Annotated in this window: 62 protein-coding genes and 1 tRNA gene (2 of these 63 only partly in view); 37 read left to right on the plus strand and 26 right to left on the minus strand. The window is 69.6% G+C overall.

Going from position 1 to position 54,798, the window contains the following annotated elements:
• The 11 genes from IE173_RS11710 to IE173_RS11755 form a co-directional block, all read left to right on the plus strand.
• A protein-coding gene (locus IE173_RS11710) for a metal ABC transporter solute-binding protein, Zn/Mn family (RefSeq protein ID WP_229842067.1) crosses the window boundary here: on the plus strand, positions 1-510 show its 3' portion. Its footprint begins 423 nt before the window's first position; only the last 510 of its 933 coding nucleotides appear in the window; its start codon lies off the left edge, out of view; the stop codon is at positions 508-510.
• A complete protein-coding gene (locus IE173_RS11715; protein ID WP_229842068.1) occupies positions 507-1,292 on the plus strand; it encodes a metal ABC transporter ATP-binding protein in 786 nt (261 codons plus the stop codon). Before IE173_RS11710 ends, IE173_RS11715 begins: the two co-directional genes overlap by 4 nt.
• A gap of 44 nt (positions 1,293-1,336) precedes the next feature.
• Positions 1,337-2,182, plus strand: coding sequence for a metal ABC transporter permease (locus tag IE173_RS15515; protein ID WP_229842083.1), 846 nt, complete (start codon positions 1,337-1,339; stop codon positions 2,180-2,182).
• Positions 2,179-2,568, plus strand: a complete 390-nt coding sequence (locus IE173_RS15520) for a Fur family transcriptional regulator (protein ID WP_229842069.1) — start codon at positions 2,179-2,181, stop codon at positions 2,566-2,568. Before IE173_RS15515 ends, IE173_RS15520 begins: the two co-directional genes overlap by 4 nt.
• Before the next feature lie 48 nt (positions 2,569-2,616).
• Positions 2,617-3,318 carry a hypothetical protein gene (locus tag IE173_RS11725; protein ID WP_191283685.1) on the plus strand — a complete coding sequence of 234 codons (702 nt, stop codon included), beginning with the start codon at positions 2,617-2,619 and terminating at the stop codon, positions 3,316-3,318.
• Positions 3,319-3,329: 11 nt separating this feature from the next.
• On the plus strand, positions 3,330-4,019 hold the full coding sequence (locus tag IE173_RS11730; RefSeq protein ID WP_191283686.1) for a hypothetical protein: 690 nt from the start codon (positions 3,330-3,332) through the stop codon (positions 4,017-4,019).
• Positions 4,020-4,220: 201 nt separating this feature from the next.
• On the plus strand, positions 4,221-4,457 hold the full coding sequence (rpmB, locus tag IE173_RS11735; RefSeq protein WP_191283687.1) for a 50S ribosomal protein L28: 237 nt from the start codon (positions 4,221-4,223) through the stop codon (positions 4,455-4,457).
• Entirely contained in the window at positions 4,457-4,624 is a 168-nt protein-coding gene (rpmG, locus tag IE173_RS11740) for a 50S ribosomal protein L33 (RefSeq protein WP_191283688.1), read from the plus strand. Before rpmB ends, rpmG begins: the two co-directional genes overlap by 1 nt.
• A gap of 3 nt (positions 4,625-4,627) precedes the next feature.
• On the plus strand, positions 4,628-4,933 hold the full coding sequence (gene rpsN / locus IE173_RS11745) for a 30S ribosomal protein S14 (protein ID WP_191283689.1): 306 nt from the start codon (positions 4,628-4,630) through the stop codon (positions 4,931-4,933).
• Positions 4,934-5,151: 218 nt separating this feature from the next.
• Positions 5,152-5,436: an HU family DNA-binding protein gene (locus IE173_RS11750; protein ID WP_191283690.1), complete on the plus strand. Its 285-nt coding sequence runs from the start codon at positions 5,152-5,154 to the stop codon at positions 5,434-5,436.
• Positions 5,437-5,583: 147 nt separating this feature from the next.
• Complete coding sequence (locus IE173_RS11755; protein WP_191283691.1) at positions 5,584-7,548, plus strand: cytochrome c oxidase assembly protein; 1,965 nt, start codon at positions 5,584-5,586, stop codon at positions 7,546-7,548.
• A gap of 9 nt (positions 7,549-7,557) precedes the next feature.
• Here the strand turns inward: IE173_RS11755 and IE173_RS11760 are convergent, their stop codons facing one another.
• A complete protein-coding gene (locus IE173_RS11760; protein ID WP_191283692.1) occupies positions 7,558-8,526 on the minus strand; it encodes a hypothetical protein in 969 nt (322 codons plus the stop codon).
• 65 nt (positions 8,527-8,591) lie between these two features.
• On the opposite strand from IE173_RS11760, the gene IE173_RS11765 reads away from it, so the two are divergent.
• Positions 8,592-9,884, plus strand: coding sequence for an ATP-dependent DNA helicase (locus IE173_RS11765; RefSeq protein ID WP_191283693.1), 1,293 nt, complete (start codon positions 8,592-8,594; stop codon positions 9,882-9,884).
• Position 9,885: 1 nt separating this feature from the next.
• On the opposite strand, the gene IE173_RS11770 is transcribed toward IE173_RS11765, so the two are convergent.
• A complete protein-coding gene (locus IE173_RS11770) occupies positions 9,886-10,536 on the minus strand; it encodes a biliverdin-producing heme oxygenase (RefSeq protein ID WP_191283798.1) in 651 nt (216 codons plus the stop codon).
• Positions 10,537-10,712: 176 nt separating this feature from the next.
• Between IE173_RS11770 and IE173_RS11775 the strand changes: the two genes are divergently transcribed.
• The gene (locus tag IE173_RS11775) at positions 10,713-12,560 is read left to right on the plus strand and encodes a PA domain-containing protein (RefSeq protein ID WP_191283694.1); all 1,848 of its coding nucleotides are present in this window, start codon (positions 10,713-10,715) and stop codon (positions 12,558-12,560) included.
• Positions 12,561-12,610: 50 nt separating this feature from the next.
• Here the strand turns inward: IE173_RS11775 and IE173_RS11780 are convergent, their stop codons facing one another.
• The 8 genes from IE173_RS11780 to IE173_RS11815 all read right to left on the minus strand — a co-directional run bounded on the left by IE173_RS11780 (position 12,611) and on the right by IE173_RS11815 (position 16,142).
• Complete coding sequence (locus IE173_RS11780; RefSeq protein WP_191283695.1) at positions 12,611-12,952, minus strand: DUF4383 domain-containing protein; 342 nt, start codon at positions 12,950-12,952, stop codon at positions 12,611-12,613.
• A gap of 11 nt (positions 12,953-12,963) precedes the next feature.
• A complete protein-coding gene (locus IE173_RS11785) occupies positions 12,964-13,263 on the minus strand; it encodes a DUF2470 domain-containing protein (RefSeq protein ID WP_191283696.1) in 300 nt (99 codons plus the stop codon).
• 44 nt (positions 13,264-13,307) lie between these two features.
• Positions 13,308-13,700 carry a roadblock/LC7 domain-containing protein gene (locus IE173_RS11790; protein WP_191283697.1) on the minus strand — a complete coding sequence of 131 codons (393 nt, stop codon included), beginning with the start codon at positions 13,698-13,700 and terminating at the stop codon, positions 13,308-13,310.
• Positions 13,697-14,266, minus strand: a complete 570-nt coding sequence (locus IE173_RS11795) for a GTP-binding protein (protein ID WP_191283698.1) — start codon at positions 14,264-14,266, stop codon at positions 13,697-13,699. Before IE173_RS11795 ends, IE173_RS11790 begins: the two co-directional genes overlap by 4 nt.
• Positions 14,267-14,270: 4 nt before the next feature.
• A complete protein-coding gene (locus IE173_RS11800; RefSeq protein ID WP_191283699.1) occupies positions 14,271-14,867 on the minus strand; it encodes a hypothetical protein in 597 nt (198 codons plus the stop codon).
• A 93-nt stretch (positions 14,868-14,960) separates the two neighbouring features.
• Entirely contained in the window at positions 14,961-15,557 is a 597-nt protein-coding gene (locus IE173_RS15525; RefSeq protein ID WP_229842070.1) for a hypothetical protein, read from the minus strand.
• A gap of 94 nt (positions 15,558-15,651) precedes the next feature.
• Positions 15,652-16,011, minus strand: coding sequence for a hypothetical protein (locus tag IE173_RS11810; RefSeq protein WP_191283700.1), 360 nt, complete (start codon positions 16,009-16,011; stop codon positions 15,652-15,654).
• 60 nt (positions 16,012-16,071) lie between these two features.
• Positions 16,072-16,142, minus strand: a tRNA-Gly gene (locus tag IE173_RS11815).
• 54 nt (positions 16,143-16,196) lie between these two features.
• Here IE173_RS11815 and dcd point away from each other — a divergent pair.
• Positions 16,197-16,802 carry a dCTP deaminase gene (gene dcd / locus IE173_RS11820; RefSeq protein ID WP_191283701.1) on the plus strand — a complete coding sequence of 202 codons (606 nt, stop codon included), beginning with the start codon at positions 16,197-16,199 and terminating at the stop codon, positions 16,800-16,802.
• 7 nt (positions 16,803-16,809) lie between these two features.
• On the opposite strand, the gene idi is transcribed toward dcd, so the two are convergent.
• Entirely contained in the window at positions 16,810-17,355 is a 546-nt protein-coding gene (idi, locus tag IE173_RS11825) for an isopentenyl-diphosphate Delta-isomerase (protein ID WP_191283702.1), read from the minus strand.
• Positions 17,356-17,376: 21 nt separating this feature from the next.
• Here idi and IE173_RS11830 point away from each other — a divergent pair, with 21 nt between their 5' ends.
• Genes IE173_RS11830 through IE173_RS11855 form a run of 6 tightly spaced genes read left to right on the plus strand, consistent with a single transcriptional unit; the run spans position 17,377 to position 22,444 of the window.
• Complete coding sequence (locus IE173_RS11830) at positions 17,377-18,441, plus strand: polyprenyl synthetase family protein (RefSeq protein WP_191283703.1); 1,065 nt, start codon at positions 17,377-17,379, stop codon at positions 18,439-18,441.
• Positions 18,438-19,322 carry a phytoene/squalene synthase family protein gene (locus IE173_RS11835; RefSeq protein ID WP_229842071.1) on the plus strand — a complete coding sequence of 295 codons (885 nt, stop codon included), beginning with the start codon at positions 18,438-18,440 and terminating at the stop codon, positions 19,320-19,322. Before IE173_RS11830 ends, IE173_RS11835 begins: the two co-directional genes overlap by 4 nt.
• The gene (crtI, locus tag IE173_RS11840; protein WP_191283704.1) at positions 19,319-20,896 is read left to right on the plus strand and encodes a phytoene desaturase family protein; all 1,578 of its coding nucleotides are present in this window, start codon (positions 19,319-19,321) and stop codon (positions 20,894-20,896) included. The genes IE173_RS11835 and crtI overlap by 4 nt, the downstream gene beginning before the upstream one ends.
• Complete coding sequence (locus IE173_RS11845) at positions 20,893-21,243, plus strand: lycopene cyclase domain-containing protein (protein WP_191283705.1); 351 nt, start codon at positions 20,893-20,895, stop codon at positions 21,241-21,243. Before crtI ends, IE173_RS11845 begins: the two co-directional genes overlap by 4 nt.
• On the plus strand, positions 21,240-21,590 hold the full coding sequence (locus IE173_RS11850) for a lycopene cyclase domain-containing protein (protein WP_191283706.1): 351 nt from the start codon (positions 21,240-21,242) through the stop codon (positions 21,588-21,590). The genes IE173_RS11845 and IE173_RS11850 overlap by 4 nt, the downstream gene beginning before the upstream one ends.
• Entirely contained in the window at positions 21,587-22,444 is an 858-nt protein-coding gene (locus IE173_RS11855) for a prenyltransferase (protein WP_191283707.1), read from the plus strand. Before IE173_RS11850 ends, IE173_RS11855 begins: the two co-directional genes overlap by 4 nt.
• Here IE173_RS11855 and IE173_RS11860 read toward each other — a convergent pair.
• A complete protein-coding gene (locus IE173_RS11860) occupies positions 22,433-23,824 on the minus strand; it encodes an MFS transporter (protein ID WP_191283708.1) in 1,392 nt (463 codons plus the stop codon). The genes IE173_RS11855 and IE173_RS11860 overlap by 12 nt on opposite strands.
• A gap of 339 nt (positions 23,825-24,163) precedes the next feature.
• Between IE173_RS11860 and dnaK the strand changes: the two genes are divergently transcribed.
• The 8 genes from dnaK to IE173_RS11900 are packed head-to-tail and all read left to right on the plus strand — an operon-like array spanning position 24,164 to position 32,412.
• A complete protein-coding gene (gene dnaK / locus IE173_RS11865; protein ID WP_191283709.1) occupies positions 24,164-26,044 on the plus strand; it encodes a molecular chaperone DnaK in 1,881 nt (626 codons plus the stop codon).
• 2 nt (positions 26,045-26,046) lie between these two features.
• Positions 26,047-26,754, plus strand: a complete 708-nt coding sequence (locus IE173_RS11870; protein ID WP_191283710.1) for a nucleotide exchange factor GrpE — start codon at positions 26,047-26,049, stop codon at positions 26,752-26,754.
• Positions 26,755-26,782: 28 nt separating this feature from the next.
• On the plus strand, positions 26,783-27,754 hold the full coding sequence (locus tag IE173_RS11875) for a DnaJ C-terminal domain-containing protein (protein ID WP_191283711.1): 972 nt from the start codon (positions 26,783-26,785) through the stop codon (positions 27,752-27,754).
• A gap of 5 nt (positions 27,755-27,759) precedes the next feature.
• Positions 27,760-28,188, plus strand: a complete 429-nt coding sequence (locus tag IE173_RS11880) for a heat shock protein transcriptional repressor HspR (protein WP_191283712.1) — start codon at positions 27,760-27,762, stop codon at positions 28,186-28,188.
• Between the two features lie 41 nt (positions 28,189-28,229).
• Complete coding sequence (locus tag IE173_RS11885; RefSeq protein ID WP_191283713.1) at positions 28,230-30,392, plus strand: ATP-dependent Clp protease ATP-binding subunit; 2,163 nt, start codon at positions 28,230-28,232, stop codon at positions 30,390-30,392.
• Between the two features lie 49 nt (positions 30,393-30,441).
• Entirely contained in the window at positions 30,442-31,230 is a 789-nt protein-coding gene (locus IE173_RS11890) for an alpha/beta fold hydrolase (protein WP_191283714.1), read from the plus strand.
• Positions 31,223-31,792 carry a TetR/AcrR family transcriptional regulator gene (locus IE173_RS11895; protein WP_191283715.1) on the plus strand — a complete coding sequence of 190 codons (570 nt, stop codon included), beginning with the start codon at positions 31,223-31,225 and terminating at the stop codon, positions 31,790-31,792. Before IE173_RS11890 ends, IE173_RS11895 begins: the two co-directional genes overlap by 8 nt.
• Positions 31,792-32,412 carry a hypothetical protein gene (locus tag IE173_RS11900; RefSeq protein ID WP_191283716.1) on the plus strand — a complete coding sequence of 207 codons (621 nt, stop codon included), beginning with the start codon at positions 31,792-31,794 and terminating at the stop codon, positions 32,410-32,412. Before IE173_RS11895 ends, IE173_RS11900 begins: the two co-directional genes overlap by 1 nt.
• Here the strand turns inward: IE173_RS11900 and IE173_RS11905 are convergent.
• Positions 32,365-33,363, minus strand: a complete 999-nt coding sequence (locus tag IE173_RS11905; protein ID WP_191283717.1) for an LLM class F420-dependent oxidoreductase — start codon at positions 33,361-33,363, stop codon at positions 32,365-32,367. The two genes, IE173_RS11900 and IE173_RS11905, sit on opposite strands and share 48 nt — an antisense overlap.
• A gap of 87 nt (positions 33,364-33,450) precedes the next feature.
• Between IE173_RS11905 and IE173_RS11910 the strand changes: the two genes are divergently transcribed.
• A complete protein-coding gene (locus IE173_RS11910; RefSeq protein ID WP_191283718.1) occupies positions 33,451-34,494 on the plus strand; it encodes a zinc-dependent alcohol dehydrogenase family protein in 1,044 nt (347 codons plus the stop codon).
• Here IE173_RS11910 and IE173_RS11915 read toward each other — a convergent pair.
• Genes IE173_RS11915 through IE173_RS11940 form a run of 6 tightly spaced genes read right to left on the minus strand, consistent with a single transcriptional unit; the run spans position 34,472 to position 40,949 of the window.
• Positions 34,472-35,476 carry an MBL fold metallo-hydrolase gene (locus IE173_RS11915; protein ID WP_191283719.1) on the minus strand — a complete coding sequence of 335 codons (1,005 nt, stop codon included), beginning with the start codon at positions 35,474-35,476 and terminating at the stop codon, positions 34,472-34,474. The two genes, IE173_RS11910 and IE173_RS11915, sit on opposite strands and share 23 nt — an antisense overlap.
• Before the next feature lie 2 nt (positions 35,477-35,478).
• The gene (locus IE173_RS11920) at positions 35,479-36,531 is read right to left on the minus strand and encodes a threonine aldolase family protein (RefSeq protein ID WP_191283720.1); all 1,053 of its coding nucleotides are present in this window, start codon (positions 36,529-36,531) and stop codon (positions 35,479-35,481) included.
• Positions 36,528-36,749, minus strand: a complete 222-nt coding sequence (locus IE173_RS11925) for a DUF1232 domain-containing protein (RefSeq protein WP_191283721.1) — start codon at positions 36,747-36,749, stop codon at positions 36,528-36,530. Before IE173_RS11925 ends, IE173_RS11920 begins: the two co-directional genes overlap by 4 nt.
• Positions 36,750-36,773: 24 nt before the next feature.
• The gene (locus tag IE173_RS11930; RefSeq protein WP_191283722.1) at positions 36,774-37,709 is read right to left on the minus strand and encodes a glycosyltransferase family 2 protein; all 936 of its coding nucleotides are present in this window, start codon (positions 37,707-37,709) and stop codon (positions 36,774-36,776) included.
• Positions 37,702-39,561, minus strand: coding sequence for a DUF2264 domain-containing protein (locus tag IE173_RS11935; RefSeq protein WP_191283723.1), 1,860 nt, complete (start codon positions 39,559-39,561; stop codon positions 37,702-37,704). Before IE173_RS11935 ends, IE173_RS11930 begins: the two co-directional genes overlap by 8 nt.
• 32 nt (positions 39,562-39,593) lie before the next feature.
• A complete protein-coding gene (locus IE173_RS11940; RefSeq protein WP_191283724.1) occupies positions 39,594-40,949 on the minus strand; it encodes a DUF6421 family protein in 1,356 nt (451 codons plus the stop codon).
• Between the two features lie 221 nt (positions 40,950-41,170).
• On the opposite strand from IE173_RS11940, the gene IE173_RS11945 reads away from it, so the two are divergent.
• Positions 41,171-41,719: a DNA alkylation repair protein gene (locus IE173_RS11945; protein WP_229842072.1), complete on the plus strand. Its 549-nt coding sequence runs from the start codon at positions 41,171-41,173 to the stop codon at positions 41,717-41,719.
• 9 nt (positions 41,720-41,728) lie between these two features.
• On the opposite strand, the gene IE173_RS11950 is transcribed toward IE173_RS11945, so the two are convergent.
• On the minus strand, positions 41,729-42,562 hold the full coding sequence (locus tag IE173_RS11950; protein WP_191283725.1) for an exodeoxyribonuclease III: 834 nt from the start codon (positions 42,560-42,562) through the stop codon (positions 41,729-41,731).
• A gap of 18 nt (positions 42,563-42,580) precedes the next feature.
• Here IE173_RS11950 and pyrE point away from each other — a divergent pair, with 18 nt between their 5' ends.
• Both pyrE and IE173_RS11960 read left to right on the plus strand, forming a co-directional pair.
• Positions 42,581-43,135 (plus strand): orotate phosphoribosyltransferase, encoded by a 555-nt coding sequence (gene pyrE, locus IE173_RS11955; RefSeq protein WP_191283726.1) that lies wholly within the window; start codon positions 42,581-42,583, stop codon positions 43,133-43,135.
• Positions 43,132-44,364, plus strand: a complete 1,233-nt coding sequence (locus tag IE173_RS11960) for a hypothetical protein (RefSeq protein ID WP_191283806.1) — start codon at positions 43,132-43,134, stop codon at positions 44,362-44,364. The genes pyrE and IE173_RS11960 overlap by 4 nt, the downstream gene beginning before the upstream one ends.
• 22 nt (positions 44,365-44,386) lie before the next feature.
• Here IE173_RS11960 and IE173_RS11965 read toward each other — a convergent pair whose 3' ends face one another.
• Complete coding sequence (locus tag IE173_RS11965; protein WP_191283727.1) at positions 44,387-45,241, minus strand: DNA-methyltransferase; 855 nt, start codon at positions 45,239-45,241, stop codon at positions 44,387-44,389.
• Positions 45,238-46,014 (minus strand): HAD-IIA family hydrolase, encoded by a 777-nt coding sequence (locus IE173_RS11970; protein WP_191283728.1) that lies wholly within the window; start codon positions 46,012-46,014, stop codon positions 45,238-45,240. Before IE173_RS11970 ends, IE173_RS11965 begins: the two co-directional genes overlap by 4 nt.
• Positions 46,015-46,036: 22 nt before the next feature.
• Here IE173_RS11970 and IE173_RS11975 point away from each other — a divergent pair, with 22 nt between their 5' ends.
• The 5 genes from IE173_RS11975 (at position 46,037) to IE173_RS11995 (ending at position 50,671) form a co-directional block, all read left to right on the plus strand.
• A complete protein-coding gene (locus tag IE173_RS11975; RefSeq protein ID WP_191283729.1) occupies positions 46,037-46,651 on the plus strand; it encodes a TrmH family RNA methyltransferase in 615 nt (204 codons plus the stop codon).
• Positions 46,652-46,716: 65 nt separating this feature from the next.
• Positions 46,717-46,890 carry a hypothetical protein gene (locus IE173_RS11980; protein WP_191283730.1) on the plus strand — a complete coding sequence of 58 codons (174 nt, stop codon included), beginning with the start codon at positions 46,717-46,719 and terminating at the stop codon, positions 46,888-46,890.
• A gap of 189 nt (positions 46,891-47,079) precedes the next feature.
• Complete coding sequence (locus tag IE173_RS11985) at positions 47,080-48,588, plus strand: sugar transferase (RefSeq protein WP_191283731.1); 1,509 nt, start codon at positions 47,080-47,082, stop codon at positions 48,586-48,588.
• A gap of 61 nt (positions 48,589-48,649) precedes the next feature.
• Complete coding sequence (locus IE173_RS11990; RefSeq protein WP_191283732.1) at positions 48,650-49,987, plus strand: UDP-glucose dehydrogenase family protein; 1,338 nt, start codon at positions 48,650-48,652, stop codon at positions 49,985-49,987.
• Between the two features lie 177 nt (positions 49,988-50,164).
• The gene (locus IE173_RS11995; RefSeq protein ID WP_191283733.1) at positions 50,165-50,671 is read left to right on the plus strand and encodes a hypothetical protein; all 507 of its coding nucleotides are present in this window, start codon (positions 50,165-50,167) and stop codon (positions 50,669-50,671) included.
• Positions 50,672-50,760: 89 nt separating this feature from the next.
• On the opposite strand, the gene IE173_RS12000 is transcribed toward IE173_RS11995, so the two are convergent.
• From IE173_RS12000 to IE173_RS12015, 4 genes are all read right to left on the minus strand, one after another.
• Positions 50,761-51,780 carry a glycosyltransferase family 4 protein gene (locus tag IE173_RS12000; RefSeq protein WP_191283734.1) on the minus strand — a complete coding sequence of 340 codons (1,020 nt, stop codon included), beginning with the start codon at positions 51,778-51,780 and terminating at the stop codon, positions 50,761-50,763.
• A 5-nt stretch (positions 51,781-51,785) separates the two neighbouring features.
• Positions 51,786-52,715, minus strand: coding sequence for a glycosyltransferase (locus tag IE173_RS12005; protein ID WP_229842086.1), 930 nt, complete (start codon positions 52,713-52,715; stop codon positions 51,786-51,788).
• Between the two features lie 128 nt (positions 52,716-52,843).
• Positions 52,844-53,890 carry a glycosyltransferase gene (locus tag IE173_RS12010; protein ID WP_191283736.1) on the minus strand — a complete coding sequence of 349 codons (1,047 nt, stop codon included), beginning with the start codon at positions 53,888-53,890 and terminating at the stop codon, positions 52,844-52,846.
• On the minus strand, positions 53,887-54,798 hold the 3' portion of the coding sequence (locus IE173_RS12015) for a glycosyltransferase family protein (protein WP_191283737.1). The gene runs 252 nt beyond the window's last position; 912 of the gene's 1,164 nt are visible here — the last part of the coding sequence; its start codon lies off the right edge, out of view — the gene reads right to left on this strand; its stop codon occupies positions 53,887-53,889. Before IE173_RS12015 ends, IE173_RS12010 begins: the two co-directional genes overlap by 4 nt.

Genomic DNA, 54,798 nt, shown 5'->3' on the forward strand with positions numbered 1-54,798 from the left:
CACGTCTGGTACTCGTTCGAGGCGATGGACGCGCTCGCCGGGGAACTCGCCGCGCAGCTCGGCGACCTCGATGCCGCGAACGCGGAGACCTATCGGGCCAACTACGAGGCCTTCGCGGCCGAGCTCGGCACGCTCGAGGAGCGGGCTCACGACCTGCACGAGACCGTCGAAGGCACCGGCGTCGCGATCACCGAACCCGTGCCGCTCTACCTGCTCGCGGAGCTCGGTCTCGACAACGCGACCCCCGATGCGTTCTCGGAAGCCATCGAGGAAGGCACCGACGTGCCGCCGCTCGTGCTCGACGAGACGCTGCAGCTCTTCACCGCCGGGTCGGTCGGGCTGCTGGCCTACAACCAGCAGACCGCCGGGGCCGAGACCGAGGAGGTGCGTGCCGCAGCCGAGGCGGCCGGCGTTCCGGTGGTCTCGTTCACCGAGACCCTTCCGGATGGCGCAGACTACCTGTCGTGGATGACGGACAACCTCGAGGCCGTCGCCACGGCTCTGAGTTGATTCTCGAGATCGAACACGGCGCCCTCGGCTTCGGGGACCGCACGCTCTGGCACGACCTGAACCTGCGGGTCGAGCCGGGCGAGTTCCTCGCCGTGCTCGGCCCCAACGGGTCGGGCAAGACGAGCCTGCTGCGCACGATCCTCGGGATGCAGCGCCTGGATGCCGGCTCCGCGCGACTGCTCGGAGAGCCGATCCGCGGCGGCGACCGGCGCATCGGGTATGTGCCGCAGCAGAAGATCCTGCCGCCCGGCACCCCGCTGCGGGGCCGGGATCTCGTCGCCCTCGGGGTCGACGGTCACCGCTTCGGACTTCCGGTGAGCCGCGCCGCCGACCGGGCGCGTGCCGCGGAGCTCATCGCCGAGGTCGGCGCGACGGGCTACGCCGACCGGCCGATCGGCCGGCTCTCCGGCGGCGAGCAGCAGCGACTGCGGGTCGCTCAGGCCCTCGCCGGTGACCCGGTGCTGTTGTTGTGCGATGAGCCGCTGCTGAGTCTCGACCTGCAGAACCAGCGGGGGGTCGCCGAATTGCTGGACCGGAGGCGCCGCGAACACGACACGGCGGTCGTCTTCGTCACCCACGACGTCAACCCGGTGCTCGGACTCGTCGACCGCGTGCTCTATCTCGCGAACGGCCGGTTCCGCGAGGGGACACCCGACGAGGTGCTGCGCAGCGACGTTCTCAGCGACCTCTACGGAACGCCCGTCGACGTCATCCGCACGGGCGGGCGGGTCGTCGTCGTCGGCGGTCTCGAACATGCTCACCACGCCGAGGTCGCCCCGTGATCCCCGTCATCGTCGCTGGGCCCCTCGACGACCTGTGGGACCAGATGTTCTCGTTCGAGAACTACGGTCGCCTGCTCGCGCTCGTGCAGAACTCCATCCTCGCCGCCGCGATCCTCGGCATCGTCGGGGGCCTCATCGGGGTGTTCGTCATGCAGCGCGACATGGCATTCGCGGTACACGGCATCAGCGAGCTGTCGTTCGCCGGAGCCGCCGGGGCGCTGCTGTTCGGGGCGAACGTCGTCGCGGGATCCCTCGTCGGGTCGCTCATCGCGGCGGCCCTCATCGGGCTGCTCGGTGCGCGGGCCCGGGATCGCAACTCGATCATCGGCGTGCTCATGCCGTTCGGCCTCGGCCTCGGCATCCTCTTCCTTGCGCTCTACCCCGGGCGCAGCGGCAACAAGTTCGGTCTGCTGACCGGCCAGATCATCGCCGTCGATTTCGACCAGCTGGGTCTGCTGATCGGCATCGCGGTGTTCGTGCTCGCCGTGTTGCTGGTCATCTGGCGGCCGCTCGCCTTCGACAGCGTCGATCCCGAAGTCGCTCAGGCACGCGGGGTGCCGACGCGCACGGTCTCGCTGCTGTTCATGCTGCTGCTCGGGCTCACCGTCGCGGTGTCGGTGCAGATCATCGGGGCACTGCTCGTGCTCGCCCTGCTCGTCACCCCGGCCGCCGCCGCCCTCCGGGTGTCGTCGTCGCCGCTCGTCGTGCCGCTGCTGAGCATGGGCTTCGGGCTCGTCTCGGCCGTCGGCGGCATCCTGCTCGCCCTCGGCGGCTCCCTGCCGATCAGCCCGTACATCACGACGATCTCGTTCGCGATCTACTTGGTCTGCCGCGTCATCGAGCGGGCTCAGCGCGGTCGAGCGACCCGCAGGAAGGTGGCGACCGCGTGAAGCGCAACACCTGGCAGCGCGAAGCCGTGCGTGAGGCGCTCGGCGAGTCCGTGGGCTTCGTCAGCGCCCAGTCGCTGCACGCGTCGCTCAAGGGTGCCGGGTCGACGGTCGGACTCGCGACCGTGTATCGCGCGCTCGCCGACCTCGCCACCGAGGGCGAGGCCGACTCACTGCAACAGGACGGCGAGAGCCTCTACCGGGCGTGCACCCCCGGCATCCATCACCACCACCTGATCTGCCGCAACTGCGGCACGACGGTGGAGATCGCCGCGGACGAGGTCGAGCACTGGGCCCAGACCGTCGCCGCTCAGCACGGCTTCACCCGGCCCCAGCACGTCGTCGACGTCTTCGGCTATTGCCCGAACTGCTCGCGAACGACAGGATGACCGCAACCCGCTGTCAACCCGTCTGAGCCGTTGGGACGTCGTGACCACATGAGGATCCTTCGGCCCATTGCTCCTCCCCTCGCCGTCATCGCGTTGCTCGCGCTGACCGGGTGCGGCGCCGGTGGCTTTCCGGCGCCCGCGGAGTCGTCGACCGAATCGCCGAGTCCTGTCGTGTCGGCAACGCCCGAGGCGACGCCGACGCACCCGCAGGATGTCGACGACGAAGGTGACACCCCCGCCGCCGGCGTCGTGGTGACCAGCGAGAGCCTCACGGTCTACGCCGCCGACGGCCTGCAACTGTTCGGCACGCTCTACACCGGTGAGGTCGGCCTGGTCGTCGAGGTGCTCACCGAGCTCTTGGGCGACCCGGTCGTGACGTCGACGACGGCCGAGGGCACCGGGTGCGACTCTGACCAGACGATGTACGACTACGGCGGCCTGATCGTGCGGTCGCCCGGCTTCATCGGCACCGTCGGGCCGTGGGAGGTCGAGGTCACCTCGGCCGCGACCGCGAGCGGGGTGCCGATCTCGACGGTCGGCGGGCAGCGGATCGGGGCGACCCGGGCCGCCTTCGAGGCCGCGGTCGGCGACGAGGTGAACCTCTTCGACTTCGCACCCAGCACCTGGTTCGGCTTCGACATTCTGAACCCGGAAGCGCCCGAATACGACTGGGTCGGGTCGCTCGCACGATTCGACTCGGGAACCCTCGTCGGGTTCAACACCCCGTACCTGATCTTCGCCGACTGCTGAAACGGACGACCATGAAGCTCTCGATGCACGCCACGGTCATCGCCGGGCTCCTCCTTCTCGGGGTGACCGGCTGCGGGTCGACGACTCCCGCGCCGTCGCCGACGACCTCCTCGAGCGCGACGCCGACACCGACCGCCACCGCGTCGTCGGCGCCGTCGGAACCGGCAGAGGTCGACGTGACCGCCGCGGTCGTCGTGATGACGGCATCCACGCTCTCGGTGTTCGGCACCGACGGCTCCACCCTCGCGTCGGTGAGCTACGAGATGGATGGCGCAACCGCGGTCGCCCAGATCGCCGAGGCGCTCGACGAGGATCCCGTCGTGACCCCCATCGCCGAGATCGGCGGGGGACCGTGCCCGGCCGCGACGAGCTACGCGTTCGGCGGTCTGCAGCTGCGGTCGCCGGGCTCGCTCTGGTCGAGCGGTTCCTACGAAGCCATCGTCACCGGAGCGACCACGTCGGGCGGCATCGGGATCGAGACGATCGCCGGCCAACGGATCGGCGCCACCCAGTCGGGCTTCCAGGCGGCGATCGGCGAGTTCATGGTGCTCTACGAAGACCCCGACCGCCTGGGGTTCGACGTGCTCAACCCGGAAGCGCACGAGTGGGACCGCATCGGCGCCTACGCGGAGTTCTCCGGCGGCACGCTCACCTACCTGGCGGCCCCCAACCGGCTCGGCTTCGTCGGAAGCTGCGCGTGAGGTCCGCTCCCCACGTTGCCGAGCGCGGCATCCTCACGTAGTATCGACAAGTTGTCCCGGAAACGGGGCTTCTTGTATGTGCCCTCAGGCCTTGGCCCGAGGGTTCACATGCCGACAAGTGACCTTGGGTGAAGCGATCGCTTCACGGTAGCTCGGTGGCTCGCGTCCGCGGATGCGAGGTGCCACGAATTTGGAGGAACCATGGCAGCCGTCTGCCAGGTGACCGGAGCCGTTCCCGGTTTCGGACACAACATCTCGCACTCGCACCGCCGCACGAAGCGCCGCTTCGACCCGAACGTGCAGAAGAAGAAGTACTACGTGCCGTCGCTCAAGCGCACCGTCACGCTCACGCTGTCCGCCAAGGGCATCAAGGTGATCGACGCGCGCGGCATCGAGTCGGTGGTCCAGGACCTCCTGGCCCGTGGGGAGAAGATCTGATGGCCAAGCAGCAGGACGTGCGTCCCATCATCAAGCTCCGGTCGACCGCCGGCACCGGTTACACCTACGTGACGCGCAAGAACCGTCGCAACGACCCCGACCGCATCGTGCTCAAGAAGTACGACCCGGTCATCCGCAAGCACGTCGAATTCCGCGAGGAGCGGTAACCCATGGCCAAGAAGAGCAAGATCGCCAAGAACGACCAGCGTCGCGTCATCGTCGAGCGTTGGGCCGCCAAGCGGCTCGAGCTGAAGAAGGCGCTCGTCGACCCGAACGGAACCGACGAGAGCCGCGAGGCCGCCCGCCTCGGCCTGCAGAAGCTGCCGCGCGACGCGTCGCCGGTGCGCCTGCGCAACCGCGACTCGATCGACGGCCGCCCGCGTGGTGTCCTCAGCCGCTACGGCATCTCCCGGGTGCGCTTCCGCGACATGGCGCACCGCGGAGAACTGCCCGGCATCACCAAGTCGAGCTGGTAACTCCCGCTGGTTGAGCAGCCCCGCGTAGCGGGGCGTGTCGAAACCACGACGAAGAACCCCGGTCCTCCCCAGGACCGGGGTTCTTCGCGTTTCCTGCGGATGTGCGCCACGGCCCCCGATATCCCCGGAATTGCTGAACTTTGCTGTTAGTTTCAAGGCGGTTCCGGGGGAGTGCTCTCCGGCCCGACCAGAAACACACAAGGTCCGAGGAGGACACAATGGCTGATTCGATCAACAAGGCGGACCTCGTTGCCGCTATCGCCGCGGACTCCGGCCAGGGCCAGGCCGCGGTCGCAACCGTCGTCGACTCTCTGTTCGCCGTGCTGGCGTCGTCTCTCAAGGACGGCAAGAAGGTCAGCATCCCCGGATGGCTGAGCGTCGAGCCGACCCAGCGCGCAGCGCGCATGGGCCGCAACCCCGCGACCGGCGAGTCGATTCACATCGCCGCGAGCACCGGAGTCAAGATCTCGGCCGGCAGCAAGCTCAAGGCCGCCGTCAAGTAACCAGGGCTTCAACGAAGGGCGTCGACTGAGTAGTCGGCGCCCTTCGTCGTTCCCGGGGATGAATCCGCGTTCTGCGTCGCGGTCCGCGTACTTCTTGGCGGGACCCGACGCAAAACGCGGATGTCGGGCGCGCCGTAGGCTCGTCGGGTGTCACGCCTCACCCGGATCGCCGGGCCCGCCGCCCTGCTGATCGCCGCGTTCGCGGCCGTGATCGTCGGACTGACGGTCGGCGGAGGGGCCGGAGGGGGCGTCACCGGGGGCGACCCGCTCGTGCTCTGGGGCTTGCCGATCGCGAAGCTGATCGCCAACCTCGGGGTGGCGACGACGCTCGGGGCGCTGCTGATGGCGCTGTTCGCGTTGAGTGCGACCGAGCCGGAGTTCGGCCGGGCACTCGACGTCGCCGCGGCCGGTGCCGGGGTGTGGGCGGTCGGCGGCGCGATCACGTCGTTCCTGACCTTCTCGAGCATCTACCAGTCCCGGCTCAGCTTCGATGAGGCGTACGGGCAAGACCTCGCGACGTTCCTCACCGAGGTGCCGATCGGCCGCGCCTGGCTCATCTTCGTGCTCGTCGGGGCGCTGCTCACGGTCGTCTGCTTCGCGGTGCGCAACCGCACGGTGCTCGCGATCCTCGCGATCCCGGCGGTGCTCGGGCTCATCCCGCTCGCCGAAGACGGCGGTCACGCCGCCGGCACCGACAGTCACGATGCCGCCGTGTCGGCGATCTGGCTGCACACCGTCTGCGCGGCGGCGTGGGTCGGCGGACTCGTGACGCTCGTGCTGCTGCGGGCGAAGCTCTCCCCCGCGCGACTCGCGGCGGTGCTGCCGCGCTACTCGACGGTCGCGCTCATCTGCTTCGTCGTCGTCGCGGCGTCGGGCTACGTGAGCGCGAGCATCCGGGTCGGCGATCTGCCGAGTCTGCTCTCCCCGTACGGCGCTCTGGTGATCGCGAAGGTCGCGGCCCTCGTCGCTCTCGGGGTGCTCGGTGCCCTGCAGCGCCGCATCCTGGTGAAGAAGGTCGCGGCGAACGCCGCCCCGCGCTGGTTCTGGCTGCTCGTCGCGTCGGAGCTCGCGGTGATGGGCATCGCGTCGGGCGTCGCCGCCGCCCTGGCTCGCACGGCGAAGCCGGTGCCCGACGTCACTCCCGAACAGACCGTGCTGACCCCCGCCGAGATCCTCACCGGCAAGCCGCTCCCCCCTGAGTTCACCCTCGACCGCTGGCTCACCGCGTGGGACCTCGATCTGCTCTGGCTGCTCGTCGTGGGCTTCGGCATCCTCTTCTACCTCGCCGGCGTGTGGCGCCTGCACCGTCGCGGCGACCGCTGGCCGATCCACCGCTCGGTGCTCTGGGTCACCGGAATGCTCGCGCTGTTCTGGGTGACGAACGGCCCGCTCAACGTCTACGAGCAGTACCTGTTCAGCGCGCACATGCTCGGGCACATGCTGCTCGGCATGGCGATCCCGGTGCTGCTCGTGCTGAGCGCGCCCCTCACCCTGGCGCTGCGGACGATCCAGAAGAGGGATGACGACAGCCGCGGGCCGCGCGAATGGATCATGCTGCTCGTGCACTCCCGCTACGCGACGGTGCTCACGCATCCGCTCGTCGCCGGCGGGCTGTTCGCGGCATCCCTCTGGGTGTTCTACTACACGCCGATCTTCCGTTGGGCGACCGAGGAACACGTCGGTCACACCTGGATGATCATCCACTTCCTGTTGACCGGGTATCTGTTCGCGCAGGCGATCGTCGGCATCGACCCGGTCGCCGGGCGGGCGCCGTACCCGCTGCGGCTGATCCTGCTGCTCGCGACGATGGCGCTGCACGCGTTCTTCGGGCTCTCGCTGGTGGAGAGCCACGGGCTGCTGCTCGCCGACTGGTACGGCGCGATGGGGCGCACTTGGGGTCTGCCGCCGCTCGCGGACCAGCAGGCGGCCGGCGGCATCGCGTGGAGCGTCGGCGAGATCCCGACCGTCGTGCTGGCGGTGCTCGTCGCGATCCTGTGGAACCGCAGTGACGCGCGTGACGCGAAGCGCGGCGACCGCAGGGCCGACCGCGACGGGGATGCCGAGCTTGCGGCGTACAACGAGATGCTCGCGGCGCGCTCGAAGCGCGACTAGAGCGATCGGCTAGAGCAAGGGCTGGATGCGCAGCGTCGCGTCGTCGGCTTCGATCGTCACGAGGTAGGTCGCCGCGAACGGCACGTCCTCGTCGAGGGTCGACACGCTGCCGTCGAACAGCGACTGCACGTCGACGGTGAGGTGTGCGACGCCGTCCACCGCGGCCACGAGCCAGGTGCCGAACTCGACGCCGGGCTCGACGGTGAGCTCGGGGTACTCGACGATCGACCACTCGGGCGTCGAGACGACCCGATTCGGGATGGCGCGGCCGAGCGGACACGCCGTGGGGAACAGCACATCCTGGGTCGCGCACTCGGCGAGTCGGGCCTCTACCTCGATCGTGATCTGCTCGAGCAGCGCGTCGGCGGGCTGAACGTCGAGCGTCGCGTCGAAGACGGATGCCGAGTCGGCGACGACGTCGACGGCTCGCGCCTCGAGATAGGTCGAGGTGTGGTCGACGCGGTAGACCCCGGGCACGAGCACCGCATAGCCCACCGGGTCGGCGGCGGCCACGCCCGATTCGGCCGCGACGCCGTTGACGTCGAACCGCGCGTCGTGCTCGACGGAGAGTTCGAGGATCGCGACCGGTGACACGGCGAAGGCCCACTCCGGGAACAGCCCGAATCGCGATCCGACGCGTTCGACCGTGAAGCTCGACTCCGCCTCGGTGTCGCCCGCGGCCCACGCGACGGTGACGACCTCGGTGCCCCCGCCACCGGCGACGACCGAGATGTCGCGCAGGTCGGTGATCCCGGCAAGCGCGTCGTCGACCAGAAGGTCGTCGCGCAGCTGCGGGTCGACGGCGACCCCCGGCATCCCGAGCGCCCCCTCCGCGTCGGCCCGAGCCACGGCTTCGAGGTACACGCGCACGAATCCGGCGGCTCCGAACACCGTGGCGTTGAGCACGAGCACCGCCCCGGCGGCGACCCCGAAGGCGAGGGCGAAGACGACACCCCAGGCCACCACCGCGCGTCGCACCTTTGCATCCTACGAACGCAGCACGACCGCCGGGTCGCCGTCGCCTCGCGGTCTAGAGTGAGCCGGTGGATCTTCCCGAGCTGTCGCCCGAGCAGCAGGCGGTGGTCGCGGCGATCGAGAACACGCGGGACCACATCTTCGTCACCGGCCGCGCGGGAACCGGCAAGTCGACGCTGCTCGAGTACCTCTCCTGGCACTCGTCGCACACCCTCGCGATCTGCGCCCCGACCGGGGTCGCGGCGCTCAACGTCGGCGGGCAGACCATCCACTCGCTGTTCCGGCTGCCGATCGGGGTCATCGCCGACCACGACATCGACCAGCCCCCCGAGCTGCGCAAGCTGTTGAGCGCGATCGACACCCTGGTGATCGACGAGGTGTCGATGGTGAACGCCGACCTGATGGATGCCATCGACCGCTCGCTGCGTCAAGCCCGGCAACGCCCGCACGAGGCATTCGGCGGGGTGCAGATCATCCTCTTCGGTGACCCGTACCAACTCGCCCCCGTGCCGGGTGAGAACGACGAGCGCGCCTACTTCGCCGACCACTACCGCTCGATGTGGTTCTTCGACGCGAAGGTGTGGGATGAGGCCGACCTGCGCATCTTCGAGCTCACGACCATCCACCGCCAGCACGAGCTCGAGTTCAAGCAGCTGCTGACCGCGGTGCGGCACGGGCAGGTGACCGCCGAGATGGCGGGCCGGCTCAACGAGGTGGGCGCCCGTCCCGCCCCGACCGACGGGGTGATCACCCTCGCCACGACGAACGCCACCGTCAACCGCATCAATGCGCAGGGGCTCGGGCGGCTGCCCGGTCGCGCGCTGTCGGCGGTTGCCGACGTCACCGGCGACTTCGGCAACCGCGCCTACCCCGCCGACGAGAAGCTGGAACTCAAGGTCGGGGCGCAGGTGATGTTCCTGCGCAACGACACCGGCGGTGACCGCCGTTGGGTGAACGGCACGATCGGCGAGGTCGTGAAGATCGCCGACACCGTCACCGTCGAGGTCGACGGCGAACGCCACGAGGTGCAGCCCGCCGTCTGGGAGCGCTACAAGTACTCCTACTCACCCGTCACGAAGACGCTGCGCAAGGATGTCGTGGCCGAGTTCACCCAGTTCCCGTTGCGCCTGGCGTGGGCGGTCACCATCCACAAGTCGCAAGGCAAGACCTACGATCGCGCGATCATCGACCTCGGCCCGCGCTCGTTCGCGCCGGGGCAGACCTACGTGGCCCTGTCGCGCATCACCGAACTCGAGGGTCTCTACCTCACCCGCCCGCTGCGGCCGAGCGACATCATCGTCGACCCCGCCGTGCAGCGTTTCATGTCCACCGTGCAAGCGATCCCGGGGATTCAGGCCTGAGCTACGCGGCGGCCTTGGCTCGGCTGAGGTCGTCGAACAGCTCGGTGTTGAGCCGGTAGGCGTAGAGCACCTCGTCGATGACCCGCTCGCGTTCGTTCGGCTCCCAGGAGGCGGCGTCGAGCTGCTCGCGGTAGGTCTCCTTGAACGCCTTCGGGTCGGCGATCTGGTCGAACAGATAGAAGAGGATGCCGTTGGTCTCGAACCCGAAGTAACGCGACATGAGGCGACCGATCGCCTGCCCGCCGCTCAGGTCGCCGAGGTAGCGGGTGTAGTGGTGGGCGACGAAGCCACCGGCCCAGCCGTCGGCCTCGATCTCGCGGATGCGCGCGACATAGCGCTCGGTCGTCGGCAACGGCGCGATCTGCGCGCGCCAGTCGTCGCCCAGCAGAAACTGGAGGTCGGTCTCAAGCGCCGGCATCCGGGTGAGCTGGTCGCTGAGGAACGGTTGCGCCTCGGGGTCGCCGGCGAACCGCTCGGCGGCCGACTCGAGTGCCTCGTACACGAAGTAGTGCTGTGCGACGAGCGCGACGTAGTCGTCGCGCGTGCCCTTTCCGGCCATGAGGTCGTGCATGAAGCCGGCGCTCTCGCTCTCGCCGTGACCCGACCAGGTGCGCTCGCGCAGAGCCTGCGAGAAGGGGATGACGGTCACGATTCCTCCGGAGCTTAGGGCGCCCTTAGTGTCTCATAGCGCCGACCGGCGCGGCGGCGGAATCCCGCGTGAGACGCACGATGCGTGCGTTCTCGCCACGCACCACTGGCGGTCGCTGCGCGCCTCTGTTTGAATCGGCAGGTCGACCCGAGACACCTCCTGAAAGGAAGCATCTCGTGATGGTCGCGAAAAAAATCGGAACAATCGCCCTCGCCATGGGGATGGCGCTCGCGCTGAGTGCCGGCCCCGCATTCGCGCACGACGACACCGAGTACGTCGACGACGGGGTCATGGACTCCGGCAAAGAGACGCACACGCACGACGCGCAGCACGGCGGAGACGAGGGTCATCTCCCCGCCTCCAGCGCCAACGTCATCGAGATCGGCAACCTCGACCTCTTCGAAGGGATGGAGGAGCCCGGCCGCATCGCCGACGTCTCGGCGTACGGGAACTACGCCTACCTCACCGCGTTCTGGGAACCGGAGTGTGCTCGCGGCGGCGTCTACGTCGTCGACATCACCGATCCGTCGGCACCGGAGCTCGTCACCCTCATCCCCAGCCACCGGGGAACGTTCAGCGGCGAAGGCTCGCAGGTCATCCACCTCGAGACCGAGTCGTTCTCGGGCGAGGTGCTCGCCTACCAGAACGAGATCTGCCCCGGTGAGACGAAGGGCGTCGGGGGCATCACCCTCGTGGACGTCACCGATCCCACCCATCCGAAGAAGCTCGTCGAGGGGTTCGGCGACTTCAGCGTCGCGGGCAAGGCGCAGACGAAGTCGAACGAGACCCACTCCGTGCGGATGTGGACCGACGGTGACCAGGCGTACGCGGTTCTCGTCGACGACCTCGAAGAGACCGACATCGACATCCTCGACATCACCAACCCGTCGAAGCCCGTTCTCATCTCCGAGACCTCCCTCGACGAGCAGACGGCGCAGCCGCTCGGCGAGGTGCACGGTGACGCCGTCTTCCTCCACGACATGGTGGTGAAGGAGATCGACGGCGTGCAGACGATGCTCGTCTCGTATTGGGATGGCGGCTACGCCAAGCTCAACGTCGACGACCCGGCCCACCCGGTGTTCATCGCGGACACCGACTTCGCCGCGGTCGATCCCGTTCGCGCCCAGTTCGGCGAGTCGGTCACCCCGGAGGGCAACGCGCACCAGGCCGAGTTCACCTTCGGCGACGAGTTCTTCATCGCGACCGATGAGGACTTCGACCCCTACCGGGTGACGGCGACGATGGAAGACGGCACCGCGTTCACCGCGGTGCAGGGATCCGACGTTCCGGCGATCGACGCCGACTCGAGCCTCACCGGGGGCACCCGCTTCCTGGGCCTGGGCTGCGACGCGGCGACGATCCCGGCGGCCGACGCGACCGCGTCGATCGCGATGATCGAGCGCGGCGTGTGCGACTTCACCGTCAAGGTGCAGAACGCACAGGCGGCCGGCTACGGGGGCGCGATCGTCTTCAACCGCACCGGTGTCGACGGCTGCGAGGCCCTCGTGTCGATGCTCGTGACGGCCGACATCCCTGCCGTGTTCGTGTCGCGCACCGACGGCTTCCGGATCGTGACCGGCGCGGTTCCGGCGGACTACACCTGCGATGACGCCGGAGGAACGGCGATCTCGGCGGCCGTCGGGACGACGGGTCAGGATGTCGACATCAAGGCGGTCTTCGACGGCTGGGGCTACGTGCACCTGTACGACACGGCCACGATGACCGAGGTCGACCAGTACTTCGTGCCCGAGAGCCAGGACGCCGCATACGCGGAAGGCTTCGGCGATCTCTCGGTGCACGAGGTGGCGACGGACCCGAGCGAGAACCTCGCGTACATCTCGTACTACGCCGCCGGCTTCCGGGTGCTGAGCTACGGACCGGGCGGTCTCGAGGAGGTCGGGCACTACATCGACGACGATGGCAACAACTTCTGGGGCGTCGAGGTGCACGAGCACCCCGACGGTCAGAAGTACGTGCTGGCCTCCGACCGCGACAGCGGGTTGTACATCTTCCAGTACCAGCCGTGACCGGATGACCGCAGCGACGACGGGCGGGCGCTACGTGCGCTCGCCCGTCGTCACGCGGCCACGTCGCGGCGTGCGCCGAGCCCGACCGCGAGGTGCACGGTGGCTGCCGCGAAGAGGGCGACCTCGCTGAGGGCGCCGAGCCGCATGACGTTGAACTCGGTGCCGACGAGGAACAGCCCCGCGTATCCGAGAACCAGCCACGCCGTCCCCGCGATGATGTTCGCCAGGCGGGCAGACGCGATCCCGAGCACGGCGGCGACGACGAGCCCTGCCGCGGCGATCAGGAACAAGGCGGCGAGCAGCGGCCGGCCGGTGAACACCGCGAAGACGCCGTAGCCGCCGAACCCGACGCCGAGCGCGAGCGCGACAATGCGGTTCGGCGAACTCGACAACGCCCGCATCGTCAGTGGGGGCGGGCTTCGACGCCGAGCTTCTCGCACGCCGCGTCGTAGAGGGCGACGATGTCGCGACGGATCTCGGCTCGTTCGCTCAGCGGAGCGCCGGGCCACGGGATGTGCAGCTCCTGCTGCTCACCCTCGAAGGCGTAATGCCAGGTGCCCCCGTGCTCGTCGAGGTCGTGCATCGTCGCGTCGCTCACCTCGCGGTCGGCGAACGCCCGCACGATGAGCACGTTGTCGTCGATGTGGTCGTCGTTCATGTGATGCAGCACCGCTGCGACGACTTCGGGGGAGAAGACTGCCATGCCGTCCACGGTAACAGCGGTGCTCCTGCGGCTCCCTGGGACGACTAGGCGAGCAGGTCGGCTGCCTTCTGCGCGAACGATCGGGTGACGGCGAGCGCGTGCCCGACCGTCGCATCGTTGTCGAAGAGGGCCGAGAGCACGAGTTCTTGCCCCGGCACCCGCAGTTGAACGACGTGACCCTTGCCCGATGCGATGATGATGTACTCGCTGTCCCCGATGCTCAACTCGTGGGCCACGGCGTCGCCGAGCGCCTGCATCGAGCTCGCCATGCCGGCGAACCTCTCGCCGTCGGACTTGACCGGGTATCGGGCGACGTCGAAGCCGTCGTCGGTCAACAGCGCCGCGTAGCTGAGCGAGCTCGCTGCCGCCTTCATCTCGCCGAGCAGCGTCGACGCGGCCTCCACCACGTCGGGCTTCAGGTGAAGTCCCGTGCTCATCGTGACCCCGCTACCGAAGGCATGCCGAACGCAGCCCGCATCTCGATGTTGACGACGAGTGTCAGCAGAAGGTTCTGCATCTGATCGCGCTCGCGCGGGTCGACCGTGAACACCGGGATGACGAGCCCCGGATTCGTCCGCTCCAGGGCCTCGTAGATCTCGGCCAGCGTCGGGCCGGCCATCACGTCGGCGCGGGTCACTCCGATGACGACCCCGCCGCGGTCGTAGAGCACGCGGAACTCGTCGAGGAAGAAGGTCAGCTCCGCGAGCGGGTCGGGGGCGTCGGCGTTGACGAGCAGGATCATCCCCTTGGCACGCTTCTTGAGGATGGTCCACATGAAGTTGAATCGCTTCTGCCCCGGGATGCCGTAGAGCCGAACCTTCTCCTCGGACCCGACGAGGATCTCGCCGTAGTCGAGCGCCACCGTCGTGGTGGCCTTGTCGACGATGTGCCGCTCGGAGTTGTTCGCCTCGGTTCGGACGACGTCGATCTCGCTCAGACTCTGGATCGCGGTGGTCTTTCCTGCCCCCATCGGGCCGGTGAAGAGGATGACGTGCTCGGCCATGCGGTCAGCGCCCCAGTCGCTTGCGGAGGCGGGCGAAGAGACTGTCGCGTTTGGCCTCGACGGCCTGAGGTGCCATGGTCGCGGCAGGAGCCGCCGCCGACCGCGACAGGATGCGCATGAGGCTGAGCGCGTTGATCAAGCGCTGGGCCTCCGAGACCTCGACGTCGGCGAAGGCGGCCAGCTCGGTCGTGCTGGCGTAGGCGTTGCCGAGGACGGCGATCATCCGCACGTGGCGCAGGTCATGCGAGTGCCGCGTCAGGTTCGGCCAGCGGGTGAGCCGGTAGCGCTCGCCCGGCGAGAGCCAGAACGCGGGCCCGCCACCGAAGGCGTTGATCCCCATCTGCCACAGCAGCCCGTCAAGGTCCTGACCGGGGAGCTCGAAGTACGGCGGAGCATCAGCGCTGGTCGGAACGGTCTGCAATCCGGTGTGAACGGCGTCGACCGGGAAATCCTCGAGGGGAGTGGACCAGGAGAATGCGTGATGACGGAAATCGATGAGCAGCGGGCCGTGCCCCTCGATGTCCATCCGGAGGTGCACGGGAGTGCCCAACGACAGCACGGCCTGGACGGCCATCGCCGCCTGCGTCCAGCCCACGGTCACCGGAAAATCAACCGTCGGCGGTGGCGGTTCCGCGGTAACGCGTTGGACATCCATTGTCATACTGCTTCCTCACCCTCGCGGGTGCTGCGGGCCCTACAGCTGAATCAGAAGATCCGCTTCGGCGGCCTTGAACCTCGCCATGGCGAGGCTCGACTTTGCCTTGTCCCCGATGAGATACGTGAAGATCGAAGGATTCTTGGGCAGTGGGTGAATGATCTGAACCTGGCTCGTCAGCGAGATGAGGACGTCCTCGATGTGTTCTTCGCCACCCAAAGCCTTGGCGCTCGCAAGTCGCGCGCGCAGGATCACCGATGCTCCCGCGGCCGCCAGGTCGATGTCGACACCGGAACCGGCGTTGCCGAGAATCATCCCGGTCTCGCTGTCGACGACCGCGACGCACATCGCGCCGTCGAAACTCAGCAGCTTCGCGAGAACGGCATCCAGGCTCGGGCGGTCGTCGGCCGGCTTGGCGACGGGTGCCGCCTCCACCACCTCGGCAACCGCAACCGCCGGTGCCGCGTCCGCCGTCTCCTCCGCAGCGTTCGCGGCGGCGGCCTTCGACGCGGGAATGAAGTTGTCGAGCTTCTGGGCCCACCCCGAGAAGTCCGGCTCGGAGTAATCCGGGCGGTCCGGTTCCTTCTCCTTTTTGGAGCGACGGAGACCCGATACCAGTCGGGATTCAAGGCTCATCGCACGGCATCCTCTTCTATCGCGGTCGAGGACTCTATGGTTTCGAGCGACGGGCGCGACAGAAACCCCCACTTGTGGGCAGCAGGCGTTCGAGCTAGAGCTCGAGCTGCCTTTCGCACTCGGCGACCTTGTAGCGCGCCATGGCCAGATTCGACTTGTTCTTGTCGACGGCGAGGTAGAGGAAGATCGAGGGGTTGGCGGCGAGCGGTCGAACGATGTCGTACTGGTTGCTCAACGTGATGAGGATGTCGTCGATCGCGTCGTCGGACCCCAGGGTTCCGAGCGACTTCAGCTGGGCGCGAACCACCTCGGTGTTGGCGGCCGCCGTGATCTCGAGGTGCGCGTCCGATCCGGCATGGCTCAGGACCATCCCGGAGCTGCTGTCGACGAGCGCCGCGGATCGTGCCCCGGAGAGTTCGAGAAGCTGTTTCAGCGACTCGGCGACGTTCGACATGTTCTGGATCCTCGCTAGGAATTCCTACGCAGACACTGTGATCCTAGCCAGCCCACTGGGAGCGGATGACGGGAATCGAACCCGCGCTATCAGCTTGGGAAGCTGAAGTTCTGCCATTGAACTACATCCGCGCGCTGCCCTTGCGGGCGACTTCGACAGTGTAACCGAGCCGGTAGCCTCGACCCATGCTGCTGAGTGACCGCGACATCCGCCTAGAGCTCGACGCGGGACGCATCGCGCTGGAGCCGCTCGACCGCGAGATGATCCAGCCGTCGAGCATCGATGTGCGACTCGACCGCTTCTTTCGGCTGTTCGACAACCACAAGTACCCGTTCATCGACCCGGCCGAAGATCAGCCCGAGCTGACCCGGCTGATCGAGACGAAACCCGACGAGCCGTTCATCCTGCACCCGGGTGAGTTCGTGCTCGGCTCGACGTTCGAACTGGTCACGCTGCCCGACGACGTCGCGGCGCGACTCGAGGGCAAGAGCTCGCTGGGACGCCTCGGGCTGCTCACCCACTCGACGGCCGGCTTCGTCGACCCCGGATTCTCGGGTCACGTGACGCTCGAGCTGAGCAACGTCGCGACCCTGCCGATCAAGCTCTGGCCCGGGATGAAGATCGGGCAGCTCTGCTTCATCCGCACCTCGTCGCCGGTCGAGAACCCCTACGGGTCCGGGCCGTACGGCAACCGGTATCAGGGGCAGCGCGGGCCGACGGCATCCCGGTCGTTCCAGAACTTCCACCGCACCGACGTCACCACCACCGACGCGGGGGCGACCGGAGGCTAGAGGGGCTTCAGCGCGCGGTGGGGTCCCACTGCTGGAGCTGCAACACGAGCCAGGGGCTGAAGGCGAACGGGGCCGCCGTCACCGCCTTCACGAGGTCGGCGGGCACGACCCAGGCCCAGTCGTCGACCTCGTCGGGCTTGGGCATCGGGTCGTCGCGGGCGACGGTGCGGTAGACCGGGCAGATCTCGTTCTCGACGACGCCGCCGGCGTCGACGGCGCGATAGCGGAAGTCGGGAAGCACCAGGTCGAGTTCGCCGATCGGCAGTGACAGCTCCCGCAGTCCCCGGCGGCGCACGGCATCCTCGATGTCTTCGCCCGGACCGGGATGTCCGCAGAAGGCGTTGGTCCACACCCCGGGGAAGGTGAGCTTGGTGACCGCGCGGCGGGTGACGAGCACCCGGCCGCGGGCGTCGAAGACGTGGCACGAGAACGCCAGGTGCAGCGGAGTGTCGTCGCCGTGCACCGACTCCTTGTCGGCGACGCCGATCGGTTCGCCCGACTCCGAGAGCAGCACGACCTGCTCAGTGGTCGAAGGTCCTGGGGGCTGTGACATGGGGCGGGGTATTCTGCGTGAATGGATGCGGAGCTGGCGACCGCGACGGCGCGGCAGTCGCAGGTCGACGCCGTTCTGGCGCGTCTGTTCAGCCTAGCCCGCAAGCGCGCGGAGCCCCTGGGTGCGGCCTACGTCGAACTCTGGGACCGCATCGAAGCCTCGACGACCGGGGGCAAGCGGTTCCGCCCCCGGATGGTGTTCGCGGCCTACTCGGCGCTCGGCGGCGACGACTTCGACGCGGCGGCCTATGTCGGCGCGGCCTTCGAGTTGCTGCACACGTCGCTGTGCCTGCACGACGACGTCATCGACCGCGACTTCACCCGCCGCGGCGCACCGAACGTCGCCGGGGCGTTCCGGGATCGCGCCCTCGCGGCGGGCGCCGAGCCGGCGACCGCCGAGCACCACGGGGTGAGCGCCGCCGTCATCGCGGGTGACCTCGCCCTGTTCAACGCGTACCGGCTGATCGACCGCAGCGGGGCCGCGGGCGAGATGCGTGCCCGGCTGCTCGAGGTGATGGATGAGGCGCTCTTCGCGAGCGCCGCGGGCGAGCTGATCGACATCGACTTCACCCTGCGTCCCGCCGTGCCGCACGTCGACGACATCCTCAGCATGGAGCGGCTCAAGACCGCGGTCTACTCGTTCGAGGGTCCGCTGCAGGCGGGCGCGATTCTCGCCGGCGCCCCCGACGAGACGGTGGCGACGCTCGGCGAGTTCGGGCGCGAGATCGGCATCGCCTACCAGCTCATCGACGACGTGCTCGGGGTGTTCGGCACCGAGGAGCAGACGGGTAAGACGACGGTCGGCGACCTGCGCGAGGGCAAGCGCACCGTGCTCATCGCCTACGCCGCGAGTGCCCCCGACTGGGAGGGCTACTCCGCGCTGTTCGGCGATCCGGCCCTCACGGACGAGGGCGCGGCGACCCTGCGCGGGCATCTCGTCGACTCGGGTGCGCGCGGGTTCGCCGAGGGCCTCGCGCGGTACTACGTCAACCGCGCACTCGCCCGGCTGGTCGAGCCGCACATCCCGGCGGCCCTGCGGGCGGAACTGCATCCCGTCGCCGACGCCGTACTCGGTCGCGTGAAGTGACCCGCCCGCACCTTTACGACGAGGTCGCCGACCAGACCGCGAGCCTCGTCATCCGCCGCTATTCCACGTCGTTCGGCATGGCGTCGAGACTGCTCGGGGCCGGGATCCGTCAGTCGGTGGAGAACATCTACGCACTCGTGCGGGTCGCCGACGAGATCGTCGACGGCGGCGCCGAAGAGGCGGGGCTCGACCGCGCGCAAGCCGGGCGGATGCTCGACGCCTACGAAGCCGAGACCGAGCGGGCCATCGCCGAGGGCTACAGCGCCGACCTCGTCGTGCACGCCTTCGCCCGCACGGCCCGTGAGACCGGCTTCGGCCCTGAGCTGACGCGACCGTTCTTCGCCTCGATGCGCGCCGACCTCAGCCGAACCGAACACGACGCCGAGAGTTTCGCCGCCTACGTCTACGGCTCGGCCGAGGTGGTGGGGCTCATGTGCCTGCGAGTGTTCGTGAAGGATGCGCCGCGCCCCTACACGGCCGACGAGCTCGCCACCCTCGAGTCGGGGGCGCGTGCCCTCGGCGCCGCATTCCAGAAGGTCAACTTCCTGCGTGACCTCGCAGCGGATCACGACAGACTGGGTCGCAGCTACTTTCCCGGCGTCGATGTGACCCGGCTGACCGAAGACGAGAAGAACACCTTGCTCGACGACATCGACGCCGACCTCGCCCGCGCTGCGGCGACGCTTCCGCTGCTGCCAAGCAGCTCCCGCCGAGCGGTCGTGCTCGCGCAGCAGCTGTTCGCCGAACTCTCCGGCCGCCTGCGCCGCACGCCGGCCGAGGTGCTCATCCGCACCCGGGTGCGCGTGCCCGATCCGGTGAAGCTGCGCATCGCGCTCGGCGCAGCAACCCTCGGTAGCCGGCAGGGCGGAGGCCGCTCGTGAGTCGCATCGTGATCATCGGCGGAGGCATCGGGGGACTCGCGGCGGCGGCGCTGCTGGGCCGCGAGGGGTACGACGTCGTGCTGCTGGAGCAGCATGAGGCGTTCGGCGGCCGGGCCGGGTCGTGGGAGAAGGACGGGTTCCGATTCGACACCGGACCGTCGTGGTATCTCATGCCCGAGGTCTTCGACCACTTCTTCCGACTGCTCGGCACGAGTGCCGACGCCGAGCTCGAGCTCGTGCAACTCGACCCCGGCTATCGGGTCTACGCCGAGGGCGAGGACGAGCCGTTGGATGTCTCGGCCGACGTGCACGAGACCCTCGCCACCTTCGAGCGGCTCGAGCGCGGCTCGGCGCTGCGCGTCGCTAAGTACCTCGACCGCGCGAAGGAGATCTACGACCTCGCCAAGCAGCGGTTCCTCTACTCGACGTTCGTGAAACTCGCGCCCGTGTTCCGTGGGGAGGTGCTCGCGAACGGCCCTCGGCTCGCGCGGTTGCTGCTGGAGCCGCTCGATCGACTGGTGAACCGCACGGTGCGCGACATCCGTCTGCGTCAGGTGCTCGGCTACCCGGCCGTGTTCCTCGGCTCGGCGCCCGCGCTCGCTCCCAGCATGTACTCGCTGATGAGCCACCTCGACCTCGTCGACGGCGTGTACTACCCGGTCGGCGGGTTCGTCGAAGTGATCGGCAGTATCGAGCGCCTCGCCCGCTCCGCCGGCGCCGACCTGCGCGCCGGGGTCACGGTGCGCCGCATCGTCGTCACCGATGGGGCGGCGACCGGAGTGGAGCTCGCGGACGGCGAGGTGCTCGAGGCCGACATCGTGGTGTCGGCCGCCGACCTGCACCACACCGAAACCGTGCTGCTCACCGATCCCGAGACGCGCAGCTACCCCGAGGAGTACTGGCAGAAGGCCGTCGCCGGGCCGAGCGCCCTGCTCGTCTATCTCGGTGTCGAGGGGGAACTGCCGCAGCTCGAACACCACACGCTGTTCTTCGCCCGGGCGTGGGCCGAGAACTTCGAGGCGATCTTCGGTGACGAGCCCCGGGTTCCTGAGACGCCATCGTTCTATGTCTGCAAGCCGAGCGGCGTCGACCCGTCGGTCGCCCCCGACGGGGCCGAGAACGTCTTCGTGCTCGTGCCGATCCCCGCCGACCCCGCCCTCGGTCACGGCGGCCTCGACAGCGCCGGCGATGAGCGGTTGGAAGCGCTCGCCGATCAGGTCATCGAGCGGATGACGGAGTGGGCCGGCATCCCGGATCTCGCGACCCGCATCGTGCTGCGCCGCACCGTCGGACCCGCGGACTTCGCCGACGACCTCAACGCCTGGATGGGCTCGGCGCTCGGACCGGCGCACGTGCTGAAGCAGAGCGCCTTCTTCCGCCCGGGCAACGCGTCGAAGAAGGTCGCGGGTCTCTACTACGTCGGCTCGTCGACGATCCCCGGCATCGGGCTGCCGATGTGCCTCATCTCGGCCGAGGTGCTCGTCAAGCGGCTGCGCGGGGACACCACCGCCGGCCCGCTGCCGGAGCCGCTCACCGCGGTCACGACGACTCTCGCCGGGCGAGCGCTCGGGTGAACCTCCTCTACCTCGCGGCGTTGCTCGTCTCGATCGCCGGGATGATCGTGCTCGACGTGCGGTTCAAGCTGTTCTTCGCCGCCTCGCCGTGGCGCGCCGCGATCGTGCTCGTCGTCGGGGTCGCGTTCTTCCTCGCCTGGGATGTCGCCGGCATCACCCTCGGCATCTTCTTCCGGGGCAACCCCGACCTCCTCACCGGGGTGCTGCTGGCACCCGAACTGCCCCTCGAGGAACTGTTCTTCCTCGTGCTGCTCTGCTACACGACGATGAACCTCTACGCCACCGCCTCTCGGTGGTCGAGTAGCGCCCGAAGGGCGCGTGTCGAGACCGGGAGCGCCGACAGGTGAGCTACTGGATGCTCAACCTGGTATTCCTCAGTGTGGTCGCCGTGGTCGCCATCGCGTCCATGATCGCCCGCCGTTCCCCGAGGTGGCGCGCCGTCGGCCTCGCCGCCATCCCGCTGGTGATCCTCACCGCAATCTTCGACAACATCCTCGTCGGCACCGGCATCGTCGGTTACGACCCTGCGCTCATCTCGGGAGCGAAGATCGGGGTCGCTCCGCTCGAAGACTTCGCATACGCGATTGCGGCGTTGGTGTTGCTGCCGTCGTTGTGGGCGTTGCTCGGGGGGAGGTCTCGACACGCCGCCTCCGGCGGCTACTCGACCACCGAGGCGGCGGGGGTGGACGAGTGATTCGCGCGCTGGTGCTGACGAGTCGGCCGCTGTCGTGGGTGAACACGGCGTTCCCGTTCGCGGCCGCGTACTTCATGACGACCCGTGAGGTCGACGTGACGCTGATCGTCGGAACGCTGTTCTTCCTGGTGCCCTACAACTTCGCGATGTACGGCATCAACGACGTGTTCGACTACGCCTCCGACCTGCGCAACCCGCGCAAGGGCGGCGTCGAGGGAGCCCTGCTCGACCCCCGCTGGCACCGGCTGGTGCTGTGGCTCTCGGGCATCCTGGCGTTGCCGTTCGTGGTGTACCTGGTACTCGTCGGCAACCCGGCGAGCTGGGTCGCGCTCGCCGTGAGCCTGTTCGCCGTGGTCGCCTACTCGGCCGCCGGCCTCCGCTTCAAGGAGCGCCCGGTGCTCGACTCGCTCACTTCGAGCACCCACTTCGTCTCGCCCGCGGTGTACGGCCTGCTGCTCGCCGGCGCGACCTTCACCCCCGCACTGTTCGCACTGCTCGTCGCGTTCTTCGTGTGGGGTGCGGCGTCTCACGCCTTCGGTGCGGTGCAGGATGTCGTGGCCGACCGGGAAGGCGGCATCGGTTCGATCGCGACCGTCATCGGCGCGCGTCGCACGGTGCGGCTCTCGGTGGTGCTGTATCTGCTCGCCGGCATCCTGCTGCTCGCCACGGACTGGCCGGGCCCGATCGCCGCGGTCTTCGTGCTGCCCTACGTCGTCAACGCCCTGCCCTGGTGGCGGGTGACCGACGAGACGGCACCCACCGCGAATCGCGGATGGCGGCGGTTCCTCTGGCTCAACTTCGCGACCGGTTTCGGCGTCACGATGCTGCTGATCGCCTCCGCGCTATCCAGCTGACGCGGCGCTGTTTCGACGCGGGGGGCGGACGAACAGCATCAGCACGAGGCCGACCAAGAGGATGAGCACGATCCCGAGCACTCCCCACGCCGTCGAGCCGAAGATCGCGATCGCGCCCGCCCATGCGAGCGGAGACAGGAAGCTCGCCGCCCGGCCGGTGGTCGCGTAGAGCCCGAAGATCTCGCCCTCGCGCCCAGCCGGGGTGAGGCGGGCGAGGAACGACCGGCTCGCGGCCTGGGCCGGCCCGACGAACACCGTCAGCAGCAGCCCGAAGATCCAGAACACCGTCGTGCCGAGGTCGCGGGCGAAGAAGACGACGAGCCCCGCCACGACGAGTCCGGTGAGCGCGGTGAGGATGACGGCGCGCGCCCCGAAGCGGTCGTCGAAGCGTCCGGCGATGATGGTGCTGATTCCCGCGATGATGTTCGCCGCGACCCCGAAGAGGATGACCTCGATCTGGCTGAAGCCGAAGACGGTGGCGGCGATGATGGCGCCGAAGGTGAAGACTCCGGCGAGGCCGTCGCGGAACACCGCGCTCGCCAGCAGGAACCAGAAGGTCGGACGGGTCTCGCGGAAGATGCGGATGATGTCCTTTACGAGCACGACGTAGCTGCGGAAGAAGCCGACCTTCTCGCGGCCGGCGGCGGGAGGGGCCTCGGGCACGTTGAGGAAGATCGGGATGCAGAACAGCACCGTCCACACCGCACACCCGACGGCGACGATCCGGATGTTGAGCCCATCCTCGGTCGGGATGCCGAACCACGCACTCTGCTGCATGACGACGACGATGACGAGCGCGACGATGCCGCCGAGGTAGCCGAAGCCCCAGCCGAGTCCGCTGATGCGTCCCACCGTCTTCGGCGTCGACACCTGCACGAGCATCGCGTTGTAGTTGACGCCGGCGATCTCGCTGAACACCGACCCGACGGCGATGAGGCCCGCCCCGAGCCAGAAGAACGAGTAGTCGGCCTCGACGAAGAACAACAGCGCCGTCGTGACCACCAGAAGACCGGTCGCGATCCCCAGGGTGAGCTTGCGGCGGCCGCTGGCATCCGCGCGCTGGCCGAGAACGGGAGCGAGCAGCGCGATGAGGACGCCGGCCACGCCGATCGCCAGGCCCAGGCCCGAGGTCAGGACGGCGTTCTCACCGCTCGCGTCGGGCTCGGTGCCGGCCGGAAGGAAGAGTTCGCTCGTGAGATAGACGGAGAAGACGAACGTCAGAATGACGGTGTTGAACGGCTGCGTCGCCCAGTCCCAGAGGGCCCACGACCACACCTGTTTCTTCGGGACGACCTTCCCCTCCTGGAGGTCGAGTCCCATGACGCCGATGGCGCCCGTGTTCGCGGTGGTCGGGATGACGTCGGGGCGAGGGTCGGTCATGGCGGCACGCTACTTCCGTGAGGTGAACGCCCGGTATCCGCACTGATCCGGGTCACGTGCAACCTACTCTCCGAGGAGCATTTCGCGCGTCAATGCGGGCGAAAGCGGTCCATCCGGACCGCCGCGGTCGCCCGTGTCCGCCGTAGTCGCCCGGAAAACGCACGTCGGTGGCCGACAGCGGGGAAGACGCAAGGGTTGAGTCACGGGGACTCAAGTCGAGTTGACAAAGTTATCCACAGGTCGCAAACTTGAGTCAGCGCGACTCATGCTTCGACACGCCGGCTGCGCCGGCTACTCAGCAACCGGGTCGCATCCATCGAACAAGGAGTACATACGCACATGGCCCGCGCAGTCGGAATCGACCTCGGAACCACCAACTCGGTGGTCGCCGTGCTCGAAGGTGGCGAGCCCACCGTCATCGCGAACGCCGAAGGTTTCCGCACGACCCCGTCGGTCGTCGCCTTCACCAAAGACTCGGAGGTGCTGGTCGGCGAGACCGCCAAGCGCCAGGCCGTCACCAACGTCGACCGCACCATCGCATCCGTCAAGCGCCACATGGGTACTGACTGGAAGCACGACATCGACGCCAAGAAGTACACCCCGCAGGAGGTGTCGGCGCGCATCCTGGGCAAGCTCAAGCGTGACGCCGAGCAGTACCTGGGCGAAGACGTGACGGATGCCGTCATCACCGTTCCGGCGTACTTCAACGACGCCGAGCGTCAGGCCACCAAGGAGGCCGGTGAGATCGCGGGCCTCAACGTGCTGCGCATCATCAACGAGCCGACCGCCGCGGCCCTCGCCTACGGCCTCGACAAGGGCAAGGAAGACGAACTCATCCTGGTCTTCGACCTCGGTGGCGGAACCTTCGACGTCTCCCTGCTCGAGGTGGGCAAGGACGACGACTTCTCGACCATCCAGGTGCGGGCGACCGCCGGTGACAACCGCCTCGGCGGTGACGACTGGGATCAGCGCATCGTCGAGCACCTCATCAAGAAGTTCAAGGACACCACCGGTGTCGACGTGAGCAAGGACAAGATCGCCCTCCAGCGCCTCAAGGAGGCCGCCGAGCAGGCGAAGAAGGAACTGTCGAGCTCGACCAGCGCGAGCATCCAGCTTCCCTACCTGTCGCTCACCGAGAACGGCCCGGCCAACCTCGACGAGTCGATCACCCGCGCGCAGTTCGAGCAGATGACCTCCGACCTGCTCGACCGCACCAAGAAGCCGTTCCAGGACGTCATCAAGGAGGCCGGCATCAAGGTCGCCGACATCGACCACGTCGTGCTCGTCGGCGGTTCGACCCGCATGCCCGCCGTCACCGACCTGGTGAAGAAGCTCACCGGCGGCAAGGAGCCCAACAAGACCGTCAACCCGGATGAGGTGGTCGCCGTCGGCGCCGCCCTCCAGGCCGGCGTGCTGAAGGGTGAGCGCAAGGACGTTCTGCTCATCGACGTCACCCCCCTGAGCCTCGGCATCGAGACCAAGGGCGGCATCATGACGAAGCTCATCGAGCGCAACACCGCCATCCCGACCAAGCGCAGCGAGACCTTCACGACCGCCGACGACAACCAGCCGTCGGTCGCCATCCAGGTGTTCCAGGGTGAGCGCGAGTTCACCCGCGACAACAAGCCGCTGGGCACCTTCGAGCTCACCGGCATCGCGCCGGCGCCGCGGGGTGTTCCGCAGATCGAGGTCACCTTCGACATCGACGCCAACGGCATCGTGCACGTGTCCGCGAAGGACAAGGGCACCGGCAAGGAGCAGTCGATGACGATCACCGGCGGCTCGTCGCTGCCCAAGGAAGACATCGAGCGCATGGTGCGCGAAGCCGAGGAGCACGCCGCCGAAGACAAGGCCCGCCGCGAGTCGGCCGAGACCCGCAACAGCGCCGAGCAGCTCGCCTACTCGATCGAGAAGCTGATCAAGGAGAACGAAGACAAGCTTCCCGACGACGTCAAGACCGAGGTGCAGGGCGACCTTGACGCGCTGAAGACCGCACTGCAGGGTGAGGATGACGACGCCGTGAAGTCGGCGTTCGACAAGCTGGTTCTCAGCCAGACCAAGCTGGGCGAAGCGATCTACAGCGCGGCGACTCCGGAACCGGATGCCGCGGCCGAGGAGCCGACTGCGGGAGCGGGCGACGAAGACATCGTCGACGCCGAGATCGTCGACGACGAAGAGCCGAAGACCGACGAAGCGCCGGCCGAGGAGCCGAAGAAGTAGGAATGACCGACGACGCGAAAGACAAGACGCCCAAGGGCGACGACGACGCGCCGAAGATCCACGACAAGCGCAAGATCGACCCCGACACCGGGGAGGCGCGCGTGACCGAACCCGTCGCCGACGGCTTCCGCAAGAAGCCGACCGATGAGCCTGTCGAGGACTCCACGGTCGACTCTGACGAACCTGCGGTCGACGAAGCGCCGGAGGCCGACGACATCCCGTTGATCGCCGCCGAAGGCGCCGACGTCGAGTTCACCGACGAAGACCTCGAGCTGCTCGCCGAGGCGGAGCGCGACCTGGTCGCGGAGTACCGCGATCGGGCCGCCCGCGCGGAGGCGGAGTTGAAGAACTTCCGCACCCGCGTGGAACGCGACCGTCAGGCGAACCGTGAAGTCGTGATCGCCGAAGTCATCCGTTCGCTGCTGCCCGCGATCGACGATCTCGACCGGGCCGACGCGCACGGCGATCTCGTCGAGGGCAGTCCGCTCGCGATCGTCGCGCAGAAGATCCGCGCCGGCTTCGACAAGTACGGGCTCGTGAAGGTGGGCGAGAAGGGCGAGCGGTTCGACCCGAAGCTGCATGAAGCGCTCGTGCGCCTCCCGAGTGCGGATGTCGAGTTCGACACGGTCGCGGATGTCATCGAGCCCGGCTACCTGATCGGTGAGCGCCTCATCCGCGCCGCCAAGGTCGCCGTCTCCTCGCCCGAGTAATCAGTACGAGCAGGCCGGGAGGGCGCGCATGGCCAGTCAGGACTGGTTCGACAAGGACTTCTACGCCGTTCTCGGCGTGAGCAAGGACGTCTCCGACGCCGACCTCAAGAAGACCTACCGCAAGCTCGCGCGGCAGCATCACCCCGACTCCAACGCGGGGGATGCCAAGGCCGAGGCGCGGTTCAAGGAGATCAGCGAGGCGTACTCGGTGCTGTCGGATGCCGGCTTGCGTGCCGAGTACGACCAGCTGCGGGCGATGGGGTCGGGCGCGCGGTTCACCGCGAGCGGAGCGGGCGCTCAGGGCTTCGACGACATCTTCCGCGGCTTCGGCCGGGGAGCGCAGCGCAACCAGAGCGACTTCGACGACATCCTCGGCGGGCTCTTCGGCGGCAGCACCGGCCGATTCGGGCAACCGTCGGGCGGGTTCGGCGGGTTCGGCGGCCCCACCAAGGGCGGCGACATCACCGCCAACACGACCCTCGACTTCCTCACGGCGATCCGCGGCGACACCGTCGGCCTGAAGATGCAGGACGGTCGTGAGGTGAAGGTGAAGATCCCCGCAGGCGTCGCCGACGGGCAGAAGATCCGGCTCAAGGGCAAAGGCCAGCAGAGCATCGACGGCGGCGAGGCGGGTGACCTCGTCATCACGGTGTCGGTGCGCCCGCATCCGGTGTTCGAGCGCGACGGGCTCAACCTGCGCGTCGATGTGCCGGTCACGTTCGCCGAGGCCGCACTCGGCGCCACGATCGAGGTGCCGACGCTCGAGGGCGACGCGGTGCGGCTCAAGGTCGCGGCCGGCACCCCCTCGGGTCGGGTGCTTCGGGTGAAGGGCCGCGGGGTCACCACCCCGAAGGGCACGGGCGATCTGCTCGCCGAAGTGGTCGTCGCGGTGCCCAGCAACCTGTCGCCCGCGGCGACCGCCGCGCTCGCGGAGTTCGCGAAGGCCACACCCGAGAATCCGCGGGACGAGCTGCTCGCCCGAGCCCGCGCGGGGAGGTGACGGCGGTGAGCGAACTCGACGAGAACAGCCCGTTGTTCGCGATCGCGGTCGCCGCCGAGCTCAGCGCGATGCACCCGCAGACGCTGCGCCAGTACGACAAGCTCGGGCTGGTCAGCCCGCGACGCACCGCCGGGCAGTCGCGGCGCTACTCGATGCGGGATGTCGTGCAGCTCCGCGAGATCGCCCGCCTGAGCGCGGAGGGCCTCAACCTCGAGGGCATCCGCCGCATCCTCGAACTGGAGAACCAGGTGTCGGCACTCACGGGGCGCGTGCGCGAACTCGAGCGCGCGCTCGCCGACGAGTTGCTGAACCGCCCGGGCCGCCGCGTCTTCGCGGCGGGTTCGGAAGGCGACGTGATCCCGCTGCGGGCGGGCACGCGCACCAAGAAGTCGACGTCGGTCGTCGTCTGGCGACCGTTCGGGCCACGGGACTGAAGACCCGAACCAGCCGGTATCGAACGGAGTAGAAGAAGGTCATGGCCAACATGCAGGGCGCCCCGACCTCGGGGCAGCAGGAGGAGCAGAAGACCGCCCTCCAGCAGTACGGCATCAACCTCACCGAGATCGCCAAGAGCGGCAAGCTCGACCCGGTGATCGGGCGGGATGCCGAGATCCGCCGGATCAGCCAGGTGCTGACCCGGCGCACCAAGAACAACCCGGTACTCATCGGCGAGCCCGGCGTCGGCAAGACCGCCGTCGTCGAGGGCCTCGCCCAGCGCATCGTGGCGGGCGACGTCGCCGACTCGCTCAAGGACAAGCAGCTGGTCTCGCTCGACCTGGCGGCTCTCGTCGCCGGCGCGAAGTACCGCGGCGAATTCGAGGAGCGCCTCAAGGCCGTGCTCAAGGAGATCAACGACTCCGAGGGCCAGATCATCACCTTCATCGACGAGCTGCACACCCTCATGGGTGCGGGCGGCGGCGAGGGCTCGGTGGCGGCCGCGAACATGCTCAAGCCGATGCTGGCGCGCGGCGAGCTGCGCATGATCGGCGCCACGACGCTCAACGAGTACCGCGAATACATCGAGAAGGACGCTGCGCTCGAACGCCGCTTCCAGCAGGTGTACGTCGGCGAGCCGAGTGTGGAAGACACCGTCGCGATCCTGCGCGGGCTCAAGGAGCGCTACGAGGCCCACCACAAGGTCACGATCGCCGACAGCGCCCTGGTGGCGGCGGCATCCCTCTCCAACCGGTACATCACCAGCCGCCAGCTGCCCGACAAGGCGATCGACCTCATCGACGAGGCGGCGAGCCGCCTGAAGATGGAGATCGACTCGAACCCGGTCGAGATCGACGAACTCAAGCGCGCCGTCGACCGGCTCAAGATCGAAGAGCTCGCCCTCAAGAAGGAGAAGGATGCCGCCTCGAAGGCGCGGCTCGAGAAGTTGCGTGCCGACATGGCCGAGAAGGAGTCGCAACTCGGGCACCTGCAGACACGGTGGCTCGCCGAGAAGGCGTCGCTGCACTCCGTCGGCGACCTGAAGACCCAGCTCAACGACGCGCGCATCGAACTCGACCGCGCGATGCGCGAGGGTGACTACCAGAAGGCGTCGAAGCTCAACTACGAGACGATCCCCGGCATCGAGACCCGGCTGCAGCAGGCCGAGGAGGCGGAGCAGACCGGGCCGCGCATGGTCAACGACCAGGTGACCGACGAGGACATCGCGTCGGTCGTCGCGGCCTGGACCGGCATCCCCGTCGACAAGCTCAAGCAGGGCGAGACCGAGAAGCTGCTGAACCTCGAGGGCGAGCTGGGGAAGCGGCTCATCGGGCAGAAGGATGCCGTTCGTGCGGTCTCCGAGGCGGTGCGGCGCACGCGGGCCGGCATCTCCGACCCCGACCGCCCCACCGGATCGTTCATGTTCCTCGGCCCGACCGGCGTCGGAAAGACGGAACTCGCGAAGGCGCTCGCCGAGTACCTGTTCGACGACGAGAAGGCGCTCGTGCGCATCGACATGTCGGAGTACGGCGAGAAGTTCTCGGTCTCGCGTCTCGTCGGTGCCCCTCCCGGGTATGTCGGGTACGAGCAGGGCGGGCAGCTCACCGAAGCCGTGCGCCGTCGCCCCTACTCGGTGATCCTGCTCGACGAGGTCGAGAAGGCGCACCCCGAGGTATTCGACGTGCTGCTTCAGGTGCTCGACGACGGCCGGCTCACCGACGGCCAGGGCCGCACCGTCGACTTTCGCAACACGATCCTGGTGCTGACCTCGAACCTCGGCTCGCAGATCCTCGTCGACCCCAACCTGCCCTGGGAGCAGAAGAAGGCCGCCGTGAACGACCTCGTGCGACAGGCGTTCAAGCCCGAGTTCGTCAACCGGCTCGATGACATCGTGGTGTTCTCGCCGCTGTCGACCGAGGATCTCGGTCAGATCGTGTCGCTGTACATCGACCGCCTCGAGCGGCGCCTCGGCGAGCGGCGGCTGCAGCTCGCGGTCACGCCCGAGGCGCGGTCGTGGCTCGCGGAGCGCGGCTTCGACCCGGTGTACGGGGCCCGGCCGTTGCGCCGGCTCATGCAGCACGAGATCGACGATCGGCTCGCGCGTGCCCTGCTGGCGGGGGACGTCCACGACGGCGACACGGTGCGCGTCGACCTCGCGGGCGACGACCTCACCGTCTCTCGGATGGAGATCGCGGAGGTCTAGCGCGTCACGCGCCTTGACGACTCGGGCTAAGGCCATTAGCCTGAAAGCTATGCACGCTCCCCTCGATCCTCGTGTCTCCTATGAGGTCGCCGGCGACGGACCCCTCGTCGTCTGCGTTCCCGGAATGGCCGACCTGCGATCCACCTTCCGATTCACCGCACCCGCGCTCATCGAGGCGGGCTACCGGGTCGCGATCATCGACCTCCGCGGCCACGGCGACAGCGCGACGGACTTCGACCGCTACGACAACCCCGGCAACGCGGAAGACGTGGCAGCGCTCATCGACCACCTCGGGGGCCCGGCCGTGATCATCGGCAACTCGATGGGTGCGGCCGTCGGCACCCTCGTCGCGGCGGAACGCCCCGACCTCGTCGCCGGACTGGTGCTCGTGGGGCCGTTCGTTCGGAACGGCAAAGCGAACGCCCTGCTCAGGGCGGTGATGCGCGTCGCGACCTCCGCCCCTCTGGTCGGCGTCACGTGGAAGAGCTATCTGCCCTCTCTCTACCGGGGCACCCCGCCGACGGACCTGCCGGACTACCTCGCCGCAGTCGCCACCGGCATGAAGGGTCACGAGAAGGCGATCTCCGCGACGATGCGCACGAGCCACGACGTGGCCGAGGCGGCGCTTCCGCGGGTCACGGCCGACACGCTCGTCGTGATGGGTGAGCTCGACCCCGACTTCCCGTCACCCGCCGGCGAGGCCGCGTGGATCGCCGAGCAGCTCGGTGCCGAGGTGCTGATGGTGCCGGATGCCGGCCACTACCCGCACTCCCAGCGACCCGATCTCGTCGTGCCGGCCGTCACGGCCTTCCTGCAGAAGGTCACCAGGCGTGCCTAGGGCAGGAGTCACGACCGCCCGGGTCGTCGAAGAGGCCGAGCTCCTCGCCGACGAGGTCGGCCTCGCCGACGTCACCCTCGCGCAGATCGCCGGACGTCTCGACGTGAAGGTGCCGAGCCTCTACAAGCACGTCGCCGGGCTCGACGCGCTGCACGCGCTCGTGGAGGCCCGGGCGAAGGCCGACCTCGCGGATGCGTTGGGCCGCGCAGCGGTGGGCGTTGCGGGCGACGACGCGGTCGACGCGCTGGCCGACGCCTACCGCGACTGGGCGCGCCGGCATCCCGGGCGCTACAGCGCCACCCTCAAGGCGCCCGACCCCGACGATGAACCGGCGCAGGTGGCCAGCGCCCGTGCGGTGCAGGTCGTCTTCGACGCCCTCGCCGGGTACGGACTGACCGGCGAAGCCGCGATCGACGCCACCCGTGCCTTCCGGGCCGCGCTGCACGGGTTCGTCGCACTCGAGGCCGCCGGCGGCTTCGGGCTTCCTCAGAACGTCGACCGCAGCTTCCACAAACTCGTGGATGCGCTCAAGCGATCGCTGCGGGACTGGGACAAGCTCTGATGCGGCGCGCTCTGCTCGTCACCGTCGGTGCGCTCTTCGTGCTCTACCCCGCCCTCCGCCCCTGGCAGGACGAGACGCTGGCCGACGGGGCGGCTGCGGCGATGGGGTCGCCGTTGTGGGTGGCGTCGCACTCACTCGCGATGCTGGGCTTCATCCTGCTTCCCGCGGTGCCGATCGTCTTCGCCTGGCACGAGAAGCGTGGCCGACGCACCCTCGTGTCTGCCGCGATCGTGCTCTGGCTCGGCGTCGGGCTCGTTCTGCCGTACTACGGCGCGGAGGCGTTCGCGCTCAATGCCGTCGCCACTCTCGGTGGCACCGACCTCATCGCGGTGTCCGACTCGATCCGTTTCGGGCCGGTGCAGGGCCTCTCGTTCCTGGCGGGTCTGCTCCTGGTCGCGGCGGGCGCCGTGCTCACCGCCGCCGGTCTCGCCAAGTCCCACCCGTGGTGGCTCGGCGTGGCCTTCGCGGCGGGGTTCGTGCTGTTCGGTCCGCAGTTCGCCGGGCCACCCGCCGTGAGGGTCGCCCACGGCGTGCTCGTCGGCATCGGCTGCCTGCTCCTCGCGGGGGCGCGCTCAGGCGAGGGCCGGGATGACCTCGCGCTCGAACAGCTCGACGCCTGAGCGGTCGTAGGCCGACTCCGGGAAGTAGTGGATCGAGTAGCCGAGACCGAGATCGCGGCGTTCCCGCAGCACGTCGACGACCTGCTCGGGAGTCCCCGCGACGGCCTGCGCGGGGCTCGGCTCGCGGTACTGCGCGGCGACGTCGGCGGCACGCCGGGCGCCGAGGTGCGGCACCAGGCGAGCCTCGACGGCGTCGATGCGGTCGCTCACCTCGGCCTCGCTCGCCCCGACGATCGTGTTGAAGTTGCTCGACCGGGTGATGGCGTCGAAGTCGGTGCCGTGCTTGGTGCAGTGCCCCCGCAGGAGCTCGCTCTTGCGGGCGAACTCCTCCGCGCCGCCGTTGAAGTTGGTGTACCGAGCGTGCTGAGCGGCGATCCGCAGCGTCACCTTCTCACCGCCGCCGGCGACCCACAGCGGGATGCCGCCCGCCTGCACCGGCAGCGGCCGCACGATCGCTCCCGACACCTGGTAGTGCTCGCCCTGCAGCGTCGCCGAGCCGGTCTCCCACGCCTGCCGCATGATCTGCACGCCCTGGTCGAGCATCCGCAGCCGCTCCGGCGCCTCGGGGAACCCGTACCCGTAGGCCCGCCACTCGTGCTCGTACCAGCCGGCGCCGATGCCCATCTCGAGGCGCCCGCCCGACACGTGGTCGACGGTCGCGGCGACCTTCGCGAGGTAGGCGGGGTTGCGGTAGGCCATGCAGGTGCACATCTGCCCGAGGCGGATGCGGTCGGTCACCGCCGCGAACGCTGCCATGAGCGTCCACGCCTCGTGGGTCGCCTCCTCGCTCGGCACGGGCGTCGTGTGGAAGTGGTCGTAGACCCAGAGCGACTCCCACGGCCCCGCGTCGGCGGCGAGGGCGAGCCCCTTCATCGTCGCCCAGTGCTGCTCCGGCGGGATCCCCACCAGGTCGAAGCGCCAGCCCTGCGGAATGAAGATGCCGAATCTCATTCTTCGAAGCTACTTGCATACTGGGTAGGGCCGACGTCACGGCTCGTGCCCGGAGTGGTCGGGTGGGGCGACGGGTAGTTTTGAGGAGTGCACGCGACCCTCATCCACGGTGACCACGACATCCGGTTCGAGGAGGTTCCCGACCCGGTTCTGGTGACCGGCGACGACGCGATCGTGCGGGTCGTCGCCGCGTGCGTCTGCGGGTCGGACCTCTGGCCGTATCGCGGGGTGACCAAGGCGCGCGGGCGCATCGGCCACGAGTTCGTCGGCATCGTCGAGCAGGTCGGCGCCGCGGTCGCGCAGGTGAAGGTCGGCGACTTCGTGATCGCGCCGTTCTACGTGTGCGACTTCACCTGCATCAACTGCCGCAACGGCTTCTCGACCTCGTGTCTGCAGGGCAGCTGGTGGGGCGGCGACGACCGCACCGGGCATCCGGCCGATGGCGGGCAGGGCGAGTTCATCCGCGTGCCGCTCGCCGACGGCACCCTCGCGGTCGTGCCCGGCCCGGTGGATGACGCGCTCATCCCGCACCTGCTGACCCTCTCCGACGTCATGGGCACCGGTCATCACGCCGCCGTCTCGGCGGGGGTGCGGCAGGGCGACACCGTCGTCGTCGTCGGCGACGGCGCGGTCGGCCTGTGTGGCGTGCTCGCGGCCTCGCGTCTCGGTGCGGGCCGGATCGTGGCGATGTCGCGCAACCCGTCCCGGCAGGCGCTCGCCCGGGAGTTCGGGGCGACCGACATCGTCGAAGAGCGCGGCGACGACGGCATCCGCGTGATCCAGCAGTTGTTCGACGGCGTCGGGGCCGACCGCGTGCTGGAGTGCGTCGGCACCGAGGAGTCGATGCGCCAGGCGCTGGGTTCCGCTCGCCCGGGCGGTCAGGTCGGTTTCGTCGGGGTGCCCAACGGCGGGCCCGAACTTCCCATGAGGAAGCTGTTCGGCTCCAACGTCGGGGTGCGCGGCGGCGTCGCGCCGGTGCGCAACTACATCGCCGAACTGCTGCCCGAGGTGCTCGACGGGCGGCTGCGGCCGGGGGCGGTGTTCGACCTCGAGCTTCCGCTCGCCCAGGTCGCCGACGCCTACGCCGCGATGGACGAGCGTCGCGCGATCAAGGTGCTGTTGCGCCCGTAGCCCGCGCGAGGTGGCGCAGGTGCATCTCGGTCTGGGCGAGCGCGGAGAGCCGCAGGAAGCCGGCGAGGTTCTGCCAGCCGTCGGTCCACTCGACGCGCGAGGCGATCGTCCACACGGTGGCGTCGGGGTCGGCGGCGGCGATCCCGGCGATCTCGGCGCTGCGCCGGCGGTGCCGGTCGGCGATCTGGCGGGCGCGCACGGCGAGGCCCCGGAACCGGTACCCGTGACCGGGACACACCTCGGCGTCGTCGAAGGCTTCGACCCTTGCGTACGACTCGAGAGCCGCGCCGATCGGGTCGTCGTCGGTCGTGAACCCGCCGAGCCCGAGCCCGGGGTTGATGATCGGCAGCACGTGGTCGCCGCTGAAGAAGAGCCCGTCGTCGGCGTCGTACAGGCAGAGCGACCCGGCGGTGTGACCGGGGGTGTGCACGACGCGCACGTCGCGCCCCGGGATGTCGAGCCGGTCGCCATCCTCGAGCACGATGTCGGCGGTGATGCCCGACGGCTCCGAGCGCGGGGTGACGACCGCCGCGAGATCTGCGACCTGCTCCGACGGCACGCCCCAGGCGGCGATCGTCGCGGCGGGGTCGGGATACATCGGCCGGCTCAGCGCGGCATGTTCGGCGCGATGCAGGCCCACCGGGATGCCGAGCTCGGTGCGCAGACGCGTTCCGAGGCCGAGGTGGTCGGGGTGCAGATGCGTCGCGGTGATCGACCGCACGTCGGCGAGGTCGAAGCCGGCGAGACCCAGACCCGCCTCGAGCCGGGCGAGGTTGTCGTCGGTGCCCCACCCGGGATCCACGAGGTGCACGCCGCCTTCGGTGTCGGCGACGGTATAGCAGAGCGTGCTCTCGACGACCCCGGCGTGCGGCAGCGGCAGGGGGATCGCCCACACCCCGTCGCGCACCTGCTCGATCTCGGGAGTCGTGCGAGCGAGTGCCGACCCGTGTTGGGCGACGCTCGTCGGCACGTACTCGTGCACGGCTAGGTGAGCTCTTCGCGGATGATCTCGACGAAGGCGTCGACATCCGCTTCGGTCGTGTCGAACGCCGTCATCCAGCGCACCTCGCCGGCGGCGCGGTTCCAGTCGTAGAAGCGCACCTTCGCGCGGATGCGGTCGGCGACGGCGTTGTCGAGCACCGCGAAGACCGCATTGGCCTGCGTCTTCTGGCTGAAGCCGAGGCCGGGAAGGGCGAGTTCTTCGAGGGCGCCGCGGAGCCGCGCCGCCATCGCGTTGGCGTGGGAGGCCGCGGCGAGCCCGAGCCCGCCGTCGAAGAGGGCCAGCACCTGCGCCGAGAGGAACCGCATCTTGCTGGAGAGCTGCATCGTCGACTTGCGCAGGAACACCAGCCCGTCGACACGTGACTGGTCGAGCACGACGACGGCCTCCGCGCCGAGCAGCCCGATCTTGGTGCCGCCGAAGCTCAGGATGTCGACGCCCGCGTCGATCGTGAACTCGCGGAACGGAACGGCGAGGGCCGCCGCGGCGTTCCAGATGCGCGCGCCGTCCATGTGCAGCGCCATGCCGTGTTCGTGCGCGAAGTCGGCGATCGCCCGCACCTCCTCGGGCGTGTAGACGGTGCCGAGTTCGGTCGTCTGGGCGATGCTGACGGCGAGCGGCTGGGCGCGGTGCTCGTCACCCCAGCCCCACGCCTCCGTGGCGATCAGCTCGGGGGTGAGCTTGCCGTCGGGCGTCGGCACGACGAACAGCTTCAGGCCGGTGACCTTCTCGGGTGCGCCGCCCTCGTCGGAGTGGATGTGCGAGGTGCTGCTCGCGATGACGGCGCCCCACCGGGGCAGCAGGCTGGTGAGCGCGACGACATTCGCGCCCGTGCCGTTGAACACCGGGAACACCTCGGCGTCGGATCCGAACTGCTCGCGCATCACCTCGGCCAGCCGGGCGGTGTAGACGTCTTCGCCGTAGGCGACCTGGTGGCCGTGGTTCGTCTCGGCGAGGGCGGCGAGCACTTCGGGGTGGACGCCGGCGTAATTGTCGGAGGCGAAGCCCCGCCAGGCGGGATCGTGGAGGTGGGTCACCCGTTCATCGTGGCACTGCGGGCGGCCGACTGCCGAGCTGCGCGCCCCTTGAGGATGCGATAGATCGCCACTCCCGCCCCGATGAGCACGAGTGCGTCGTCACCGAACCCGAGCGGTCCGGCGAGGATCTCGGGGATCAGGTCGATCGGCGAGGCGCCGTAGAGCAGCGCGCCGAGCCCGATGAGCACCGCCTTGAGTGTCGACCTGTCCTTCGTCATGCCGACAACGGTATCCCTCGGTGGTCACGGGACGCTGAGACTCGGGGCAGGGCGGCGTCGCGGACGCCGGTACTCGTAGATGCGTCCGCCGAGCGCCGACCAGGACTCGCCGATGCCCATCAGGATCATGCGTACCGGCGTCGCGCCGAGGTGGCGGGTTGTGCGCAACTCGCGCGCCGCGGCCCGCACTCCGGCTCCCACGACGACGAGCCCGCGCGTCAGCGCCGCCCTGCGCCCGCGGCGTGCCGCGGTCAGGCGGCCGGCGACGATGCCGTTGCGCAGCATCCGCCGGCCGATCCATCGCGCGGTGAGCCGGTGGGTGGGCGGCCACTCGTACATGACTGCCTCGGCGACGAAGAGGATCGTGAGTCCGCGCTCGGTCAGGCGCAGGAAGAGCTCCGTGTCGCTGCCGCCGGTCATCGAGAACGCCGGATCGAATCGCGGCGATCCGGCGTCGAGCCAGCGGGTGCGTCGGAGGGCGACATTGTTGGTGGCCGCGCTCGGGCACACGGTGCCGGTGGCCGGGATGCCGCGTTGCAGGAACCCGCCGCGAACGATCCAGGGCGGGGTGGTGTCGTCGAGCACGGTGTGCACGGCGCCGAGGGCGACATCCGCGTCGGTGGTTCGCAGGAACTGCAGCATCGTGCCCAGCCACCGGGCGTCGGCGGTCTCGTCGTCGTCGACGAAGAGGATCACGTCGAACCGTTCGTCGAAGATGTCGAGGGCGGCGTTGCGCGCCTCCGCGATTCCCGGCGCCGGTTCGACGATGTAGGTCGACACGATCGGCGAGTCGGCGGCGACGACGCGGGCGGTGCCGTCGGCGTCGTTGTCGACGACCACGACGTGCGCCGAGTGCTCGACGACCTGAGCCTCGAGGGAGGCGAGGAGGTCGCGGAGCGACTCGGGGCGAAGGTAGGTCGCGATCGCGATGAGCGCCCGCAGTCCGCCGGGCTCAGGCATCCTCGTCCGCCGTCAGAAGGAGGCCGGTGCGCCGCCGACGCAGGACGCGATCCGCTTGGCCGGGAATCCGGATCAGCCAGCGGCCCGACCCTGCCCGGGACACGGTCGGGACGGCCGCGTCGAGGGACCCGGCGGTGCCCAGCGAGGTGGCGACGACATACAGCCCGCCCCGGTGGCGCCCGCGGACTTCGCCGAGCCGGTAGCGCCCGCGAGGTCGCTCCCCGTCGACCACCTCGGCGTCGGAGAACCCGAGCAGGCCGCGAACGGTGGTCGGCAAGGGGGTCGTGATGGCGACCGTCGGGCCGTCGGTCACTCCGGTGCCGACGGCGTCGGGGTCGTCGACGCACCAGCCGCGGAACGAGACGGATGCTCGGCGCCACCGGGCCCACCGCGGAAGGGCGATCGCGTGGATGTCCCACTCGGCGGTCGAGACCGAGAGCAGCATCGCGGGGGCGGGCGCATCCTCGGCGCTGACGACATCCCGAAGCCAGCCGAGCGACGACGCCCAGTCCCGGCCGCCCGGCTGAGCCGCGATGCGCCCGCGACGGTACCGGCGTCCGCGGCAGTGCACCGTGAACGTGCTGTCGGCCGCGTCGTCGGTCAAGGGCAGCGTCGCGGTCGAGTAGCCGAGTCGGCCGTAGAAGGGGTCGTCGGCACGGTGCTTGACGTCGGTGACGTTGACGTCGTACGACCCGTGGTTGGTCAGCCGGACGACGGAGGCCGCGGCGTCGCGGGCGAGCAAGAAGTTGGGCGTCTCCAGGCGGGTCGGACCGGCCACGGTGACGGGCTCCTCGTCCGCGGGGCCCCAATAAGCGTGGCCGGGCTCCAGCAGCAGGTTGGTGAACACGTGGGCCGCCCAATACCCGGCGCCGGGTCCCGAGTAGTCCTGCACGAGGTCGGCGTCGTCGCGTGCCCAGCCGACGGAGAGTGGGCGCCCCGGCGTCACGGCACCGATGCGCACGAAAGAGTCGACGATGCGCTGCGTCACCACCCGGAGCCGGCCGGGCGCGGTGAGGTCGGCGCCGAGCAGTGCGGCGACGCTCAACGGCGCGGCGACCCCGAACCGGTAGGTCATCGAGCGCCCGAAGTAGACCGGGGCGCCGTCGGGCCCGACGAGAGAGAGCAACTGCGGAAGGTAGAGCGCGAGCCGGGATGCGCTGCGCTCCCGAAGCTCGTCGTCAGACGACAGCACGCCGACGACGCCCGGGTAGAAGTGAAAGGCGAAGGAGTTGTAGGAGTCGAAGGTGGAGCTGCCGCCGTCGGAGTACCACCCGTCGCCGCGGTAGAGGTCGTCGAGACGTCCGAGGCTGTGAGTCTCGATCGCGGTGCGACCTGGGTGAGGCCGGCCGATGCTGTCGAGGAATCGACTGATCACGAACGGGAACAGCACCCAGTTGTTACTCCGGCGCTCCAGATCCGCGCACTCCGCGAGCCACTCCGCGAGGGCATCCTGGGCGTGCCCGGGGAGGGCCTTCCACAGCCGGTGATCGCCGGCCCAGAGCCCGAGACACACTGACGGCGCCTCGACGAGCGCGTGGGAGTTCTCCGCCGCGCGAATCCAGCCGTGCTCGTCACTGGTCACCCCGACGACGATGCCGTCGAGCAACGCCTGGGTCGACGGGGCGACCCGCGTCTCCTGGCAGCCCGCGAGGGCCTCGAGCAGAAACACGCGGGCGAAGGCCTCGAGCGCGTCGGCGCGTTCCCCGTGCCAACTCGTGCGCCCCGGCAACCGAATCTCGGAACGAGCCGCCGACTGAAACGCGAGCGCGGGGCCGACGAGAGTCCGCGCGAACGCCACCCAGGCGCCGCGGGAAGAGGACCCGTCGGGCCAGAAGCCTCCCGCCGGGTTCACGCCCCCATGGTAGGGGGCCGCTTCGTGCCCGACTAGAGCGCGCCGGTGATGCCCTTCGTCGACTCGATGACGTCGCCCATCTTCTTGCTGAGCGCTTCGTAGAACATCGACAGCGGGAACTCGTCGTCGAGCACCGCATCCGTCATGCCCTTCGCGGGCCCCTCGAGGATCTCGTCGGGCAGACCGCGCGCCCAGCGGGATGCTGGGTGCGGGTCGAGCACGGAGCGCACCAGCTCGTAGGCGGCGAGCCAGTGGGCGGCCTTCGGGCGGTCGATGCTGCGCCAGTACAGGTCGTCGATCGCGTCCGACAACCCGACCACGACATCCGGAACCTCGGCCCAGTCGATCGCGAGCTGGGTGTCGGTCCAATGCAGCACGTCGCGCTGGTGGAGCCAGGCGAACAGCAACTGCCCGCCGAGGCCGTCGTAGTTGCGCACCCGGTCGCCGGTGAGCGGGAAGCGGAACATGCGGTCGAACAGGATCGCGTACTGCGCGAGTTGCGCGTGCTCGCGGGTGACGTCGTCGGTCTCCTCGGCGCGCACCAGCTTCACCGCTTCGCGGAACGCGGTGAGGTCGCAGCGCAGCTCCTCGAGCGAGTAGAGGAAGTACGGCATCCGCTGCTTGATCATGAACGGGTCGAACGGCAGGTCGCCGCGCATGTGGGTGCGGTCGTGGATGAGGTCCCACAGCACGAAGGTCTCTTCGGCGAGCCGCTGGTCGTCGAGCAGCCGCCGCGCGTCGTCGGGCAGGTCGAGTTTCGTGATCTCGGCGGCCTTGCGGGTCACCGAGCGGAAACGTGCCGCCTCCCGGTCGGCGAAGATCGCCCCCCAGGTGAACGGCGGGATCTCGCGCATCGCCACCGTCTCGGGGAAGAGCACCGCCGCGTTGGTGTCGTAGCCGGGGGTGAAGTCGAGGAATCGGATCGGCACGAACAGCGCGTTCGTGTAGGTCTGCTCGAGCGCGGCGATGAACTCCGGCCAGACGACCTCGATGAGCACCGCTTCGACGAGCCGGTCGGTGCTGCCGTTCTGGGTGTACATCGGGAACACCACGAGGTGGCGCCGCCCGTTCTCGCGGAACGCTTCGGGGTGGAACGCGACGAGGGAGTCGTAGAAGTCGGGAACTCCGAACCCGCCGGCCTCCCACTTCTCGAAGTCGGCACGTGCCGCGTTCAGGTAATCAGCGTCGTGCGGGAACACGGGGGTCAGGTCTTCCAGTGATTTCCTGATCCGCGCACAGTGGGAGCGGGCGTCGGCGTGGTGCGCGGCATCCGGGATGCTGCCGTCGTGCACCTGCAGCGGCCGCAGGGCGATGGCCGCGGCTTTGAGGTCGAGCCAGGCCGGGGACGCGACGACGTCGTCGACCGTGGGCACAGAGAGCGTCGTCATGCATCGAGCCTAGGAAGAGCGCTTCCGGAAAGGGTTGTGATCTGCGCATGATCGTTGCGTGAATCCCACTTCGACGGCCGACGACGTGCGTTCGGCGCTCGCCGAGTTCGCGAATCCCGCGGATGGCCTCAAACAGCGGGCGTACTTCAAGGGGTATGAGGGCGGCTACGGCGCGGGCGACGTGTTCCTCGGGCTGCGGGTTCCGGTGACCCCGATCGGTGGTGAAACGCTTCCGCGGGCTCGGGTTCGACGAGATCGACGCGCTGCTCGACGACGCCGAGCACGAGCACCGGCTCGCCGGGCTGCTGCTGCTCAACGAGGCCGCCCGACGGGACCCCGCGACGACGGCCGAACGATACCTCGCGGCGGTGCGCCGCGGGCGGGTCAACAACTGGGATCTCGTCGACGCCTCGGCCCCGTACGCCCTCGGCGACTGGCTGTACGACCGCGACCGCTCGGTGCTCGACGAGCTCGCGGCATCCCCGGTGCTCTGGGAGCGGCGGGTGGCGGTGATCGCGACGTACGCGTTCCTCAAGCGCGGCGACGCCTCGACGACGCTCGCGCTGGCCGAACGGCTGCTCGGCGACCGGGAAGACCTCATCCACAAGGCCGTCGGCTGGATGCTGCGCGAAGCCGGGGCACGGGTGTCACGGGAGGCGCTGCTCGGCTTCCTCGACGTGCACGCCGCGCGGATGCCGCGCACGATGCTCTCGTACGCGACCGAGCACCTCGCCCCCGAGGTGCGCGCCGCCTACCGCGCGATGCGCTGAAGCCTCGGGTCAGAAGATCATCGGGCGGTCGTCGTCATCCTCGGGGTGCAGGTCGAGGTCGACGACGACGGGCACGTGGTCGCTCGGGGCGTCGCCCTTGCGCTCGTCGCGATGGATCGCGGCGCCGGTGACGGCAGCCGCGAAGGCGGGCGAGCCGAGCACGAAGTCGATGCGCAGCCCCTCGTTGCGCGGGAAGCGCAGCTGCTTGTAGTCCCAGTAGGTGTAGCCCGTCGGCACGAGGGGTCGTACGACATCGGTGAGCCCGGCGGCGAGCAGCGCTTCGAATGCCGCGCGCTCGGCCGGCGAGATGTGGGTGGACAGGCCCGGGATGAGCGACGGGTCGCCGACATCCCCGTCCGTCGGGGCGATGTTGAAGTCGCCCGTGAGCGCGAACGGCAGATCGGATGCCGCCCAGGCGCGGGTGGCATCCGTCAGCTTCGCGAGCCAGTCGAGCTTGTACGCGTAGTGCGGGTCGTCGAGCGAGCGACCGTTGGGCACGTAGAGCGACCACACCCGCACCCCGCCGGTCGTCGCGCCGATCGCGCGCGCCTCCTGCGGCAGGTCGAGGCCCTCGACGCCCTTCTCGAACCCCGGCATGCCGGGGAATCCCACCTCGACGTCGTCGATCGGGTGCCGGCTGGCGATCGCGACGCCGTTCCACTGGTTGAGGCCGTGCAGCACCACCTCGTAGCCGGCATCCTCGAACGCGGCCCGCGGGAACTGCGCGTCGGTGCACTTGATCTCCTGCATCGCGAGCACGTCGACGCTCTCGCGCACCAGCCAGTCGACGATGCGAGCAGAACGGGAGCGGACCGAGTTCACATTCCAGGTCGCAAGGCGCATGACTCTAGTCTGGAGGGTGTGACCGACGCTCGCGCCGCCCTCATCCAGCACATCAAAGACGATGCGGTGTTCCACGGCGACTTCACGCTCACCAGCGGCAAGAAGGCCACCTATTACATCGACCTGCGCAAGGTCAGCCTCGACGGTCGCGTCGCCCCGCTCATCGGCGAGGTGATGGTCGACCTCATCGCCGACATCCCCGACATCGCCGCCGTGGGCGGGCTCACCATGGGCGCCGACCCGATCGCGGCGGCCGTGTTGCACCGTGGCGCGGCGATCGGCCGACGCTACGACGCCTTCGTCGTGCGCAAGGAGCCGAAGGACCACGGCCGCGGCCGCCAGGTCGAAGGGCCCGACCTCGAAGGCAAGCGCGTCGTCGTGCTCGAAGACACCTCCACCACCGGTGGCTCACCCCTCAAAGCGATCGAGGCGCTCCGCAAGGTCGGCGCCGAGATCGCCGCCGTCGCCGTCGTCGTCGACCGCGACACCGGCGCCCAGCAGATCATCGAAGCCGCGGGCTACCCCTATTACGCCGCGATCTCGCTGCAGGATCTGGGGCTCGCGAAGCAATGAACCCCGACACCGGCGACGACGCCGAGGATTGGTTCGCGAAGTTCGAGCGCGAGGCTCGCGAGTCCGCTCAGAAGCGTGAACAGGAAGCGGATGCGGCCGCCCCTCCGGCAGCCTCACCTCCTCCCGCGGCGCCCGCCCCAGCCGCGCCCGCCCCAGCCGCGCCCGCCCCGGCCGCGCCCCCTGCCGCCGCGCCCCCTCCGCTCGTTCAACCGCCGCCGGCATTCGAGATGCCTCCGGTCACGGCGCCACCCGCTGCTGCTCCGCAGCTGAACAACCCGTTCGACGCCCCGACCCCGCCGCCCGCGCCGGCGTGGGATCCGGAACCGACGCAGGCGATGCCGACCTACGAGCCCGAACTCACCCAGGCGACCCCGACGTTCTCGGATGAGCCGACCCAAGCGCTCGTGCCGGCACCGTTGCGTCCGCCCGGCAGTGCGGAGCCCGGGACGGCGCTCGACGCGTTGTTCAGCGATGACGCGTTCCGCGAGTACGAATCGACGCTGGGCCCGGACCCGAGCAACGCGCCGTTCGCCGCCCGCAGCCGCTCGAAGGAGCTGGTGTACGTTCCGGGGGGCGACGGCCCGCCCCCGCCCAGCGGATTCGGCACCCCGCAGAAGGTGCTCGCCGGTGTCGGCGGTGGTCTGCTCGCGGTACTCCTGCTCATCGGCCTGTTCCTGCTCGGCACCCGGCTGCCCGACCTGCTCGGACCCGCGCCCGCGGTCGCCACCCCGACCCCGACCCCGACGCCGACGAGGATCGCGGCTCTGCCGATCGGACCCGTCGAGCCCGGCACCTACGACTGGGACGAGCTGCTCGGCGGCGAGTGCCTCGAACCCTACGACGTCACGACGGGGGCGTGGGCCGAGGAGTACACCGTCGTCGACTGCGCCGTGCCGCACGCCGCACAGATGGTCTATCGCGCCTGGTTCCCGGCGGAGCCCGCCGATCCGGAAGACCCGGACGCGGAGCCGGTCTGGGGGGCGTACCCGGGAGCTGCGGCGCTTCAGGCGCAGATCTCGCTGCTCTGCTCGGCTCCCGGCGTCGTCGATCTCGCCGCCGCCGGCGCGTACAGCGACGCGCAGATCCAAGGGTCGTACCCGATGACCGAAGAGCAGTGGGAGACCGACCCCTCGTACTACTGCTTCGTCAGCCGGTCGTCGGGCGAGCCGCTCACCACGTCGGTCGCGATTCCGCGCGCGCCGGCCGAGCCCGCCCAACCGGCACCGTAGGTCTCGACACGCCGCTGCGCGGCTACTCGACCAGCGAGATCATTCGAGCGCCGGGGAGCCGGGCGCGCATCACCGCGATCGCCTCGGGGCTCTCGTCGACCAGCAGGTAGCGGCGGCCGAGCGCCGCCGCGACCGCCCCCGTCGTGCCCGACCCGGCGAACAGGTCGAGCACCGCGTCGCCGGGAGCGCTCGACGCCTGCACGATGCGGCGCAGGATGCCCTCCGGTTTCTGCGTCGCATACCCGGTGCGCTCGGCTCCGTTGGTGGGCACGATCGTGTGCCACCAGACATCCGTCGGCAGCTTGCCGCGTTCCGCCTTCTCGGGGGTGACCAGCCCCGGCGCCATATAGGGCTCGCGGTCGACCGTCGCGCTGTCGAAGTAGTAGCGGTCGGGGTCTTTCACGTAGACGAGGATCGTGTCGTGCTTCGACGGCCAGCGCCTCGTCGACTTGCCGCCGTAGTCGTACGCCCAGATGATCTCGTTGAGGAAGCACTCCCGGCCGAACAGCCGGTCGAGGGCGACCTTGGCGTAGTGGGCTTCGCGGTAATCGAGGTGCAGATACAAGGTGCCGGCGTCATCCAGCAGTCGCCGTGCCTCGATGAGCCGCGGCTCCAGGAATGCCCAGTAGTCGTCGAAGGTGTCGGCGTACCGCGACACGGCGCCCCGCTCGGCGGTGTAACTGCGGCCACCGAACCCGACGCGCCCTTCTTCGGCACGGGTCACCGTCATCCGCTGCCGGCGCTGCGTCTTGCCGGTGTTGAACGGCGGGTCGAGGTAGATCAGCCGGAACGCCCCGTCGGGCAGCCCGCGCGCGACGTCGAGGTTGTCGCCGTGCACGATCGTGTCGGCATCCCCGGGCTGCCAGATCGGGGTCACGAGTCGAGCAGCTCGTGCACTCCGGTGAGGATCTCATCGGGGCGGAACGGGTAGCGCTCGATCTCCGTCTGGTCGGCGATGCCGGTGAGCACGAGGATGGTGTGCAGCCCGGCCTCGATGCCGGCGACGATGTCGGTGTCCATGCGGTCGCCGATCATCGCGGTCGACTCGCTGTGTGCGCCGATGCGGTTCATCGCCGAGCGGAACATCATCGGGTTCGGCTTTCCGACGACGTAGGGCTCCTTGCCGGTCGCCTTCGAGATGAGGGCGCTGACCGCACCCGTTGCCGGAAGCACGCCGTCCGCACTCGGACCGGTGGCATCCGGGTTGGTCGCGATGAAGCGCGAGCCCGCGTTGATGAGCCGGATCGCGCGGGTGATCGCCTCGAACGAGTAGTTGCGGGTCTCGCCGACGACGACGTAGTCGGGTGCCGTTTCGGTGAGGATGAAGCCCACCTCGTGCAGCGCGTTCGTCATCCCCGACTCGCCGATGACGAACGCCGAGCCGCCCGGGATCTGCGACGCGCAGAAGTCGGCGGTGGCGAGCGCGGAAGTCCAGATGCGGTCTTCGGGCACGTTCAGGCCCGAGGCCCGAAGCCGCGCGGCGAGGTCGCGCGGGGTGAAGATCGAGTTGTTGGTGAGCACCAGGAACGGGGTGTCGGTCTCGGTCCAGCGCCGGATGAGGTCGGCCGCTCCCGGAAGGGGCGTGTTCTCGTGGACGAGCACCCCGTCCATGTCGGTGAGCCAGCTCGTGATCTCGCTGCGGTCGCGCATGAGTCGATCGTAGAGTCGGCGCATGGACGCGGAGCGACGGATCGGAGTGGGGCCGTGGCCCGGCGGGCGCGACGCCTGGCCCACCGACCCCCGGTACGACCCCGAGCTGCTCGAGCACGGCGACACCCGCAACGTCGTCGACGCCTACCGGTACTGGTCGATGGACGCGATCGTCGCCGACCTCGACACCCGCCGCCGCGGCTTCCACGTCGCGATCGAGAACTGGCAGCACGACATGAACATCGGGTCGATCGTGCGCACCGCCAACGCGTTCCTCGCCGCCGAGGTGCACATCGTCGGGCACCGGCGCTGGAACCGGCGTGGCGCGATGGTGACCGACCGCTACCAGCACATCCGCGAGCATCCGGATGTCGCCGACCTCGTCGCCTGGGCGCGCGCCGAGGGCCTGCCGATCGTCGCGGTCGACAACGTCGACGGGTCGGTCGACGTGCGGGACGCCGACATCCCGGAGCGCTGCGTGCTGCTGTTCGGCCAGGAGGGTCCGGGGCTCACCGCCGAGGCGCTCGCCGCCGCCGACGTCGTCGTCGAAATCGCGCAGGCGGGCTCGACCCGGTCGATCAACGCGGGGGCCGCCGCCGCGATCGTGATGCACGAGTGGGTGCGCCGCCACACCTGATGAGCGCGCGAGCCTTCGGGGGCTTATGATTGCCGGAACTTTCCCGGGCGCGCAAAGGAGCCGTGATGGCGGAGACGGTCGAGCCTGCTGAGGCCCGCATCCCGGTTTCTGTCGCGCCCACCGCACCCGCGCGACCGAGGATGCCGGCGGCCTTCGCCAGCGCGCTCGCGGGTGCCGCCCTGCTCGTCGGCACCGTCGTCACGATCGTCATCGTCGTCTCCGCGACCACCGGCGGCTAGCCCGGTGGGGCATCCGGAGGACGCCGTGGGGGACACCGCCGGCGCTCGTGTTTCGCAGATGTTTCTCTCCGGTGTGCAAGCCGTGAGAGTCCTGAACCCCCCTTTTGGGTGACAGCCCTCCCGGGTTAGCGTCGAGTGAGGAATCTCCCCGGGGGGTCGGGGCCATCACTTTTCCAAGGGGGGAACCGCATGTCTATTGCTGTGCGCCGACAGAGTGTCGGCGGTTCACTGCTCGCCCGCGACGGGGTGCCGTCCTGGCAGCTCCACTACGGGTTGCGCCTGATCTACAGCGACTTCCTGGTCGTGGTCAGCGCCGTCTTCGGTGCCCAGCTGTTGTGGGTGCGCGTGCGCAGCTTCCTCGCCGGGGAGCCCGTTCCCGCCGACGGCGCGCAGCCGTTCGCGACCGTCTACTCGGTGTGCCTGATCGTCGCCTGGCTCGGGATGCTGGCGCTGCTCGGCAGCCGCGACCCGCGGATCGCGGGCACCGGCGGCGGCGAATATCGCCGCGTCATCGTCGCGTCGCTGACCACGTTCGGTGGCCTGGCGATCGTCGTCTACCTCTTCAACCTGCAGCTGGCGCGCGGCTACTTCCTCATCGCCCTCCCCATCGGCCTCGCCGCCCTGCTGCTCGTGCGTCACCTGTGGCGGTCGTGGCTTCAGGCCCAGCGTCGCGAGGGCGGCTACTCGGCCAACGTCGTGCTGGCCGGCGGCCCCGAGTCGGTCGCGCACCTCGCCCGCGAGCTGGGGCGGATGCCGGAGGCCGGCTTCCGAGTCGTCGGCGCCTGCCTGCCGTCCGGCCGGGAAGACGACCTCGCCCGGGAGCTCGAGCTGATCGACACCGGCCCGATCCGGATCGTCGGCGACGTGGATCACGTCTTCGAGGCCGTCGAGCAGCTCGAAGCCGACACCGTCATCATCACCAGCTCCGACGAGCTGTCGCCGCAGAAGGTGCGGGAGCTGAGCTGGAAGCTGGAGCCGGGCAACCAGCACCTCATCGTCGCGCCCGCGCTGACCGACATCGGCGGCCCCCGCATCCACATCCGCCCGGTCGCCGGCCTGCCGCTCGTGCACGTCGAGACCCCGCGGTATCGCGGCGGGAAGCTGCACAGCAAGCGCCTGTTCGACGTCGTCGCGTCGGCGCTGCTCATCCTGATGCTCTCGCCGGTGCTGGTCGCCGTCGTCGCGGCGATCAAGCTCACCGATCCCGGGCCGGTGCTGTTCCGGCAGCGTCGGGTCGGCAGGAACGGCCGGCCGTTCCAGATGCTCAAGTTCCGCACGATGGTGGTGGATGCCGAAGCGCGTCTCGCCGAGCTGCGTGCGCTCGCCGATGCCGGCAACGACATCCTGTTCAAGATGCGCGACGACCCGCGGGTGACTCCGGTGGGCCGCTTCCTGCGTCGCTACAGCCTCGACGAGCTGCCCCAGCTGTTCAACGTGCTGCTCGGCGAGATGTCGCTCATCGGGCCGCGCCCGCCGCTCGCCTCGGAGGTCGAGGAGTACGAGCACCACGTGCACCGGCGCTTCCTCGTGAAGCCGGGCATCACCGGCCTCTGGCAGGTGAACGGGCGCAGCAACCTCTCATGGGAGGAGAGCGTTCGGCTCGACCTCTACTACGTCGAGAACTGGACGCTGACCGGCGACCTCGCCATCCTCTTCCGCACCGCGCGGGCCGTCGTGGCACGTGACGGCGCGTATTGACCAGGAGTTCTCTCATCGGCAACCCGGCGATGAGACATTCAGCCTTTATGAAGGAGCAGACATGCGGATGACGGTGATCGGCTGCGGCTATCTCGGAGCGGTGCACGCGGCGAGCATGGCGGAACTCGGCCACGACGTCGTCGGGATCGACGTCGACGAGGCGAAGATCGCGGCACTCGCCAGCGGGCTGCCGCCCTTCTTCGAGCCGGGGCTGCCCGAACTGCTCGACCGCGCCCTCGCAACCGGGCGCCTGCGGTTCACGACCGACTACGCCGAGGCCCGCGGCAACGCGGTGCACTTCGTCGCCGTCGGCACGCCGCAGCAGCCGGGGGCACTCGCCGCCGACCTGAAGTACGTGCACGCCGCCGCCGACGCCCTCGCCCCGGTGCTCACCCCGGGTGACCTCGTGGTGGGCAAGTCGACGGTGCCCGTCGGCACCGCCCGCGCGCTGGCCGCGCGGCTCGAGGGCACGGGTGCGGTCGTCGCCTGGAACCCCGAGTTCCTGCGCGAAGGCTTCGCGATCGAAGACACCCTGCATCCCGATCGGCTGGTCTACGGCCTGCCCGACGAGCCCGACTCGCGTGACCTGGTGCGGGCGACCCTCGACGAGGTGTACGCCGCGACGATCGCCGACGGCACACCGGTCGTGGCAACCGACCTCGAGACCGCGGAACTGGTGAAGTCGGCCGCGAACGCGTTCCTCGCCACGAAGATCTCGTTCATCAACGCGATGGCCGAGGTGTGCGAGGCCGCCGGCGCCGACGTGACGCAACTCGCGGACGCCATCGGGCACGACGCTCGCATCGGTCGCCGCTTCCTCAACGCGGGTCTCGGCTTCGGCGGTGGCTGCCTGCCGAAGGACATCCGGGCGTTCATGGCCCGGGCCGGCGAGCTCGGGGCCGACCAGGCGCTCACCTTCCTGCGCGAGGTCGACCAGATCAACATGCGCCGCCGCTCCCGCGCCGTCGACCTCGCCCGCGAGGCGCTCGGCGGCTCGGTGCTCGGCCGCAAGATCGCCGTGCTCGGGCTGGCGTTCAAGCCCGACTCCGACGACGTGCGGGACTCGCCCGCGCTCAACGTCGCGGCCCAGCTCGCCCTCCAGGGCGCGTCGGTGCTATGCCACGACCCGCGCGCGATCGAGAACTCCCGCCGCCGCTTCCCGGAACTCAGCTACGTCGCGACGATCGCCGAGGCGGTGCGCGACGCGGATGCCGTCATGGTGCTGACCGAGTGGAACGACTACCGCGAACTCGACCCCGTGCTGCTCGCGGAGCAGGTCGCCCAGCCGATCGTCATCGACGGGCGCAATTGCCTCGACTCCGCCGCCTGGCGTGCCGCGGGGTGGCGTTACCGGGCGCTCGGGCGGCCGCGTGAGGCGCTGGTCCCGGCGTTCGCGTAGGCGAGTCTGTCCGATTCACGGAATGCCCAGCTGGCGACTGTGACTCTCTACCCGCTAAGTTGAGCCAACTTCGACGGTGTGACGAAGCCAGGCTTGCAAGCGGATGTTGCAGCTTGCCCGAAACAGAAGCGATAGCGTTCGCTGGAGCGGGCTGCGCATGTTGCTGGTAGGACGACGATGAAGCCCGAGTACGACGACAGGCGTCAAGACGGACACCAGTGGGCGGCCTTGCTCCCGAAGCTCTTGACCGTCTTCGCCGCCTCATTGCTACTCACGAGTTGCGTCCTTGCTGAAAGCTTTGCCGAGGGGCCTCTGGCAGTCCGGGACTCTGGGGGGTCGCTCCAGATCGCAGTCTGTGACGAACTTGATGTGGTTGAGATCGAGGGCGACGTCCGTACCTCTGGTGGTGACTCGCCCTGGGAAACGTTTCTCTTGATCAGCGGCAATGCAAACCTGGCGCGCGGAACGAGCTTCTCTTCAATGTCGATCCCCGAGGGTCTCGTCGGCCGTTTCGATGATCTTGACGCGGCAGGCATTGATTCCCTCTTCTTTAGTGTCGAGGGCGCCGACGACAGTGCTGACGGAGGCTTCACGTTCAGTGCCTACTTTGAAGTGGACGGCTCCCTCCCGACCACTGGATGGCTGCAGACGGGCGGCAAGGTGACGGAAGAGCCATGCGGATAGGGCAGGGATCGTTCCAGTTTGGGTGACGGCGTCACCGCTCCTTGTGACCCGCCCCGGGTGAATCGCCCTAGGTCGTCAACCGACCGCGGTCAGCGAGTCGATGCTCTTGCGTAGGCGTCGCGCACAGCTGTTGTCATCGCCGTGGCGCTGGAAACAACGGCAACGGCGGCGGTGCGGCGAGCGACCCTCCGCGCGTAGGCGGGGTCGCTGAAATATCGGGTCACGGCCCCGGCGAGCTGATCCGGGCGCTCGCCGGCGAGGGCGTAGCCGAGCGAGTTCATGCTCGGGATGTCGCGCGCGAGCACCGGGGTCCCGAGCGTGGCCGCCTCGATCGTCGAGAGCGGGCCACCCTCCCACGCTGCCGAGTGCAGGTAGAGCCGCGCCTGCGCAACCCGCCGCGCTGCCTGCTCGGGCGGGGTCCACCCGGTCACCTCGACTCCAGCGCGAACCAGGGCGTCGCGGGCATCCGGGTCGCCGTCGCCGATCCACACGTACCGCCACGGCTGCTCTCGGGTTGAGGCAGCGACTGCCGCGAACAGCCCCGGATCCTTCTGCGGCGAGATGCGTCCGACCATCACGACCTCGGCGGGGTCACTTGGCGGGGCACGCGTTGCGGGCGCCTCGAACGGTGCCGGGTTGAGCGCGAGGGCCACCGGCACCCGGGAGCTCAGTCGGCGACTGAGCGACGCTTCGCGTCCGCTCACCGCGACGACGGCGCGGGTGCGGCGAGCCAGCAGCCACTCGATCGCGGCGAAGCCGGCCCGGGGAACGGCGCCGAGGTCGCGGCGCTCCATCGCGTAGCAGTGCGGCGAGTAGACGATCGCCGTACCAAGCGGCAGCACGGCGCGGGCCGCCCCGGCGAAGCTGGAGTGCAGGTGCACGATGTCGGGTCGCTCCTGCCGTACCTTGCGCACCAGCCGCACGAAGAAGCCCGCGAGGCCGCCCGCGTAGTGCTCGTGCTCCACCGGGCGTGACCAGGAGTAGGTCGACTGCCCGTCGCGAGCGCGAGAGAAGACGGCGTGCTCGACCTCGGGCAGGTGGTCGACGTAGTTGGCGATCGCCGACTGCACGCCGCCGCCGAGCGCTTCGGTCACGTGCAGCACGCGCATGGCGGTCACGCGAGGTGCACGGGCTCGGGGTCGCCGACCGAGGCGACCCGCCAGTGCAGGCTCTCGAGCAGGTCGTCGAGGGTGATCTCGTCGGCTTCGCGCACGAGGGCGAGTCCCTCGCTCGCGACGAAGGCGGCGAGATCATCCTGGTGGCCGTCGACGTGCTCGCCGTGGGCGGCGCGGCGGGGCACGACGATCGGTCGCTTGCCGAGTTGCAGCGCGGTGAGGATCGACCCGGTGCCGGCGTGGGAGATCACCAGATCGGCGGCCGCGATCTCCGCCCGGAGCTGCTCGTTCGGCAGGCTCTTCACGGTCGAGATACCCAGGTCGGAGACATCCGACGGGCCCACCTGCCAGAGCACCGACCAGTCGGCCGGGATGATCGCATAGAGGCTGCGGACCAGGCGTTCGAAGCCATAGTGCGCGTTGCCGCCGACGGTGACGACGACCCGCGGCGTGACGGTCGACGGTGAAGCCGACACGGCTTGGAACCCCTCGAACACCGACAACGCGTACTGCCATCGGTCGTCGGCGGCGAACGGATACTGCACGTAGCGGTTGATGCCGGGCACGCGGGCGAGCACGCGCCCCGTGGCCGACAGCTCGCGCACCCGGGTGCCGCTCTCGATGTACGAGAAGGGCACGCCGAAGGTCTTCGCGGCGAGCATCGCCGACAGCGCCATCTGCGCGCCCGTGCTGTACACGTGGTCGATCGACTCGCGGCGGAACACCCCGCACAGCCGCACGTAGTCGCGCAGGATGCCGAGGTAGGCCCGCGGTGCCCGGTTGGGCAGGTCGACGACCCGCTGCCCGGCGAGCATCGACTCGCTCTGCGCGGTCGCGTCGGTCACCCAGAGCACGTCGTCGCGCGGAACGATCCTCGGTCGCAGCAGATTCAGCTGCGTGAGGTGCCCCCCGCTCGTCGCCACAAGCATCGTCGTCACGTCGTCTCCCCCCGAGAAAGCGCTTGAGTGCCGACGACGTTGGCGAGCCACCCCCATTCGGGGGCCATCTCCATCCCACCCCGCGGGCGCCGGGAAGCGCAAGCGTTCCCAGCGAACGCTCACCTGGGCGGGCGGGCCAGGGTGAGGCGGTAGCCGGCGATCGTGTCGTCGGCGATGCGGCTCCACGAGTACGCGGAGAGCTCGGGCGGGATCGGGCGGGGCTCTGTCGCCCAGCCGACGGCATCCTCGAGCGTCTGCGTGTCGAGGTCACCGGAGTAGGTGCGCACCCACGCAGGTCCGAGGTCGGCCGCGAGTTCCGGCATCGCCCCGAGCGCGGGCACCAGCACCGGTCGATGCGCCGACAGGGCGAGCAGGGCCGCTCCCGAGTTCAGGATGCGCCGATAGGGCAGCGCGATGAGGTCGGCGGCGGCGAGCCAGGTGGCGAGGCGCGCGTCATCCAGGTGGGCGAGGTCGAGGCGGATGCGGGGGTCGCCCGCCGCGGCGCGCTCGACGGAATCCGCGGTCGCGTCGCCGTCGGGGGCACCGGCGATCGCGAGCCGCAGCTCGGGGTCGGCGGATCGGCGTGCGACCTCGGCGAGTCGGTCGAGGTTCTTGTACGGCCGTACCTGGCCGACGGCGACGACGAGCCGGGCGTGCGGGTCGAGCCCGAGCTCGGCGCGGGCGGCGTCGCGGTCCCACCGGAACGGGTAGGCGCCCTGGTAGTCGCCGTGGCGGGTGCGGAACACCGGCACCTCATCGCCGAGCCGGGCGCGCGCGGCGCGGTCGCCCGCCTCGCTCATGCTGAACACCGCGTCGACGTCGCGCGCCAGCATCCGGTCGAGCGCCGCGCGCACGCGCCGGGTGGAGCGCTCCTCGTGGGCGCCGTCGTTGTGCACGGTCCAGACCAGCCGGGTGCCCCGCCGGCGCGCGCGCCGGATGAGCCGGGTGAACGCGGCGATGCGGGCCTCCGCCTGCCACGGTCGGTGCGTGCTGAGGAACAGCAGCTCGGGCCAGTGCAGGTGCACGATGTCGGGGCGCGCCCGCAGCAGATCGCGGAGCGCGAACTCCCGCATCTCCACACCGGTCGCCGCAAGCGCATCCGCCAGCAGCGCGTTGTACGGATTCGCGTGGCGGGTCGCGTAGGCGGGGGCGGCGGCGACGATCATGCGCGCGCCCGCACGGTTCCGGCCCGGAAGGCGACATCGAGGATGCGGTCGTGCCGGCTGCGCCACGAGTTCGCGGCGACGAAGTCCAGGCGCGCGTCCTCGTCGGCCGGGCCGAGGGCGAGCGCCTCGTCGAGCCGGTCGGCGAACTGCGCCGTCGTGTCGGTGAGCAGCACCCGCGGGTCGATGCCGCGCACCGGGGCGAGGTCGATCGACAGCACCGGGGCGCCGCCGGCGAGGTACTCGTAGATCTTGAGCGGACTCATCGCCTCGGTGAGCGCGGTGCGCGCGTGCGAGACCAGGCAGAGGTCGCTGTTGCGCACGGCGGCGACGAGGCCGGCGCGGTCGGTCGGAGGCAGCACGTGGATGTTCGGCACCCCGTACAGGGGCGCGACGGCCTCGGCATCTCCGACGACGCCGAGCAGCACCACCTGGAGGTCGGGGCGGCGGGGGGCGAGTTCGAGCAGCCCCGGCACGTCGAGGCGCGAGTCGAGCGTGCCGACATACAGAGCCCGCGGATGCGGGATGCCGGCGAGCCAGGCGGGATCGGCCGGCTTCGGGCCGACCCACTCGGCGGGCTCGACGCCGTTCGGCACCACGAGCGCCTCCCCGGTCGGCTCGATGCGATCGAGGATCGCCTGCGACACCGCGATGACGGGGCGGCCGCTGGCGCGGAGACGCGCGTAGGACTCGCGCAAGGCGGGCCACCATGCGCGGCGGGCCGGCAGCTGGGTCCAGTCATCCCGGGCGTAGTAGGTGGCTCCGGCGGCCCAGTCGAACGGGCTGTAGCCCGCAGCGAACGGGCTCGCCGTGATGACGGCTACATCCGACATGCCTTGCGCGCTCGCGGACGCGGCCAGGGCCGCGTCGTAGGCGCGGCCCTGGCGCTCCTGGCCGGGGATCGACACGGG

This window comes from Pseudolysinimonas yzui (assembly GCF_014653215.1).
In the GTDB taxonomy this organism is placed as follows: Bacteria; Actinomycetota; Actinomycetes; order Actinomycetales; family Microbacteriaceae; genus Pseudolysinimonas_A; species Pseudolysinimonas_A yzui.

Coding starts and splice junctions, on each gene's coding strand:
- IE173_RS15515 (WP_229842083.1), top strand. CDS start 1,337: ATGTTCTCGTTCGAGAACTACGGTCGCCTGCTCGCGCTCGTGCAGAAC.
- IE173_RS11725 (WP_191283685.1), top strand. CDS start 2,617: ATGAGGATCCTTCGGCCCATTGCTCCTCCCCTCGCCGTCATCGCGTTG.
- IE173_RS11730 (WP_191283686.1), top strand. CDS start 3,330: ATGAAGCTCTCGATGCACGCCACGGTCATCGCCGGGCTCCTCCTTCTC.
- rpmB (WP_191283687.1), top strand. CDS start 4,221: ATGGCAGCCGTCTGCCAGGTGACCGGAGCCGTTCCCGGTTTCGGACAC.
- rpmG (WP_191283688.1), top strand. CDS start 4,457: ATGGCCAAGCAGCAGGACGTGCGTCCCATCATCAAGCTCCGGTCGACC.
- rpsN (WP_191283689.1), top strand. CDS start 4,628: ATGGCCAAGAAGAGCAAGATCGCCAAGAACGACCAGCGTCGCGTCATC.
- IE173_RS11750 (WP_191283690.1), top strand. CDS start 5,152: ATGGCTGATTCGATCAACAAGGCGGACCTCGTTGCCGCTATCGCCGCG.
- IE173_RS11775 (WP_191283694.1), top strand. CDS start 10,713: ATGGTCGCGAAAAAAATCGGAACAATCGCCCTCGCCATGGGGATGGCG.
- IE173_RS11785 (WP_191283696.1), bottom strand. CDS start 13,263: ATGGCAGTCTTCTCCCCCGAAGTCGTCGCAGCGGTGCTGCATCACATG.
- IE173_RS11790 (WP_191283697.1), bottom strand. CDS start 13,700: ATGAGCACGGGACTTCACCTGAAGCCCGACGTGGTGGAGGCCGCGTCG.
- IE173_RS11795 (WP_191283698.1), bottom strand. CDS start 14,266: ATGGCCGAGCACGTCATCCTCTTCACCGGCCCGATGGGGGCAGGAAAG.
- IE173_RS15525 (WP_229842070.1), bottom strand. CDS start 15,557: ATGAGCCTTGAATCCCGACTGGTATCGGGTCTCCGTCGCTCCAAAAAG.
- IE173_RS11810 (WP_191283700.1), bottom strand. CDS start 16,011: ATGTCGAACGTCGCCGAGTCGCTGAAACAGCTTCTCGAACTCTCCGGG.
- dcd (WP_191283701.1), top strand. CDS start 16,197: ATGCTGCTGAGTGACCGCGACATCCGCCTAGAGCTCGACGCGGGACGC.
- idi (WP_191283702.1), bottom strand. CDS start 17,355: ATGTCACAGCCCCCAGGACCTTCGACCACTGAGCAGGTCGTGCTGCTC.
- IE173_RS11830 (WP_191283703.1), top strand. CDS start 17,377: ATGGATGCGGAGCTGGCGACCGCGACGGCGCGGCAGTCGCAGGTCGAC.
- IE173_RS11860 (WP_191283708.1), bottom strand. CDS start 23,824: ATGACCGACCCTCGCCCCGACGTCATCCCGACCACCGCGAACACGGGC.
- dnaK (WP_191283709.1), top strand. CDS start 24,164: ATGGCCCGCGCAGTCGGAATCGACCTCGGAACCACCAACTCGGTGGTC.
- IE173_RS11870 (WP_191283710.1), top strand. CDS start 26,047: ATGACCGACGACGCGAAAGACAAGACGCCCAAGGGCGACGACGACGCG.
- IE173_RS11875 (WP_191283711.1), top strand. CDS start 26,783: ATGGCCAGTCAGGACTGGTTCGACAAGGACTTCTACGCCGTTCTCGGC.
- IE173_RS11885 (WP_191283713.1), top strand. CDS start 28,230: ATGGCCAACATGCAGGGCGCCCCGACCTCGGGGCAGCAGGAGGAGCAG.
- IE173_RS11890 (WP_191283714.1), top strand. CDS start 30,442: ATGCACGCTCCCCTCGATCCTCGTGTCTCCTATGAGGTCGCCGGCGAC.
- IE173_RS11900 (WP_191283716.1), top strand. CDS start 31,792: ATGCGGCGCGCTCTGCTCGTCACCGTCGGTGCGCTCTTCGTGCTCTAC.
- IE173_RS11905 (WP_191283717.1), bottom strand. CDS start 33,363: ATGAGATTCGGCATCTTCATTCCGCAGGGCTGGCGCTTCGACCTGGTG.
- IE173_RS11925 (WP_191283721.1), bottom strand. CDS start 36,749: ATGACGAAGGACAGGTCGACACTCAAGGCGGTGCTCATCGGGCTCGGC.
- IE173_RS11930 (WP_191283722.1), bottom strand. CDS start 37,709: ATGCCTGAGCCCGGCGGACTGCGGGCGCTCATCGCGATCGCGACCTAC.
- IE173_RS11940 (WP_191283724.1), bottom strand. CDS start 40,949: ATGACGACGCTCTCTGTGCCCACGGTCGACGACGTCGTCGCGTCCCCG.
- IE173_RS11950 (WP_191283725.1), bottom strand. CDS start 42,562: ATGCGCCTTGCGACCTGGAATGTGAACTCGGTCCGCTCCCGTTCTGCT.
- IE173_RS11960 (WP_191283806.1), top strand. CDS start 43,132: ATGAACCCCGACACCGGCGACGACGCCGAGGATTGGTTCGCGAAGTTC.
- IE173_RS11970 (WP_191283728.1), bottom strand. CDS start 46,014: ATGCGCGACCGCAGCGAGATCACGAGCTGGCTCACCGACATGGACGGG.
- IE173_RS11975 (WP_191283729.1), top strand. CDS start 46,037: ATGGACGCGGAGCGACGGATCGGAGTGGGGCCGTGGCCCGGCGGGCGC.
- IE173_RS11980 (WP_191283730.1), top strand. CDS start 46,717: ATGGCGGAGACGGTCGAGCCTGCTGAGGCCCGCATCCCGGTTTCTGTC.
- IE173_RS11985 (WP_191283731.1), top strand. CDS start 47,080: ATGTCTATTGCTGTGCGCCGACAGAGTGTCGGCGGTTCACTGCTCGCC.
- IE173_RS11990 (WP_191283732.1), top strand. CDS start 48,650: ATGCGGATGACGGTGATCGGCTGCGGCTATCTCGGAGCGGTGCACGCG.
- IE173_RS11995 (WP_191283733.1), top strand. CDS start 50,165: ATGAAGCCCGAGTACGACGACAGGCGTCAAGACGGACACCAGTGGGCG.
- IE173_RS12000 (WP_191283734.1), bottom strand. CDS start 51,780: ATGCGCGTGCTGCACGTGACCGAAGCGCTCGGCGGCGGCGTGCAGTCG.
- IE173_RS12005 (WP_229842086.1), bottom strand. CDS start 52,715: ATGCTTGTGGCGACGAGCGGGGGGCACCTCACGCAGCTGAATCTGCTG.
- IE173_RS12010 (WP_191283736.1), bottom strand. CDS start 53,890: ATGATCGTCGCCGCCGCCCCCGCCTACGCGACCCGCCACGCGAATCCG.